Origin of the sequence: Streptomyces sp. NRRL B-3229 (assembly GCF_000719505.1) — a bacterium.
GTDB classification, from domain to species: Bacteria; Actinomycetota; Actinomycetes; order Streptomycetales; family Streptomycetaceae; genus Streptomyces; species Streptomyces griseorubiginosus.
The window spans coordinates 343,375-401,045 of record NZ_JOGP01000003.1; the positions used below are offsets into that span (position 1 = coordinate 343,375).

General features: G+C 71.6%; 49 protein-coding genes and 2 pseudogenes (2 of these 51 only partly in view). 39 read left to right on the forward strand and 12 right to left on the reverse strand.

From position 1 onward, the window contains the following. The 5 genes in view from IF54_RS0106460 to IF54_RS0106480 are tightly spaced (at most 58 nt apart) and all read left to right on the forward strand, a layout consistent with a single transcriptional unit that may run on beyond the window. Nucleotides 1-256: the final stretch of a hypothetical protein gene (locus IF54_RS0106460; protein ID WP_030315429.1), read on the forward strand. Its footprint begins 1,097 nt before the window's first position; only the last 256 of its 1,353 coding nucleotides appear in the window; its start codon lies beyond the left edge, outside the window; the stop codon is at nucleotides 254-256. A gap of 20 nt (nucleotides 257-276) precedes the next feature. Then, nucleotides 277-1,251, forward strand: coding sequence for a YhjD/YihY/BrkB family envelope integrity protein (locus tag IF54_RS43870; protein ID WP_078851889.1), 975 nt, complete (start codon nucleotides 277-279; stop codon nucleotides 1,249-1,251). 1 nt (nucleotide 1,252) lies between these two features. Beyond that, nucleotides 1,253-1,720, forward strand: coding sequence for an SHOCT domain-containing protein (locus IF54_RS0106470; protein ID WP_030315433.1), 468 nt, complete (start codon nucleotides 1,253-1,255; stop codon nucleotides 1,718-1,720). Between the two features lie 31 nt (nucleotides 1,721-1,751). Continuing rightward, nucleotides 1,752-2,198 (forward strand): DUF7144 family membrane protein, encoded by a 447-nt coding sequence (locus tag IF54_RS0106475; protein ID WP_020135320.1) that lies wholly within the window; start codon nucleotides 1,752-1,754, stop codon nucleotides 2,196-2,198. 58 nt (nucleotides 2,199-2,256) lie between these two features. Next, the gene (locus tag IF54_RS0106480; RefSeq protein ID WP_037819398.1) at nucleotides 2,257-3,588 is read left to right on the forward strand and encodes a diacylglycerol/lipid kinase family protein; all 1,332 of its coding nucleotides are present in this window, start codon (nucleotides 2,257-2,259) and stop codon (nucleotides 3,586-3,588) included. A 237-nt stretch (nucleotides 3,589-3,825) separates the two neighbouring features. Here IF54_RS0106480 and IF54_RS0106485 read toward each other — a convergent pair whose 3' ends face one another. The 5 genes from IF54_RS0106485 to IF54_RS0106505 form a co-directional block, all read right to left on the reverse strand. Further along, entirely contained in the window at nucleotides 3,826-4,371 is a 546-nt protein-coding gene (locus tag IF54_RS0106485; RefSeq protein ID WP_030315440.1) for a hypothetical protein, read from the reverse strand. Nucleotides 4,372-4,399: 28 nt separating this feature from the next. Further along, the gene (locus tag IF54_RS0106490; protein ID WP_051735346.1) at nucleotides 4,400-4,930 is read right to left on the reverse strand and encodes an RDD family protein; all 531 of its coding nucleotides are present in this window, start codon (nucleotides 4,928-4,930) and stop codon (nucleotides 4,400-4,402) included. Beyond that, on the reverse strand, nucleotides 4,927-5,793 hold the full coding sequence (locus IF54_RS40450) for a hypothetical protein (protein WP_051735347.1): 867 nt from the start codon (nucleotides 5,791-5,793) through the stop codon (nucleotides 4,927-4,929). Before IF54_RS40450 ends, IF54_RS0106490 begins: the two co-directional genes overlap by 4 nt. Nucleotides 5,794-5,798: 5 nt before the next feature. Continuing rightward, nucleotides 5,799-7,589: a SulP family inorganic anion transporter gene (locus IF54_RS0106500; protein WP_030315445.1), complete on the reverse strand. Its 1,791-nt coding sequence runs from the start codon at nucleotides 7,587-7,589 to the stop codon at nucleotides 5,799-5,801. A 270-nt stretch (nucleotides 7,590-7,859) separates the two neighbouring features. After that, nucleotides 7,860-10,823 (reverse strand): GH59 galactosidase, encoded by a 2,964-nt coding sequence (locus IF54_RS0106505; RefSeq protein ID WP_030315447.1) that lies wholly within the window; start codon nucleotides 10,821-10,823, stop codon nucleotides 7,860-7,862. Between the two features lie 168 nt (nucleotides 10,824-10,991). Between IF54_RS0106505 and IF54_RS0106510 the strand changes: the two genes are divergently transcribed. The 22 genes from IF54_RS0106510 (at nucleotide 10,992) to IF54_RS0106615 (ending at nucleotide 41,056) form a co-directional block, all read left to right on the forward strand. Continuing rightward, nucleotides 10,992-12,806 carry an ABC transporter ATP-binding protein gene (locus IF54_RS0106510; protein WP_078851890.1) on the forward strand — a complete coding sequence of 605 codons (1,815 nt, stop codon included), beginning with the start codon at nucleotides 10,992-10,994 and terminating at the stop codon, nucleotides 12,804-12,806. Between the two features lie 913 nt (nucleotides 12,807-13,719). Further along, nucleotides 13,720-15,090 carry a sugar transferase gene (locus tag IF54_RS0106515; protein ID WP_030315450.1) on the forward strand — a complete coding sequence of 457 codons (1,371 nt, stop codon included), beginning with the start codon at nucleotides 13,720-13,722 and terminating at the stop codon, nucleotides 15,088-15,090. A gap of 73 nt (nucleotides 15,091-15,163) precedes the next feature. After that, on the forward strand, nucleotides 15,164-16,480 hold the full coding sequence (locus IF54_RS0106520) for a nucleotide sugar dehydrogenase (RefSeq protein WP_030315452.1): 1,317 nt from the start codon (nucleotides 15,164-15,166) through the stop codon (nucleotides 16,478-16,480). Continuing rightward, complete coding sequence (locus IF54_RS0106525) at nucleotides 16,470-17,735, forward strand: glycosyltransferase family 4 protein (RefSeq protein ID WP_030315453.1); 1,266 nt, start codon at nucleotides 16,470-16,472, stop codon at nucleotides 17,733-17,735. Before IF54_RS0106520 ends, IF54_RS0106525 begins: the two co-directional genes overlap by 11 nt. Continuing rightward, nucleotides 17,732-19,102: a Wzz/FepE/Etk N-terminal domain-containing protein gene (locus tag IF54_RS0106530; RefSeq protein ID WP_030315456.1), complete on the forward strand. Its 1,371-nt coding sequence runs from the start codon at nucleotides 17,732-17,734 to the stop codon at nucleotides 19,100-19,102. The genes IF54_RS0106525 and IF54_RS0106530 overlap by 4 nt, the downstream gene beginning before the upstream one ends. Beyond that, nucleotides 19,099-20,619: a Wzz/FepE/Etk N-terminal domain-containing protein gene (locus IF54_RS0106535; protein WP_030315458.1), complete on the forward strand. Its 1,521-nt coding sequence runs from the start codon at nucleotides 19,099-19,101 to the stop codon at nucleotides 20,617-20,619. Before IF54_RS0106530 ends, IF54_RS0106535 begins: the two co-directional genes overlap by 4 nt. A gap of 3 nt (nucleotides 20,620-20,622) precedes the next feature. After that, entirely contained in the window at nucleotides 20,623-22,557 is a 1,935-nt protein-coding gene (gene asnB / locus IF54_RS0106540) for an asparagine synthase (glutamine-hydrolyzing) (RefSeq protein WP_030315461.1), read from the forward strand. 16 nt (nucleotides 22,558-22,573) lie between these two features. Then, entirely contained in the window at nucleotides 22,574-24,751 is a 2,178-nt protein-coding gene (locus tag IF54_RS0106545; protein WP_030315464.1) for a bi-domain-containing oxidoreductase, read from the forward strand. Further along, entirely contained in the window at nucleotides 24,751-26,679 is a 1,929-nt protein-coding gene (locus IF54_RS0106550; protein ID WP_030315467.1) for a heparinase II/III family protein, read from the forward strand. The genes IF54_RS0106545 and IF54_RS0106550 overlap by 1 nt, the downstream gene beginning before the upstream one ends. A gap of 11 nt (nucleotides 26,680-26,690) precedes the next feature. Continuing rightward, complete coding sequence (locus tag IF54_RS0106555) at nucleotides 26,691-28,235, forward strand: right-handed parallel beta-helix repeat-containing protein (RefSeq protein ID WP_030315469.1); 1,545 nt, start codon at nucleotides 26,691-26,693, stop codon at nucleotides 28,233-28,235. A 1-nt stretch (nucleotide 28,236) separates the two neighbouring features. Then, nucleotides 28,237-29,469, forward strand: a complete 1,233-nt coding sequence (locus IF54_RS0106560) for a membrane protein (RefSeq protein ID WP_030315471.1) — start codon at nucleotides 28,237-28,239, stop codon at nucleotides 29,467-29,469. 2 nt (nucleotides 29,470-29,471) lie between these two features. Next, nucleotides 29,472-30,713, forward strand: a complete 1,242-nt coding sequence (locus IF54_RS0106565) for a glycosyltransferase family 4 protein (RefSeq protein WP_030315473.1) — start codon at nucleotides 29,472-29,474, stop codon at nucleotides 30,711-30,713. Beyond that, on the forward strand, nucleotides 30,710-31,963 hold the full coding sequence (locus IF54_RS0106570; protein WP_030315474.1) for a class I SAM-dependent methyltransferase: 1,254 nt from the start codon (nucleotides 30,710-30,712) through the stop codon (nucleotides 31,961-31,963). The genes IF54_RS0106565 and IF54_RS0106570 overlap by 4 nt, the downstream gene beginning before the upstream one ends. Then, nucleotides 31,960-32,754: a glucose-1-phosphate cytidylyltransferase gene (locus IF54_RS0106575; RefSeq protein WP_030315475.1), complete on the forward strand. Its 795-nt coding sequence runs from the start codon at nucleotides 31,960-31,962 to the stop codon at nucleotides 32,752-32,754. The genes IF54_RS0106570 and IF54_RS0106575 overlap by 4 nt, the downstream gene beginning before the upstream one ends. Then, nucleotides 32,751-33,398 (forward strand): PIG-L deacetylase family protein, encoded by a 648-nt coding sequence (locus IF54_RS0106580; protein WP_030315476.1) that lies wholly within the window; start codon nucleotides 32,751-32,753, stop codon nucleotides 33,396-33,398. The genes IF54_RS0106575 and IF54_RS0106580 overlap by 4 nt, the downstream gene beginning before the upstream one ends. A 3-nt stretch (nucleotides 33,399-33,401) precedes the next feature. Next, nucleotides 33,402-34,427, forward strand: coding sequence for an NAD-dependent epimerase/dehydratase family protein (locus tag IF54_RS0106585; protein ID WP_030315477.1), 1,026 nt, complete (start codon nucleotides 33,402-33,404; stop codon nucleotides 34,425-34,427). Beyond that, nucleotides 34,415-35,698: a DUF4910 domain-containing protein gene (locus IF54_RS0106590; protein ID WP_030315478.1), complete on the forward strand. Its 1,284-nt coding sequence runs from the start codon at nucleotides 34,415-34,417 to the stop codon at nucleotides 35,696-35,698. Before IF54_RS0106585 ends, IF54_RS0106590 begins: the two co-directional genes overlap by 13 nt. Next, nucleotides 35,695-37,002 carry a membrane protein gene (locus IF54_RS0106595; protein ID WP_030315481.1) on the forward strand — a complete coding sequence of 436 codons (1,308 nt, stop codon included), beginning with the start codon at nucleotides 35,695-35,697 and terminating at the stop codon, nucleotides 37,000-37,002. Before IF54_RS0106590 ends, IF54_RS0106595 begins: the two co-directional genes overlap by 4 nt. Next, complete coding sequence (locus IF54_RS0106600) at nucleotides 36,999-37,946, forward strand: glycosyltransferase family 2 protein (RefSeq protein WP_030315483.1); 948 nt, start codon at nucleotides 36,999-37,001, stop codon at nucleotides 37,944-37,946. The genes IF54_RS0106595 and IF54_RS0106600 overlap by 4 nt, the downstream gene beginning before the upstream one ends. After that, the gene (locus IF54_RS0106605; protein ID WP_030315484.1) at nucleotides 37,943-39,175 is read left to right on the forward strand and encodes a polysaccharide pyruvyl transferase family protein; all 1,233 of its coding nucleotides are present in this window, start codon (nucleotides 37,943-37,945) and stop codon (nucleotides 39,173-39,175) included. Before IF54_RS0106600 ends, IF54_RS0106605 begins: the two co-directional genes overlap by 4 nt. Further along, nucleotides 39,172-39,723, forward strand: coding sequence for a dTDP-4-dehydrorhamnose 3,5-epimerase (rfbC, locus tag IF54_RS0106610; RefSeq protein ID WP_030315485.1), 552 nt, complete (start codon nucleotides 39,172-39,174; stop codon nucleotides 39,721-39,723). The genes IF54_RS0106605 and rfbC overlap by 4 nt, the downstream gene beginning before the upstream one ends. Nucleotides 39,724-39,730: 7 nt before the next feature. Beyond that, entirely contained in the window at nucleotides 39,731-41,056 is a 1,326-nt protein-coding gene (locus tag IF54_RS0106615; RefSeq protein WP_030315488.1) for a glutamate-1-semialdehyde 2,1-aminomutase, read from the forward strand. 31 nt (nucleotides 41,057-41,087) lie between these two features. Here IF54_RS0106615 and IF54_RS0106620 read toward each other — a convergent pair whose 3' ends face one another. Next, on the reverse strand, nucleotides 41,088-41,786 hold the full coding sequence (locus IF54_RS0106620) for a phosphatase PAP2 family protein (protein ID WP_030315490.1): 699 nt from the start codon (nucleotides 41,784-41,786) through the stop codon (nucleotides 41,088-41,090). A 107-nt stretch (nucleotides 41,787-41,893) separates the two neighbouring features. Continuing rightward, nucleotides 41,894-42,910: a zinc-dependent alcohol dehydrogenase gene (locus IF54_RS0106625; RefSeq protein ID WP_030315492.1), complete on the reverse strand. Its 1,017-nt coding sequence runs from the start codon at nucleotides 42,908-42,910 to the stop codon at nucleotides 41,894-41,896. 170 nt (nucleotides 42,911-43,080) lie between these two features. Between IF54_RS0106625 and IF54_RS0106630 the strand changes: the two genes are divergently transcribed. The 11 genes and pseudogenes from IF54_RS0106630 to IF54_RS0106675 all read left to right on the forward strand — a co-directional run. Then, complete coding sequence (locus tag IF54_RS0106630) at nucleotides 43,081-44,793, forward strand: IlvD/Edd family dehydratase (protein WP_030315493.1); 1,713 nt, start codon at nucleotides 43,081-43,083, stop codon at nucleotides 44,791-44,793. 189 nt (nucleotides 44,794-44,982) lie between these two features. Next, nucleotides 44,983-45,105 carry a putative leader peptide gene (locus IF54_RS44035; RefSeq protein ID WP_324616531.1) on the forward strand — a complete coding sequence of 41 codons (123 nt, stop codon included), beginning with the start codon at nucleotides 44,983-44,985 and terminating at the stop codon, nucleotides 45,103-45,105. 130 nt (nucleotides 45,106-45,235) lie between these two features. Further along, nucleotides 45,236-46,102, forward strand: coding sequence for a glutathione S-transferase C-terminal domain-containing protein (locus tag IF54_RS0106635; protein ID WP_030315495.1), 867 nt, complete (start codon nucleotides 45,236-45,238; stop codon nucleotides 46,100-46,102). Between the two features lie 437 nt (nucleotides 46,103-46,539). Then, a complete protein-coding gene (locus tag IF54_RS0106640) occupies nucleotides 46,540-47,523 on the forward strand; it encodes an amino acid ABC transporter permease (RefSeq protein WP_030315497.1) in 984 nt (327 codons plus the stop codon). Next, complete coding sequence (locus IF54_RS0106645) at nucleotides 47,520-48,299, forward strand: amino acid ABC transporter ATP-binding protein (protein WP_030315499.1); 780 nt, start codon at nucleotides 47,520-47,522, stop codon at nucleotides 48,297-48,299. Before IF54_RS0106640 ends, IF54_RS0106645 begins: the two co-directional genes overlap by 4 nt. A 92-nt stretch (nucleotides 48,300-48,391) precedes the next feature. Then, a complete protein-coding gene (locus tag IF54_RS0106650; protein WP_030315501.1) occupies nucleotides 48,392-49,414 on the forward strand; it encodes a transporter substrate-binding domain-containing protein in 1,023 nt (340 codons plus the stop codon). A gap of 259 nt (nucleotides 49,415-49,673) precedes the next feature. Next, nucleotides 49,674-49,844 (forward strand): annotated as a pseudogene (locus IF54_RS44145) (GNAT family N-acetyltransferase); the annotation flags it as partial. 56 nt (nucleotides 49,845-49,900) lie between these two features. Further along, nucleotides 49,901-49,987 carry a putative leader peptide gene (locus IF54_RS44040; RefSeq protein WP_324616534.1) on the forward strand — a complete coding sequence of 29 codons (87 nt, stop codon included), beginning with the start codon at nucleotides 49,901-49,903 and terminating at the stop codon, nucleotides 49,985-49,987. 83 nt (nucleotides 49,988-50,070) lie between these two features. Next, nucleotides 50,071-51,270 carry an LLM class flavin-dependent oxidoreductase gene (locus IF54_RS0106665; protein ID WP_030315505.1) on the forward strand — a complete coding sequence of 400 codons (1,200 nt, stop codon included), beginning with the start codon at nucleotides 50,071-50,073 and terminating at the stop codon, nucleotides 51,268-51,270. A 20-nt stretch (nucleotides 51,271-51,290) separates the two neighbouring features. After that, complete coding sequence (locus IF54_RS0106670) at nucleotides 51,291-52,667, forward strand: NtaA/DmoA family FMN-dependent monooxygenase (RefSeq protein ID WP_030315507.1); 1,377 nt, start codon at nucleotides 51,291-51,293, stop codon at nucleotides 52,665-52,667. Further along, nucleotides 52,664-52,939, forward strand: a pseudogene (locus IF54_RS0106675) (LLM class flavin-dependent oxidoreductase); the annotation flags it as partial. The gene IF54_RS0106670 and the pseudogene IF54_RS0106675, both read left to right, overlap by 4 nt. Here the strand turns inward: IF54_RS0106675 and IF54_RS0106680 are convergent. Continuing rightward, entirely contained in the window at nucleotides 52,936-53,292 is a 357-nt protein-coding gene (locus IF54_RS0106680) for a hypothetical protein (RefSeq protein ID WP_030315511.1), read from the reverse strand. The pseudogene IF54_RS0106675 and the gene IF54_RS0106680 overlap by 4 nt on opposite strands. Nucleotides 53,293-53,352: 60 nt before the next feature. Then, a complete protein-coding gene (locus tag IF54_RS0106685) occupies nucleotides 53,353-54,033 on the reverse strand; it encodes a GAP family protein (RefSeq protein WP_030315513.1) in 681 nt (226 codons plus the stop codon). A 338-nt stretch (nucleotides 54,034-54,371) separates the two neighbouring features. Here IF54_RS0106685 and IF54_RS0106690 point away from each other — a divergent pair, with 338 nt between their 5' ends. Continuing rightward, entirely contained in the window at nucleotides 54,372-55,235 is an 864-nt protein-coding gene (locus IF54_RS0106690) for a YhjD/YihY/BrkB family envelope integrity protein (RefSeq protein ID WP_037819405.1), read from the forward strand. 19 nt (nucleotides 55,236-55,254) lie between these two features. Here IF54_RS0106690 and IF54_RS0106695 read toward each other — a convergent pair whose 3' ends face one another. The 3 genes from IF54_RS0106695 to IF54_RS0106705 all read right to left on the reverse strand — a co-directional run. Next, on the reverse strand, nucleotides 55,255-56,544 hold the full coding sequence (locus IF54_RS0106695) for a chloride channel protein (RefSeq protein WP_030315516.1): 1,290 nt from the start codon (nucleotides 56,542-56,544) through the stop codon (nucleotides 55,255-55,257). A gap of 127 nt (nucleotides 56,545-56,671) precedes the next feature. Then, nucleotides 56,672-57,082 (reverse strand): DUF7144 family membrane protein, encoded by a 411-nt coding sequence (locus tag IF54_RS0106700; RefSeq protein ID WP_030315517.1) that lies wholly within the window; start codon nucleotides 57,080-57,082, stop codon nucleotides 56,672-56,674. A gap of 129 nt (nucleotides 57,083-57,211) precedes the next feature. Next, nucleotides 57,212-57,671, reverse strand: partial view of a hypothetical protein gene (locus IF54_RS0106705; protein ID WP_234438920.1) — the 3' end only. It continues 887 nt past the right edge of the window; 460 of the gene's 1,347 nt are visible here — the last part of the coding sequence; its start codon lies beyond the right edge, outside the window; the stop codon is at nucleotides 57,212-57,214.

Genomic DNA, 57,671 nt, shown 5'->3' on the forward strand with positions numbered 1-57,671 from the left:
TGCCGGGAACACGCTGCGCCGCGCGGGGGTGACCACCGGTCTCACCGGGCACTGGCTCGCCGTCCACCAGAAGTGGACCACCGGGATCGTCATCGGGGCCGGTGCCCTGGCCCTCGTCCTGTGGAACCACCCCACCGTCGGCGCGGTGGCCCTCGTCCTGGTGCTGGTCCTGGTGGTGCTGGCGATCATCGCGGTGCTCGCCGCAGCGCAACCCGCGCCGGGCACCCCCGACCGACCGGGACACGCGGCCGCGTGAGCCAGGGCGCCGGGTGAGCCATGAACAGGAACTCCGATGCGGTCCACCCGGCACGCGGGGCCCGGGCCGCACGGGTCGTGGAGAGCGTACGGTCCAGCGCGCTGGGCCGGTTCCTGCCCCGGCTGTCGGCGCTCAACGTCGTCGAGGGCGCCATGAGACTGGCGGCCCAGGCCTTCCTCGCCGTGCTCCCGTTGCTCATGACGGTGGCCGCGTTCGCACCCCCCGGCGTGCAGGACCTGCTGGCCGACTCCCTGCGCTCGGTGCTCGGAGTACGGGGCGACACCCTCGACGAGGTGCGCCGGACCTACGAGGCCACCGGTCCTACCCGGGACTCCGTCGGCGTCCTGGGGGTGCTCGTCGCCCTGGCGTCCGCCACCGCGTTCAGCCGGGCCCTGCAAGCCGTCTTCGAACGCTGCTGGCGGCTGCCCAGGGCACCGCTGCGGGCCGCGGTCTGGCGCTGGCCCCTGTGGCTGGTGGTGTGGCTGGTGTTCCTGCTGACCCAGGCGCCGGTGCGCGACGGGTTCGGGGCTGGTCCGGCCGTCGGTCTGACGATGTCCCTGCTGTCGACGACGCTGCTGTGGTGGTGGTCCCAGCACCTCTTCCTGGGCGGCCGGATCGGCTGGCGGAGCCTGCTGCCGGGCGCGATGCTCGCCGGGACCGGCACGGTCGCGCTGAGCGGGGCCGCCCGGCTGGTCATGCCCACCGCGATGGAGCGCAGCCTCGCCGAGTTCGGCCCGCTGGGCCCCGTCTTCACCTTCCTGTCCTGGCTGATCGGCGTCTTCCTCGTCGCCGTGTCGGGCCTGGCCGCGGGAGAGGCCATCGCCACCGGCGCCTGGTACCGGAAGGTCTCCGCCCCGCTCTTCCGCCCCGCGGACCGTGACCCGGCCCGGTCACCCGCTCACCCGCGCCGGGTGAAGCCGTCGGCTCCTTGCCGTGGGCACGCTGAGAACGCACAGACAGGCGGCCGGGCCAAGGCCCCGGACGGAGGAGAGTGACATGAGCGAGTCCACGTACCTCGCGTACGACTACCCGCTGCTGAGCGTCTTCTGGTCGATGCTCTGGTTCTTCCTGTGGATCATGTGGTTCGTCCTGCTCTTCCGGGTCGTCGTCGACATCTTCCGCGACGACGCCATGAGCGGCTGGGCCAAGGCCAGCTGGCTGGTGTTCACGATCGTCCTGCCCTTCCTGGGCGTCTTCGTGTACATCATCGCCCGCGGCAAGAACATGGGAAGCCGTGAGGTCGCCCAGGCTCGCGCGCAGCAGCAGGCCTTCGACTCCTACATCCGCGAGACCGCCAAGGGCGGCGGCGGAACCAGCAGTGTCGACGAGCTCGCCAGGCTGTCGGAGATCCGGGCCAAGGGCGACATCACCGACGAGGAGTTCGCCCGGGCCAAGGACCTCGTCCTGAGCGGCCACGGTTCGGGGACCGCCTCCACCGGTGTCGCCGCCGGCTCCCGGCACTGAGCACACCGAACGATCGAAACGAGGGGTCAGGATGACCGCCACACACACCACGCACCGCACCACGGCCAAGCAGGACTGGGCCGCCGGCACGACGGTCTTCGCGGCCGTCATGCTGATGCTCGCGGGAGTGCTCGACATCTTCCGGGGCATCATGGCCATCGCCGAGGACGACGTCTTCGTCACGACGCGCAACTACGTCTTCGAGTTCGACCTCACCAGCTGGGGCTGGATCCACCTCGCGCTGGGAGTGGTGGGCGTGCTGGTGAGCCTCGGCCTCTTCCGCGCGGCCACCTGGGCGCGCGTGGCCGGCGTGGCCATCGCCGGACTCATCATCATCGCCAACTTCCTCTCCCTGCCGTACTACCCGGCCTGGTCGATCGTGATGATCGCGATGTCGGGGTTCATCATCTGGGCCCTGTGCACGGTCCGGCGCGACGACTCCTTCGAGCCCTTCGAGCGTCCCGGACGCGACATGTGACGACCCGTCGAGTGCGTGGCCCATGGGTGAGGGCCGCGCCGGGAGGGAGGGCGAGGACATGGAACGGCAGCAACGCGACGGTGCACGCACCGGCAGCGTCCTCCGGGCCCGCCTCGCCCTCCTCGCCCTGCTGTGCAGCGTCCTGGTGCCGCTCCTGGTGGCCGGACTGCGCAGTGTGCTGTGGGCCCTCCTAGGGATCGCCGGACTGGCGGTAGCCGCCGTCGGGGTGTGGTGGACGCTGGCCCACACCGGTGTTTTGCGCGTCCTCGGGCTGGTGCTGTCGGTGACCGCGCCGCTCACCGTGCTCTCCCTGTACGCGGCGTGGGGCATGCTGGGCCCGGCCTGTCTGTCCCTGGTCCTGTGGATCCTGGCCGTCGTTTCAGCACGTACGGCCCTCGCGCCCCCTCGCTCCCCGGCCCGGCGGGCACCGGCACCGCACGATCCCTGGGTCGTGATGAACCCCCGCTCCGGCGGCGGCAAGGTGGGACGCTTCGGCCTGGTGGAGAAGGCCCGGTCGGCCGGCGCCCGCGTCGTACTGCTCGACGGGGACCAGGACGTGGTGCAACTCGCCCGGCAGGCCGTGGCCGAGGGCGCCGACCTGCTGGCGGTGGCCGGCGGCGACGGCACCCAGGCCCTCGTCGCCGAGGTGGCGGCCCGGCACGACCTGCCCTTCGTGGTGATCCCCGCCGGGACCCGCAACCACTTCGCCCTCGATCTCGGGCTCGACCGCGACGATCCGGCGGCAGCCCTCGAAGCCCTCACCGACGGCGTGGAACAGCCTGTGGACCTCGGCTTCGCCGCCGACCGGGTGTTCGTCAACAACGCCTCGTTCGGGACGTACGCCTCCGTGGTCGCCGACCCCGCCTACCGCGACGCCAAGCTGCACACGACCCTGCGGACCCTTCCCGGACTGCTCACCGGCGAGGACGCGCCGGGCCTGCGGATGCGGGCCGGGACCACGCGGGTCGGCGGACTCCAGGCGCTGCTCGTCAGCAACAACCCCTATCTGCGGGCGGTCGACGCGACCCGTCCCGGACGCCGGGAACGCCTCGACTCGGGGCTGCTCGGAGTGCTGGGCGTGCGCGTGGCGAACACCGCGCAGGCAGCCCGCCTGGTGCGCGGCGAGCGCTCCGGGTCCGTGATGCGGCTGCGGGTCGACGAGGTCGTCGTGGACGCGGACACCGCCGACATCGCGGTCGGCATCGACGGAGAACACGTCCTGCTGCCGACCCCCGTGGTCTGCCGCACCGAGCCGGGAGCGCTCCGGGTCCGCGTGCCACGTCACCGCCCCGGCAGGCCGGTGCTCGCGGCACCGGCGGACTGGCGCCGCGTGGCCCGACTGGCCCGGGGCGGGCGCGGTGCCGGGGCCGCGGAGCGGGGTGCGCGGTAACGGCCTTCTGCTTGGCGACCGACCGATCTCGCGGACCGCGGGCGTACGTGGCACGGACCCCAGGCGTACGTGGCACGGACCCTGGACGTACGCGGCGAGGACCCCAGGCGTACGCGGCGGGGACCCTGGACGTACGCGGCGCGGACCGCCGGCACACGCGACGCTCCGGCCGGGAGGCAGACGATCCCGGCCGGAGATACGGGTCACCCACACCCGACTACGTCACCCCGTCCTCGGTCACCCCGTCCTCGCGGTCAGCCGCCCGGTGGCCTGCTGAGCCGCCGTCAGGTCGTCGATGGTCTGGGTCGTCGCCAGCAGCTCCGCCGCCACCGGCGCCAGGGCCTGCGGTGTCAGGAAGCCCTCGGCGACGGGCAGGCCGCCCGCGTCCCGGATGGCCTCGCGCAGCGGCTTGGCCCACAGGTGCTCCAGCAGCACGAAGGCCGCCGCCGTACCGGGCAGGAGTTCCTCCGCGAGCGCCCTGAGATCGCGCGGAGTGAACCCGAAGGCCCTGGTGCCGGGGCCGTACTCCGGTGCGCCGCGGGTCGAGTCCGGGAAACGGGGCGTCAGACCGAGCAGCGCCTCGACGGTCTCACCCATGCCCTCCGCCTCGTAGTTGAGGCCGACCGTGTCGCCGTCGATCTCCTTCTGGAGGAACAGCACGTCCAGGACCCGTATCTGCCCCTTGCCCTCCAGGACCGCCAGTTCCTGGAGCACACGGCCCTCGAACGCCGCGTCGGGGCCGAACTCGATGGTCAGCAACTGCACCGGACCGAGTGTCGCCATGACTTCACTCCCTTCCTCCGCCCCGGGTTCATCCCATCCGGCCGCGCGCGTCCCGCGCCTCACCCGCGGAAGGTGAACCCGTAGGACGGTTGCGCGTACGGCCGTACCAGTCGTGCACGACCGCACTGCCCGTCACCGCGTCCTGGAGCGACGCCCCGCGCCGGCTGAACGGGATCCACAACAGCCCCACGGGCAGCGCGGCGCAGAGCAGGGCCCGGAGCAGGGCCGTGCCCCAGGTGAGCCGCCGCCCCGAACGGTCCGTCACCCGCAGGCCCATCAACTGGTCTCCGGCGGTGCGCCCGCCGAAGAGCCATCCGCAGGTGAGGTAGACGACGAGGGCCGTGGAGCCGAGGGCCGCGGTGGCGCCGGGCGCGAGGTCGGGGTACGCGAACGGCGGGCCCACCAGCAGCCGGTGGGCCGCGGCGTACCCGGCCTCGGCGGCCAGCAGGATCGCCAGCACCACGAGCAGGTCCGCGACGGCCGCCGCCGTCCGCGACACCAACCCCGCCGGACGCCCCTGCACTTCCTGCGGGCGACGTGCGCGGGCCGGGGCGGTCACGGCGTCTCCACCGGTGCGGCCGGCCCGTCGGTGAACCCGCCCGCCCCGGACGGGCCCGCCCGGTGCAGCAGCCGGTCCGTGAGCCGCTGCACCAGCCGGTCGGCGCGGGCGTTCTGCTCACGGAACGCGTCCAGCGTCTCCGTGGTGATGCTTCCGCCGGTGTCCCGGACCACCCGGCCGAGGTCGAGTTCCTCGAGCACCGACTCGGCGTACGCCACGAGGTCGACGCGGGCGAGGACGGGGTCCGGGTCGACCCGGGCGATCAGGGCGTCCAGGTCCACCCGGTCGAGCACGCCGTCGAGGTCGACGCGGGCCAGCACGGCGTCCAGGTCGACGCGGGCGAGCACCGCGTCGAGGTCGAGACGGGCCAGCACCCCGTCCAGGTCCAGGCGGGCCAGCACCGCGTCCAGATCCAGGCGGGCGGCGACGCGGTCGACGTCGAGGCGGTCGGCCACGGCGTCGACGTCGATCTCGTCGAGGACGGCGGCGGTCAGCGCGCGGACCAGCGCCCGGGCGCGCAGTTCCGCCTCGGCACGGGCCCGCAGCCGCTCCGCCGCGCCGAGGGCACTCCAGCGTGCCACCCGCCGGCCGACGGCGTCGGCCGCGAACGACGGCACGAGGACCCGTACCGCGGCCCGGGTGCAGGGCACGGCCACGGCGCCGACTCCCGTCACGACCGCCCGCGACCGGCGCCGCAGCTCCCACGCGAGACCGAACGCCGCGTCCGGTACGGCCGGCGAGCCCCGGCGCCGTACCTGTGCCGCGCCCTCGGCGGTGTCGGCGACGGCCCGTACGGCGAGATCGACCAGCCCCACGGCCAGCCGTGCCACCTCCGCGGCGGCTCCCCTGTCGGTGCTGCCCATCCGCCTCACCTCCTGTCGAGCGGTCTGGTGTCGGGGCCGACGGACCACTCGGCCCCGGTGCTGCGGCTGAAGGCGGTGACAGCGGCCTCCACGGTGGGGAAGAACCGGTCGGGATCGATGGTGCGGGTGAGCCCGTACCGCTCGATCTTCCGCCGTACCGGGTCCTTGAGCTCGGCGAAGACCAGCCGGACGTGGCGGACGCTGAGCGCGGTGTCGAGTTCGTGCAGCACATCCGCCGCGGTGGTGTCCACGTCCGTCATGGGCTCCGCGGCGACGACGATCCAGCGTGGCCGGGGATCGGACCCGGCCAGCCGTCGCACCTCGTCCCGGAAGCTCTTGGCGTTGGCGAAGAACAGCGGCGCGTCGAACCGGTAGATGACCAGCCCCGGCAGCCTGTCCGCGCCCGGGTAGGAGCGGATGTCGTGGTACCCCTCCAGGCCCGGCACCCGCCCGAGCACGGTGTCGTACGGCCACCAGGCCCGCCGGAAGACGTTGAGGACCGAAAGGCCGACCGCGATGGCGATGCCGGGCAGCACGCCGAGCAGGGCGACCCCGACGAACGCGGCGACGCACAGCAGGAATTCGGCCCGTCGCTGCCGCCACAGCCGTACCGCGCCCGGGATGTCGGCCAGCGACAGGGACGCGGCGATGACCACGGCGGCCAGCGCGGGCTGCGGGAGGTTGCGGAACAGGCCCGGCACCAGAACCAGCATGAGCACGATCAGGACCGCACCGACCACGCCGGTGAGCTGGGTCTTCGCGCCCGTGCGCTCGGCGACCGCCGTACGGGAGCCGCTCGCGCTGACGGGGAAGCCCTGGAAGAGCCCGGCCGCCAGGTTCGCCGCCCCGACCCCCGCCATCTCCTGGTTCCCGTGCACCTCCTGCCCGGTACGGGCCGCGAACGCCGACGAGTTGGAGATGGTGTCGGCCAGTGACACCACGGCGATCCCGAGGGCGCCGGCGAACAGCGGGACCAGGTCGTCGGCCCGTACGTGGGGAAGCGTGAACGGCGGGAAGCCCTCCGGCAGCCGGCCGACCAGCCCGACGCCGTGCTCGTCGAGGTCGAGGAGCGAGGCCGCCGCGATCGCGAGGGCGACCATCACGAGCACGGCGGGCACCTTGGGCAGCAGCCGCTGCAACAGCAGGATCAGGACCAGCCCCGAGACGCCCACGGCCGCCGCCGCGGGTACCGTCGCCCCCTCGGCCAGCTTCCGCACCAGTCCGGCGCACTCGCCGAGCAGGTTGTCCGCGTCGACCTTGAACCCGAGCAGCTTCGGCAGCTGGCCGATGAGGATGGTCAGGGCCAGGCCGTTCATGTAGCCGATCATGGTCGGCTTGGAGATGAGGTCCGCGATGAAACCGAGGCGGGCCACGGAGGCCAGGATCATGATGCCGGCCACCATCAGCCCGAGCATCGAGGCCAGGGCGACCGCCCGCTCCGGGTCCCCGTCCGACGCGACGAGGGGGAGCACCGTGGCGGCGATCATCGGGCCGAGCGAGGAGTCGGGACCGAGCACCAGGATCCGGGACGGGCCGCACACCGCGTAGCCGAGGAGGCACAGGATCGTGGTGTACAGGCCGGTGATGGGCGGCAGCCCCGCGAGTTCCGCGTACGCCATGCCCTGCGGGACGAGCAGGGTGGTGAGGGCGATCCCGGCCACCACGTCCTTGGCCAGCCACTCGCGCCGGTAGCCCGTGAGCGCCTGGACCCCCGGCACGGTTCGCAGCTGTCCCCACGGCCCCCGGACGTCGTGACCGGTGGTCGTGGACCGTCCCTGCGACTGCTGGCCGTCCATCCGCCCTTCCCGACCTCGTCACGGCCCTCGACTGGTCCTCGGGCGCGGAACGCTGTGCCCTTCAAGGATCCGGCCGCCCCGCCCGCACGGCTTCACCCCGCGAGGGTGACCGGGGGGAGCCGGGAAGGACCGTCCGCACCGGTCGTGCGCGGACGGACGACCCTTCACCGTCGTGCGCGAGCCACCCGCGCAGGTCAGGCCTCCCCGCGCACCGGCCCGTACCGCGTGCCGGTCAGGTTTCCTCCCGTACCGGCCCGTGCCGCGTGCCGGTCAGGTTTCCTCGCGCACCAGCCCGTCCCGCGCCGCGGTGAGCCGGCTCGCGAGCTGGTCGACGCCGATGACGTCGAGGCCGCGCTGCCCGTCCACGGCCGCCCTGGCCGCCGAGCGGGTGGCGCTGAACACGGCCCAGGAGTCGGCCGTCCAGTCGGACCGGTCCGGGGATCCCACCGCGTCCAGGGCGGTGCGCAGGGGCATGGTGTCGACCCGGCCGTCCACGTCACCGGAGAGCGCGGTGAAGGCGTCTAGGACGATCTTCCCGGACCGCAGGGTGAGCGTCGCCGTGTGCCGGCCCTCCCGCAGGCCCCGGAGCCGGTAGGTCGCCTGGCGCTTGTCGCTGGCGACCGTCCGCGCGCCCCGGGCGAGCGGCCGTCCGTCCACGGTGACGTCGAGGACGGCACTGCCGTCGTTGCCGCCGATGACGTCGAGGCCGGTACCGGTGAACGGGACGGTCACGGACGCCCCGGCGGTGGCGCCGGTCGATGTCGACCGGTACCAGTTCATCGCGTCCCCGAGGGAGGCGTTCCGGCTCCATGTGCCGTCGTAGCCGACCCAGCCGTCCATGTTGTCGGTCAGCGCGGTGGCGTACGGCGTGTAGCCGGCGACCTTCTCCACCTTCAGGTTGTCGAAGCCGACCTTGTGGAAGTCGGAACCGAGCTTGACGCGGCCCCCGGTCACCGGCGTCGGGTCCTGGTACTCGGCCACGGCCTGGCCGTCGACGGAGACGGTGACCCGCGCACCCTTCGCCTCGACGGCGAGGCGGTAGCCGTCGGCCGGGGCGACCGTGCCGGTGCGGATCGCCGTGCCGTAGCGGTAGAAGGTCCAGTTCCCGGCCGGTCCGATCCCGATGCCGTACGCGGCGTCGGTCGCCGCCATGCCCTTCTGCTGCCGCACGCCCAAGGTGGCGAGGCCGCCCTGCGGATCGGGGAAGGAGACGTCGACCGAGGCCCTGTAGTTCTCCCAACGGAAGTCACCGACCGTGGTGTTGGGGGTGTTCCGGTTCCAGGCGCCGGTGTCCTTCATGGACTGGTCCAGGTACTGGTACAGGACGTTGTCGCCGTCGGCGTCCTTCCCGACCTCCCAGGCACCTGTCTGGTCCACCAGGTACCGCGGCTGGTTGCCCCGGGACGTGAGGTACGGCTGGGACACCGTGCGCGCGCCGTCGTCCGTGCCGACCCGGACCGGGCGCTCCTCCTCGTACCCGAAGTCGTCGGCGTACAGCACGCCGTCACGGGTGTCGTGCCGTTTGCCGGTCGCGTCGGTGTCGAGCACGGTGCGGGCCCCGGACTCCGGGAGGCGTTGCCGCGTCGCCTTGTCGTGGCTGCGGTCGAGCGTGGTGAAGGTGACGATCGAGCGCGGCTTCACCGTGTAGGTGTAGTACTTCTCGTCGTCGGGGCGGAGTTGGGCGGCCAGGTGCTTGAAGTTCGCGTCGTAGGCCTGGCCGGGGTCGGCCGCGCGGGTCTCCCAGACCTCCATGGTCGGATCGTCGCCCAGGTCCATGTTCTCGGCCTTGATGCGGTAAGTCCTCGTCCGGTCGCTGTCGTTGACGGCGATCGTCGAGAAGTCCCGCTTCTTCGGGTCGGCGAGGGTCAGGTAGCTGGGCGCGCCGTTGGAGCCGTCGACGTTCTCGGTGCCGCTCACCCCGCTGTAGCTCGCCTCGGGCACCGTGCGCCAGATGCCGGCCGTGTTGGTGGAGTTCTCCCACCCTGTCTTCGCGAACTGGGTGAAGTGCTGCATCACGTACAGCGCGGCGTCGTAGTGGATGTTCCCCGACCACGGGTCGCGGGCGCTGACCAGCTCCTTGTGGCTGTACTGGGCGCCCTCGTAGAAGGCGCCGATCGCCGGCTGGAAGATGTAGTGGGTCCGCTTGGAGTCGGCGTAGCTCTTCACCGAGCGGTTGGCGACGTCCAGCGCGCTCTGCACACCGCCGATACCCGTGCTCGCGCCCCCCGGGCCCTCGGTGTTGTGGACCCGGTAGTCCGTCCAGCCGAAGGAGCCGACGCCCTCGCTGTACCAGACCTCTTTGTCCTGCCCGTAGGTGTTCTCACCGGTCGCGAGCTTCGTGTAGGGCCGGTAGGTGGCGCTGTCCGGAGTGCCGTCGAGCCGGTCCTCGGTGGTGTAGTGGTAGCCCACCGCGTCGACCGTGCCGAAGAGTTCGGCGTCCGTGAGCATCGCCGGGCCGATGTTCTTCGTGGTGTTCTCGTCCGAGGTGACGATCTTGATGCCGTGGTACGCCTTCGCCGCAGCCTGTTGCTGACGGGGCGTCAGGCCGTAGCGCGGGTCGGCGAAGTCGGTGTCGTTCGTCAGTGCGTTCTTGTACCACTTGAGGAAGGAGATGTCCGGCTTCGTGGTCTCGTTGGTGTCGGGATCGACGTAGTCGACCATGTACCCGTACTTCTCGTACGCGTCGAGGATCGTCTCCTTGTACCACTTGTACATCTCGTCGGTGCCGGTGCCCTTGTTCCACTCGGTCTGGACCCACTGGGGCATGACCCAGCGCAGGATCGAGACCTTCAGGCCCGGGTTCACCGTCTTGGCGTCGGCGGCCAGCTGGAAACCGGGGGAGCGGGACGCGTCGGCGAGCTCGTCCGCCGTGCGCATGGTCGCCGGGTCGGAACCGGTCGAGGTGTTGGTGTCCGAACCCATCTCGATCTTCACATGGTTGATCAGCGGGTTCCGCCCGCCGAACAGCACCCGGACCAGCTGCCAGTACCGCTGCGGATGCTCGGCCTTGTAGTCCATCAGCAGATTGCTCGTGCTGTTGCAGCTGAGCAGGCCGAGGCCCTTGTAGGTGAGGCCGTTGACGTTGTCGGCGCGTACGTCGTGCCCGTCGACCACGACCTGCACGGGATCGTCCGCGGAGTGGGCCGCGGGGGCTGCCGCGGTCAGCCCTGCCGTCAGTGCCATGGTGGTCGCCGCGGCGAGCGACGCCCAGCCGAATCCTCGCTTCATACCCATTCGGGGGACCGTAGGTGGCAAGCGCTTTCTGGGTCAATCCCCTTGCGTCACTTGAGAGTTGCCGAATCCCTCGGCTCCTGGCCCGGCGTAAAACACGTGGACCGCGCGGTGGCCGCCACGGGACACTTCCCAACTCGGACCGTTACTCCCCAGACACACAGGGTTAGGATGCAGACGCCTGAGCTGGAGAAAACCGCACCGCGCAGGGGCGCGGTGCTCCTCGCACTCCGTTACTACGGACGGGAGTTGGCCCGCCTGCGCAGGCTGACCGCTCCCGCCATGCTGATGTTCGGACTGGGCAACATCGGCCTCAACTACCTCGCCCCGCTGGTCGTGGCCAAGCTGGCCGGAGACATCGCCGGCGGTGACGAACTCACCATCAGGACGGCCCTGCCGTACGTCCTGGGCTTCGCCGGTGTCCTGCTGATCGCCGAGGCGATGTGGCGGGTCGCCCTGCACTGCATGAACCGTCTCGACGCCCTCGGCATCGAGCACCTCTACATCATCGGGATGGACGAACTGTTCGCCAAGGACGCCGCGTTCTTCCACGACAACTTCGCCGGGTCGCTCACCAAGCGGGTCCTGAGCTTCGCCACCCGCTTCGAGCCCTTCGTCGACACCCTGTGCTTCCAGGTCGTGGGCAGCGTCGTACCGCTGCTGTTCGGCTCGGTGGTGCTGTGGCGTTACGAACCGCTGCTCGTCGTGGGGCTGTTGACGATGATCGTGGTGACGGCGCTGGTCGCGGCACCCCTCATCCGGCGCCGCCAGGAACTGGTCGCCGAACGCGAGGCGGCGGTCGCCCGGGTGTCCGGGCACGTCGCCGACAGCCTGATGAACATGGACACCGTGCGGGCGTTCGGCGCCGAGGAGCGGGAGGCCGCCGAGCACCGGTCGCGCGTCGCGACCTCACGCCGGCTCATGCTCAGGTCGTGGGACTACGGCAATCTGCGCATCGACACCTTCGTCGCACCGATGTCGGTGCTGACCAACGCGCTGGGTCTGCTGCTCGCGGTGACCCTGGGCGGGGGCGAGCACGGCGTGGAGGCGGTGGTGGTCGCCTTCACCTACTACTCCAACGCCACCCGGATCATGTTCGAGTTCAACCAGATCTACCGTCGGCTGGAGAGCTCGATGACGGAGGCCGCGCAGTTCACCGAGCTGCTGATGACCCCGCCGACCGTGCTCGACCCGCCGTCGCCCGAGCCGCTGGTGCCCGGGGCCGCCGACGTCCGCTTCGAGGGGGTGCACTTCCGCCACGCGGGAGCGGAGCGGCTCTTCGATGGGCTCGACCTCGTCGTGCCCGGCGGGACCAAGGTCGGCCTCGTCGGACGCTCCGGCGGCGGCAAGACCACGCTCACCCGGCTGCTGCTGCGGATGCAGGACATCGAGGGCGGCCGGATCCTGATCGGCGGCCAGGACATCAGTCGGCTGCGCCAGACCGACCTGCGCTCCCTGATGGCCTACGTCCCGCAGGATCCGGCCATGTTCCACCGCACCCTGCGCGACAACATCGCCTTCGCCCGGCCGGAGGCCACCGAGGCCGAGATCCGCCGGGCGGCCGAGGCGGCCCACGTCACGGAGTTCGCCGACGCGCTGCCGGACGGCTTCGACACGCTCGTGGGGGAGCGGGGCGTCAAACTGTCCGGTGGTCAGCGCCAGCGCGTCGCGCTCGCCCGGGCGATCCTGCGGGACGCGCCGATCCTGCTCCTCGACGAGGCGACCAGCGCGCTGGACTCGGAGAGCGAGATCCTGGTCCAGGAGGCGCTGTGGCGGCTCATGGAGGGGCGGACGGCCCTGGTGGTGGCCCACAGGCTGAGCACCGTCGCGGGCATGGACCAGCTCGTCGTCCTCGACCGCGGTCGGATCGTGGAGCAGGGCAGCCACCAGGAACTGCTCTCCCTGGACGGGCCGTACGCGAAGCTCTGGCGCCACCAGTCGGGAGGCTTCCTCGAAGACAGGCCGGTGGAGGCCGAGTTGCGCTGAACGGGGCGGTTGCGGGCAAGGAGGACAGGTTGCCGGAGGCGCCCTGAGCGGGGGGCGCCTCCCGGACCCGCGGGGGCGCGTGGGCGGGTTCCGAGCTCCGGTCAGGAGGTGTCGGTTCGACGTCCAGTTCTGCACTTTGGCGATCGCGCACCGAACGCCGATGACAGCACGCTCGTTGCGTATGAGTCGTTTTCGGCCTTTGGCCGGCGGTGTCCTGATCGGTCGCACGGCCCGGGGATCACCCCGGGGGATACCGTCCTGCAACCGCAGACTGCTGTCTTCGCAGCTCACGAGGCCCGCCATGGTGCCCGAAGCGTGTGCAGCGGCGACGACTCGACTGACTCATCTCCAAATCGTAAGCACATATTCCACACATGCCCCCTTGCGGACGGGTCTTGATGGTCTAGATTGACCTTGCTGCTCATGGTGGGACACGGGGCGACAAATAGTGATCTATTGGTCTGACGCTGCGGATACGAAGCAGAAACGTCTCGGCGTCGGGCGCGGGGTGGTCGGTTCTTGGAACCCGAGGGGGGCTTCGGGTGCGGGGAGCATCCGAGGTGTCAGTGGGTTCGGGAACAACTCGAAAGTCTGGCGGAACGTGCAAGTCTACTTTCTTCCTAGGTGAGTTCCTTTACTCGGTGTTGACCTAGGCATGCCATTCGGGGGGTGCTGCCTCCCGGCAGGAGAACAGTGCGACGTGGGGCGGGGGCCCGCGAGGAACAGTGCGGGAGGCGGGGGCCTCCCGGAGGGGGGTAGGAACGATGTCTGGCAATCAGGTCGTACCACTGGGGACCGGGGGGCTTCCGTGCCGGATGGGGGGATAGCCAGACCCTTTCCGGCGGCGCACGAGCTGACGGACAGGGCGACAGGGCAGTCGGCGAACGACTGGGAGCAGCGCTACCGCCGTACCGTGATCACCAGCGACACGGTGACCACCGCCTTCGTGGTGGCGGGGATCGGCGAGTTCTTCGGGGCCCGGGACGCGGCCAACTGGCATGAGAAATGGGGCATTCTCGCCTTCGGCACCGAACTGCTGGTGCTGGCGGCGCTCGCGGTGGGCCGGGCGTGGGCTCCGGCCGTGCTCGGCCAGGGTGCCGAGGAGTTCCGCAGGCTCGGACGTTCCCTGTTCGCGGCGACCGTCGTGCTCGCGCTCGGCGGGATCGCCCTCACCTCACGCAACATCAAGCTCTGGATCTTCGTCGCGATCCCTGCCATCGCGCTGGTCACCATGACCGCGCGCTATGTGCTCCGCCTCGGGCTGCACAAGCAGCGCAAGGAAGGGCAGTGCCTGAGACCGGTGCTCGCCGCCGGGAGCCCGGCCACCGTGAGCGACCTGATCAACCGCACCCGCAAGTTCCCGCACCTCGGATGGCGGGTGGACGGGGTGTGCACGACGGAGGGCCGCGGGTTCGACGATGACGAACTGGACGGAGTGCCGGTCGTCGGCCAGCTCACGGACGTCGCCAAGTACGTGGAGAACGACGGCTACCGGGTCGTCGCGGTCACACCGGACCCGTACTGGACTCCGGAGCGGTTGCAGCGGCTCGCCTGGAACCTCGAGGGCAGCGAGGCCGAGATGGTCGTGGCCCCGGTGCTGATGGAGGTGGCAGGACCGCGGCTGCACGTCGACGCCGTGCTCGGGATCCCGCTGCTGCGGGTCAGCATGCCGACGTTCACCGGGGGCCGCCGGGCCATCAAGGCGGTCGTCGACCGGCTGGGCTCGGCGTTCCTGCTGATCCTGTTCGCGCCGCTGATGATCCTCGTCGGACTGCTCGTGGTGGCGGACAGCCGGGGCGGGGCGTTCTACAGCCAGCGCCGGGTCGGCAAGGACGGCCGCGAGTTCACCATCCTCAAGTTCCGTACCATGGTCGCCGACGCCGACCGGGTACGTGCCCAGCTGGCCGACCGCAACGAGGGCGCGGGGCTGCTGTTCAAGATGCGCCGGGACCCGCGGGTGACCCGGGTCGGCACCGTGCTGCGCCGGTACTCGCTCGACGAACTCCCGCAGCTCTTCAACGTGCTCACGGGATCGATGTCGCTCGTCGGTCCACGCCCTCCGCTGCCGGAGGAGTCCGCCGCGTACGGCCCGGACATCCGGCGGCGACTGCTGGTCAAGCCCGGCCTCACCGGCCTGTGGCAGATCAGCGGACGCAGCGACCTGCCATGGGAGGAGGCCGTCCGCCTCGACCTGCGGTACGTGGAGGACTGGTCGCTCGCCCTGGACGCGGTGATCTTGTGGAAGACGCTGCGCGCGGTGCTCTACGGCCAGGGGGCCTACTGATGTGCGGGGGGCGCCGTCCGCGGGGCGGGCAGACAGCAGGCCACAAGGGCCTGCCTGGGGGGAGGAACGGGTCATGAGAATCAGCGTGTTCGGGCTCGGCTACGTGGGCTGCGTGTCGGCCGCGTGCCTGGCCCACATGGGGCACGAGGTCATCGGCGTGGACGTCAACCAGGTGAAGGTCGACCTGGTCAACGACGGCAAGGCCCCGGTGGTCGAGGAGCGGATCGGCGAACTCACCGAGGAGGTCGTGCGGACCGGGGCGCTGCGTGCCACCACCGACGTCCGTGAGGCCATCATGGGCAGCGAGGTGTCGCTGATCTGCGTCGGAACCCCGTCGGAGCCCAACGGCAGCCTGTGCACCACCTACCTGGAGCGGGTCACGGAGGAGATCGGCGCCGCGCTCGCCGAGCGGGGCGGTCGGCACACCGTGGTGTTCCGCAGCACCATGCTCCCGGGCACCTGCCTGAACCTCCTGGTGCCGATCCTGGAGAAGAACATCGGCGGCACCGCAGGCGTGGACGTCGGGGTCGCGGTCAACCCGGAGTTCCTGCGTGAGGGCACCAGCGTGCGGGACTTCTTCGACCCGCCCAAGACGGTCATCGGCGAACTCGACCCGGCCAGCGGCGACGTGGTGGCGGCGCTCTACGAGAGCCTGCCCGGCGAGGTGTTCCGGGTGCCGATCCCGACGGCCGAGGCGATCAAGTACGCGGACAACGCGTTCCACGGTCTGAAGATCGGCTTCGCGAACGAGCTGGGCGCGGTGTGCCAGGCGCTCGGCGTGGACTCGCATCAGGTCATCGACGTGTTCCTGGCCGACCGCAAGCTGAACATCAGCCCCGCCTACCTGCGGCCCGGCTTCGCCTTCGGCGGCTCCTGCCTGCCCAAGGACCTGCGCAGCCTGGTCCACGCGGCACAGCGCGCCGACGTCTCGGTGCCGATCCTGTCCCACGTGCTGCCCTCCAACTCCGACCACCTCCAGCGAGCGGTGGACCTGGTGGAGCGCACCGGCAAGCGCCGGGTGGGAATGTTCGGGCTGTCCTTCAAGCCCGGCACCGACGACCTCCGCGAGAGCCCGCTCGTCGAGCTGGCGGAGCGACTCCACGGCAAGGGGTACGACCTGCGGATCCACGACGCCAACGTGAGCCTGTCCCGGCTGATGGGCGCCAACCGCGAGTACATCGAGACCCGGCTGCCGCACCTCGCGCAGCTCCTCGCGGACTCCGTCGAGGAGGTGCTCGACCACGCCGAGGTGTGTCTGGTCGGGACCAAGGACCCGGCCGTTCTCGCGGCCCTGCCGCACGGCGGCGATCAGATGATCGTCGACCTCATCCGCCTTCCCGACGCCGAGACGCGCCGGACCGAACCGGGATACATGGGCCTTGCTTGGTAACGAAGTCAGCGGCGACGGCAAAGGCCGGCGCGCGCTGATCCTGGTGGAGAACCTGTCGGTGCCGTTCGACCGGCGGGTGTGGCAGGAGTGCACGACGCTGCGCGACGCGGGCTGGGAAGTCCACGTCATCTGCCCGCAGGGGGAGAAGCGGGACACGGAGCCGGAGGCGGTGATCGACGGGGTGCGCATCCACCGGTACCCGTTGCGCGCCGCCACCGGAGGACCGTCCGGCTACCTCAAGGAGTACGGCTCCGCGCTCTGGCACACGGCCCGACTGGCCCGCAAGGTCGGACCCGTTCACGTGGTGCACGCCTGCAACCCGCCCGACCTGCTGTTCCTGTCGGCCCGTTGGCTGCGGCGGCGCGGCGCACGGTTCGTCTTCGACCAGCACGACCTGGTGCCCGAGCTGTACCTCTCCCGTTTCGACCGTGGCAAGGACCTGCTCTACCGCGCCGTGTGCGCCGTGGAACGGCGGACCTACCGGGCCGCCGACGTGGTGCTCGCCACCAACGAGAGCTACAAGGACGTCGCCGTCAGCCGTGGCGGCAAGCGGCCCGAGGACGTCTTCGTGGTGCGCAGCGCGCCCCAGATCGAGCGGTTCCAGCCGGTGCCGCCCGAGCCGGAGCTGAAGCGCGGCAAGCCCCATCTGCTGTGCTACCTGGGCGTCATGGGCCCGCAGGACGGCGTCGACTACGCCCTGCGCGCCCTCGCGAAGCTGCGCGACGAGTTCGGGCGGACCGACTGGCACGCGGTGTTCGTCGGCTCCGGCGACGCCTTCGACGCGATGGTGGACCTGTCCCGGCAGCTCGGGCTCACCGACCAGGTGCAGTTCACCGGGCGCATCCCGGACGCCGACCTGGTGCGCTACCTGTCCACGGCGGACGTGTGCCTGTCTCCCGACCCGCGCAACCCGCTCAACGACGTGTCGACGATGAACAAGGTCCTGGAGTACATGGCGATGGGCCGGCCGATCGTCTCCTTCGACCTGAAGGAGGCGCGCGTCTCCGCCGGTGACGCCGCCGTCTACGCGCCCGCCAACGACGAGGCCCGGTTCGCCGAGCTCATCACGGTGCTGCTGGACGACCCGGACCAGCGGGCCCGCATGGGCAAGACCGGCCAGGAGCGGATCGGCGGGCAGCTTTCCTGGCGCAACTCCCAGGCGTCACTGCTCGCCGCCTATGCCGCCGCCTGCCGGGACCGCGAGGTTCCGGCGAGCGGTTCGGTGCGCACGAGGAAGAAGAGGCAGCGCAGTTGAACGAAGACACCATCCGCCTTGTCACGATCGGGCGGATACTCCGGCGGCGGTGGCGGCTCCTGGTCGTCCTCGCCGCGGTGGGCGCCCTGTTCGGTTACGGCACCTCGGTGCTGGTGTTCCCGCCGAGATACACCGCCTCGGCGCCCGTACTGCTGCCAGGGGTCTGGGAGGAGCGGGAACTGCTCACCCAGGTGGACATCGCCACGAGCCTGACCGTGGTCGACCGTACGGCCGACGCTCTGCACTGGTCCGACGTCAGCAGCTCCGAGCTGCGGCACGACGTGAGTGCCTCGGCGGGCGACGGGAACATCATCACCATCTCCGGCAAGGCCGACACCCCGGAGCGCGCACAGCAGCTCGCCGACGGGGTGGCCCAGCAGTTCGTGCAGTTCGCCGCGCAGGTCGCGGGCAGCGGCACCGACTCCTCGGTGGCCTCCCAGACCGAGGCGCTGCGCAAGCAGGTGGCGGAGACCAACCGGCGCATCTCCGACCTGGCCGACGCGGCCGATCCGGGACAGACCGTGGAGAGCGTGCAGTCCCGCACGGCGCTCGAGAACCTCCGCACCTCGCTGGAGGCGGCCATGAAGAAGCTCGAGGAGGCCGACCCTTCGGCCACCAAGGCGGGCATGGTCGTCATGGGCCAGGCCGCGCTGCCCACCGGCGAGGCACCGCCGACGAGGATCCAGCTCATCGTCGGCGGGGCGCTGCTGTTCTTCCTGCTCGCGGTCGCCGGCCATCTCGTCGCCGCACGGATGAACCGCCGGCTGCGCACCGAACCCGCGATCGCCGCGGCCCTGGGCTCGACACCGCTCGGCGCCGTGGACGTGCCCGGTGACTGGCCCGCGCACCGGCCGAAGGGCTCGGGCCGGGGAGCCCGGATCAGCCGGCTCCTCGGCGCCGACACCCGCTGGGACGAACCAGCCCCGCAGAAGTCGGGCGACGAGGCCGGCCGACGGCTCCGCTACCGGCGGGTGTGCACCCGTCTCCGGGAACAGCTGCCGGCTCCCCGGCGGCTGCTGGTCGTCGTACCGGACGGCGACGAGATCGCCCGCCGGGCCGCGGGGCAGCTCCTCGCCGAGGCCAGGAACGATCCCCAACTGCGTGTGGTGGAGGTGTCGGTGGACCGGCCGATCGTGCCGGACCGAGGAACGGAGAACGGTGCCGTGGTGGTGCTCAGCGCGAACAGCTGGACCGCGGAGGAACTCGCCGGCATCGCCGAGGCGTGCGCGGAGGGCCGGCACGACGTCGTCGGTGTCGTCGTCGCAGGCCCGGTCCAGTCCGGATCCACGCGTGCCACCGCCGACCTGCCGGACGACGCCACGCTGACCTTCGCCGTTCCCGGCCGCGCGACGGGAGGCCGGGCGTGACCACGAACACCACTTCACCCGAGCCGGCTCCCACCCCGCTCCTGGACGTCCAGGCCCTGGTGGTCGCGGTGCGCAGGCGCCGTCGCCTGTGGTGCGCCATGGCGGTCCTGGGCTTCCTGGCCGGCCTCGCGGTCGCGGTCCTGCTGCCGCCGGCGCCGAGCGCGACGACCAAGGTGCTGGTCGCCCACGCGGACGACCAGCCGAACGACACCGGAACACTGATCCGCACCGACGTCGCGCTGCTCCAGACCACGCGTATCGCCGACACGGCCCTGAAGGCCCTCAAGTCCCCGGAGAAGCCCGAGGACTTCATGAAGGACTACCGGGGCACCGGCCTGACCAACAACCTGCTCCAGATCGACGTCACCGGCGACGACGACGCGCAGGCGGTGGCCCGGGCCAAGGCGCTCGCCGACGCCTTCGTCGCGGACCACGTGCAGCGGATGAAGGCCACCGCGCAGGCCGAGTCCAAGGCCCTGCTCGACCAGCGCGACCGTACCCGCGACGACCTCGCGTCGGTCAACAAGCAGATCAACGAGCGGGCCACGACCGGAGACACCACGGGGGCGGCGAGCCTCGAATCGCTCTACGCCCGCCGGGCCGAACTCAACTCGCGGATCGCCGACTTCGACCAGCGCGCCGCCGACGCCCGCACCGGCACCCCCGCGGTCGTCGCCGGCACCCAGATCGTGGACGACCCGAGCCCGGTACGGCACTCGCTGCCCAAGGCCGCCGCCACCGACGCCGGGATCGGACTCGTTCTCGGGCTCTTCCTCGGGCTCGCGCTGGCCGCGGTCGGCGTGGTGGTCGCGGACCGCCCCGTACTGCGCCGGGACATCGCCGCGAACCTGGGCGCCTCGGTCATCTCGGAGCTGCCCCGCAGGTCGGGCAGGCCGTGGCAGCGCCGACGCACCCGGCTGGCCCGCGAACGGCTCACCACCTCCCTGGCCCGCACCGCACGCGGCGCCGCGGAACCCCTGTCCCTGCTGGAACTGGGCTGCGCGCGCGACACGGGCGCGATCGCCCTGGACGTCGCCAGGGCACTGGCGGCCGACGGGCCGGTGGCCGTCGTCGACGGTCTGCCGGGCTCGGAGCTCTCCCGCCGCCGCTCCAGGCCGGGCGACCCGACCGTGGTCACCGGCCACCAGGCCGCGGGGGTGCCGGACCACGGCCGCCTGCTGGGCGTCGGCTCGGTCGCACCCGGCACCGCCTGGACCGACCTCCAGTACCTCGGCACCCAGACCGTGCTCGTCGTACGGGCCGGTCACGGCAGCGCGGCTTGGCTGCACACCGTGGCACGGCAGCTCGCGGACCAGCGCATCGCGGTGGTCGGCGTGGTGCTGATCGACCCCGATCCGCGGGACCGCACCGACGGCACCCTCTGGGACGGGCTGCACATCGCGCTGCGGGGCCACAGCGAGCGCACCGCCCGGCAGAACGGGACAGGCCAGGTGAAGACGGAACGACAGCCGATGTGGGCCGCACGCGTCCCGGACAGCGACCAGGAGGTGCGGTAGGGCATGTGTGGCATCGCAGGGACCTATCTATGGCCCGACGGCAAGACCGTCACCGACCGGCTCACCGAGACGCTCGCCCACCGCGGTCCGGACGGGGCGGGCCGCTACGGCCACCCCGTCGGTGACGGCGAGGTGCAGCTCGGGCACCGCCGGCTGTCCATCATCGACCTGTCCGAGACCGGCGCGCAGCCGATGGCCAAGGACAGCCTCGTCCTGACGTACAACGGCGAGCTGTACAACGCGCCCGAACTGCGGACCGAGCTGGAGGCCGCCGGGGTGCGCTTCCGCGGCACCTCCGACACCGAGGTGCTGCTCGAGGCCTGGCGGCGCTGGGGCACGGACTGCCTGCCCCGGCTGCGCGGCATGTTCGCGTTCGGCGTCTTCGACGAGCGCACCGGCGAACTGGTCCTCGTCCGGGACCAGTTGGGCATCAAGCCGCTGTTCCTGCTCCGGCGCGACGGCGGTCTGGCCTTCGCCTCCGAGCTCAAGGCGCTCGCCGCCGCGACCGGTGGATCACTGGAGGTGGACCACGCGGCGCTGGTGGCCTCGCTCCTCTACTACTGGGTGCCGGACTCACGGTGCGCCTTCCGCGAGGCGGAGAAACTGCCGCCGGGCAGCTGGCTGCGGATCCGGCCCGACGGCCAGGTGCAGCGCGGCCGGTTCTGGAACCTGAAGGACGTCGCCGCCGAGGGCCAGGCACGGGCCCGGGCCGGTGAACGGCCGGACCTGGCCGCCATCGTCGAGGAGTCGACCCGCAAGCACCTGCTCGCCGACGTCCCCGTGGCCACCTTCCTGTCCGGCGGCCTCGACTCGAGCTGGCTGACCGCCCTCGCGGCCCGCCACCAGCCGGGAATCTCCGCCTACACGATCGGGTTCCGCGCCGAGGACGCCCGGTTCGAGGCCATGCCCGACGACCTGCGCTACGCCCGGCAGGTGGCCGAGCAGTTCGGCGTCGAGCTGAACGAGATCGAGATCGCCCCGAACGTGCTCGACCTGCTGCCGCAGATGACGTATTCCCTGGACGAGCCCATCGGCGACCCCGCGGCGATCAACACCTTCCTGATCTGCCAGGCGGCCCGGGAGGCCGGGGTCAAGGTGATGCTCTCCGGCATGGGCGCCGACGAGCTGTTCGCCGGGTACCGCAAGCACCTGGCCAACCTGCTCGCGCTGCGCTACCAACGCGTGCCGGGGCCGGTGCGGCGCGGGGTGTCCGGGGTCGTGGACCGGCTGCCGGTCGCCACGTCCCGCCGGGGCCTGAGGTCGGTGCGCTTCGCGAAGCGGTTCCTGTCCTTCGCCGACCTGCCGGAGGAGACCGCGTTCCGGCGCAGCTACACCATGTACGACCAGGACGAGCTGCTCGCCCTGGTCGATCCGGACCTGGCCGGGACGGTCGACGACGTGCTGACCGAGCATGCCGACACCTACGAGGACAACGCCCTCGACGACTTCGTCAACCGCATGTGCCTGGCGGACGCCCGGATGTTCCTGCCGGGCCTCAACCTCACCTACACGGACCGCTCCAGCATGGCCGCGTCGACCGAGGTGCGGGTGCCGTACGTGGACGTCGAGGTGGTCAGGGCGGCGTTCGCCGTGCCCGGTGACCGCAAGATCGTCAAACGGCAGGGCAAGGCGGTCCTCAAGGAGGCGGCCACCTCGATCCTGCCCCGGGAGATCGTCTACCGGCCCAAGGGCCTGTTCAGCGCCCCGCTGCGGGCCTGGATGAGCCGGGACCTGGCACCGCTGGTGCGCGAGGTGGTCAACGACGGCGAGCTCGTGCGGTCCGGCTTCCTGCGCCGTGACGCGCTGAACCGGATGGTCGCCGTGGACGCCGCCGGACAGCAGGACTTCTCCAAGCATCTGTGGCATGTGCTGACCCTCGAGTACTGGTACCGCGACGCGACCTCCCGCTCCGACCAGAGCACTCGGCAAACGGCTTAGGAATCAGGGGACTTCGGTGAAACAGGTTGTACAGAACTACAAGAGCGGCGAGCTGGCGGTGCTCGACGTGCCGGTGCCCGGGTGCAAGCCGGGCGGTGTGCTGGTCCGCACCGTCTACTCGCTGATCTCCACCGGCACCGAGATGATGAAGGTGTCCGAGGCCGGCATGTCGATGCTGGGCAAGGCCCGCTCCCGCCCCGACCAGGTCGCCAAGGTCATGCAGAGCGTGGCCACCAACGGGGTGCCCGCCACGTACCGCAAGGTGATGGGCAAGCTGGACTCCTACACGCCGCTGGGTTACTCCCTGTGCGGTGTGGTCGAGCAGGTCGGTGCCGGCATCGACGACGTGAAGGTCGGCGACCTGGTGGCCTGCGCCGGGAACGAGCACGCGCTGCACGCCGAGCTCAACTGGGTCCCGAAGAACCTCTACGTCCCCGTGCCGGACGGCCTCGCACCGCAGCACGCGGCCTTCGGCACCGTCGGGTCCATCGCCATGCAGGGCGTCCGCCAGGGCGAGCCGCAGCTCGGCGAGGTCGCCCTGGTCATCGGCCTCGGGCTGATCGGCCAGCTGGTGGTGCAGCTCCTGGCCGCCTCCGGCGTCCGCGTCGTCGGCGCCGACCCCGACCCCGCGCGCTGCGAGCTGGCCGAGCGCCTGGGCGCCGCGGCCTGCGGCGACCCCGGCTCGACCGCCGTGGAGAACGCCGTCGCCGAACTCACCGACGGACATGGCGTGGACCAGGTGTACCTGGCCGCCGGCGGCGGCAGCAACCAGCCCGTCGAACTGGCCGCCAAGCTGGCCCGGGACCGCGGCCGGGTCGTCGACATCGGCAAGTGCCGCCTCGACCTGCCGTGGAACGCGTACTACGAGAAGGAACTCGACGTCCGCTTCTCCCGCTCTTACGGCCCCGGGCGCTACGACCCGTCGTACGAGCTGGAGGGGCGCGACTACCCGATCGGCTACGTCCGCTGGACCGAGCGCCGCAACCTGGCCTGCTTCCTCGACCTCGCCGCCCGCGGCAAGGTCGACGTGGAGCCCCTCATCTCCCACGTCGCCGACTTCGACGACGCCGTGGAGACCTACCGGCGCCTGAAGGACGGCGAGTTGAAGGCCGTCACCGCGCTGTTCCGGTACCCCGAGCAGGCGGGGGAGACGGCGGAGGCGAAGGCTCCGGCGGTCGCCGTGCCCGCGGTACAGGTCAAGGCAGGCCCGGCCCGGGCCGCCAAGACGCCGGTGAAGCTGGCGTTCGTCGGCGCGGGCAACTACGCGACGTCGATGCTGCTGCCGCACCTCGCCCAGCGCGAGGGCGTCGAGCTGTCGACCGTCGTCACCACGACCTCGCTGTCCGGGGCCAATGCGCAGCGCAAGTTCGGCTTCGCCAAGGCCACCACCGACCTCGACGCCGTGCTCGGCGACGAGTCCGTCGACGCGGTGTTCGTGGTGACACGGCACAGCTCGCACGCCGACCTGACCCGGCAGGCCCTGCTGGCCGGCAAGACCGTGTTCGTGGAGAAGCCCCTGGCCCTCACCGAGGACGAGCTGTCCGGAGTGCTCGCGGCGGTCGAGGAGTCCGGCAACGACCGGCTCCAGGTGGGCTTCAACCGCCGGTTCGCGCCGCTGCTCCAGGAGGCCAGGAACCACTTCGGCGCCCGGAGCGGTCCCGCACACCTGCGCTACCTCGTCAACGCGGGCCGCCTCGCGCACGGCAGCTGGTACCTCCAGCAGGGCTCCGAGGGCTCGCGGTTCGTGGGCGAGGGCGGACACTTCATCGACACGGCGAGCTGGCTGCTCGACGCGGACCCGGTCTCGGTGTACGCGACCGCCACGTCCGGCAACGAGGACCTCCAGGTCGTGCTGCGCTACCCGGACGGTTCCACCGCCACCATCAGCTATGTCACCACCGGCCCGTCCGGCTTCCCCAAGGAGACGCTGGACCTGGTCGCCGACGGCCGCGCCCTGCGCCTCGACGACTTCGTACGGGCCTCGGTGTACGGCCGCAAGAAGTGGGTCAGTTCGCGGCTGCCCAAGGCGCGGGACAAGGGCCAGAACGCCGAACTGGCGGCGTTCATCAAGGCGGTGCGCACCGGCGGGCCGATGCCGGTGCCGCTTCAGTCCCTGGTCGCCACCACGGCGGCCACCCTCGCCGTGCAGGCCGGCCTGGCCGGTGGCGTGCCGGTGACGTTGGCGAGGCCGTGATGACGATGAGCGTGGGCTGGTACCTCCGGAGGCTGTCCCGGATGGGACCGCAGGAGGTCGCGGGCCGGGTGGGCGACACCCTGCGCAGACGGCGCTGGCGTGCGACGCCGCCCGACTGCCCGAGCGTCACCGGTGCCCGGTTCACCGCGGTGCTGCCCGCCGGCACGATCGCCGCCGTACCCCCGGACGCCGCCAAGCGTCTGGTCGCCGAGGCGGACCTGCTCATGGACGGACACGCCGAGTTCTTCGGCGTGGTCCGCGACGACCTGACCGACCCGGACTGGTGGTTCGACCCGAAGACCGGGCGCCGGGCCCCCGAGGGCTACGCCTTCGACGTGCCGTACCGCAGCGAGGACGCGGTCGGGGACATCAAGCAGATCTGGGAGCCGTCCCGGCACCAGTACCTCACCCAGCTCGCGGCCGCCTACGCGCTCACCGGCGACGAGCGGTACGCCGAGCGCGTGGCCGAGCACCTGCGGTCGTGGTGGGAGGCCAACCCCCCGCTGCGCGGCGTCCACTGGCTCAGCGGCATCGAACTGGGCATCCGGCTGCTGTCCTGGGTGTGGGTCCGCCGACTCCTCGACGGCTGGCCGGGCGCGGCCGAGCTGTTCGAGGACAACCCGGTGGCGCGCAACCAGATCTGGCACCACCAGCGCTGGCTCGCCGCGTTCCCCAGCCGGGGCTCCTCGGCGAACAACCACGTCATCGCCGAGGACGCCGGCCAGTTCGCCGCGGCCTGCGCGTTCGACTGGTTCCCCGAGTCGGCACGCTGGCGGGCCGGCGCGTTGCGCTCGCTGGAGCGGCAGCTGCGTGCCAACACCTATCCCTCCGGCCTCAACCGCGAGCTGGCCACCGAGTACCACGGTCTGGTCCTGGAGCTCGGCCTGGCCGCGCTGGCCGAGGCGGACGCCGCCGCGGTGCCGGTCCCCGCGACCGTCCGCCTGGTGCTGCTGCGCATGACGGACGCGCTCGCGGCCGTCGTGGACAACCGGCTGCGGCCGCCCCGTCAGGGGGACGCGGACGACGGGCACGGTCTGATCGTGGACGGCGCGGGCACCGACCGCTGGGCCTCCCTCCTTGCCACCGGGGACGCCGTGTTCGGCCGCCTCGACTGGTGGCCGACGGTGACCGGCACCGACGTGCGCACCCCACTGCTGGCCGCGCTCATCAAGCCCGCAGAACCCTCCGTGACCCGCCCCGCGAGCCGTCCCACCCACTTCGCCGACGCCGGCATGACGATCCTGCGTGGCCCGGAGGAGATCTGGGTCCGCTGCGACGGCGGTCCGCACGGCTTCCTGTCCATCGCGGCGCACGCCCACGCGGACGCGCTGTCGGTGGAGGTCCGGCACGACGGTGTCGACGTGCTCGCCGACCCGGGGACGTACTGCTACCACGGGCAGCCCGAGTGGCGGCAGTACTTCCGCTCGACCCTCGGCCACAACACCCTCCAGCTGGACGGCGCCGACCAGTCCGTCTCCGGCGGCCCGTTCCTGTGGACCCGGCATGCGCAGAGCCGGGTCCTGACGGCGGAAGGGGCCCGCTGGAGCGCCGAACACGACGGCTACCAGGGCACCGTGCACCGCCGGCAGGTGGAACTGACCGCCGACGAGCAGGAGTTGCGGATCGTGGACGAGGTGCGCGGCCCGCGCCGGGAGGCACGCCTGGCGTTCCACCTCGGCCCGGCGATCACCGCCGAGCTGGCCGGGAACCAGGCCCGGCTCACCTGGACCCGCGACGGCGAGGACCGCTCCGCCGTGCTCGACCTGCCCGCGCAGCTGTCCTGGCAGGCCCACCGCGGCGAGACCGAGCCGCCGCTGGGCTGGTACTCCGCCGGATTCGGGCGCAAGGAACCCGCCACCACCCTGATCGGCACCGGCACCACCGACGGCACGGAGGGTTTCACCACCGTGCTCAGGTTCCGCGGTTAGGGGGGGGGCACGTGGAGATCAGGAGGCGGCTCTGGGCGTGGGCGGCGGCACCGCTGACGCTGGCCCTGCTGGCGAGCGGCTGTGACGGCGGCACGCAGGAAGCCGACGCGAAGCCCGCCGCCGTGCCGACGACGTCCGGAGCCCGGTCCGAGTCCCCGGCCCGGGTGTGCGCCCACCCCGGGGCCGGACCGGCCAAGCCACCGGCGGGCGCGGTGACCGTCGACCCCGCCAAGGTCGGCGACCTCGCGGCCAAGACCCGCAGCAACCCCCCGAACACGACGTTCTGGCTCCGGCCGGGCACGCACCGGCTCGACCCGGACCGCTACGCCCAGGTCGTCCCCAAGAAGGGGGACCGCTACCTCGGTGCGCCGGGCGCGGTGCTCGACGGCAGGGGGAAGAACCAGTACGCGTTCAGCGGCAGCGCCCCCGACGTCACCATCCGCTCCCTCACCGTGCAGGGATTCGTGGCGCCGATGGACGAGGGCGTGGTCAACCACGACTCGGCCGACGGCTGGGTCATCGAGGACGCGACGATCCAGCACAACTCCGGTGCCGGACTGATGGCCGGTGCCCGCCAGCAGGTCCGCGACAGCTGCCTGCGCGACAACGGCCAGTACGGCATGAACGCCTACAAGGGCAACGGCCGTATCACCGGCCTTGTGGTCGAGGGCAACGAGATCGTGGGCAACAACACCGGTGACTGGGAGCGGCGCAAGCCGGGCTGCGGCTGCACCGGGGGCATCAAGTTCTGGGCCGTCGACGGCGCCGACGTGCGCGGGAACTGGGTGCACGACAACCGGGGGACCGGGTTGTGGGCGGACACCAACGACAACGACTTCCTCATCGAGAACAACGTGATCGAGGCCAACGACGGTGCCGCGCTCATCTACGAGATCAGCTACAACGCGGTCATCCGCAACAACACGATCCGGCGGAACAACTGGGTCGAGGGCCGCAAGGCGGCCGACAAGGGCGACAGCTTCCCCTTCGCGACGATCTACCTGTCCGAGTCGGGCGGCGAACCCCGGGTCAGGGCCCGCACCGACAAGATCGAGATCTACCGGAACCTGCTGGAGGACAACTGGTCCGGCATCACCCTGTGGGAGAACGCCGACCGGTTCTGCAACAGCCCGGCCAACACCTCCTCCGGTGACTGCACGTTGCTGGTGAAGAAGACGAGCAGCTGCAAGAAGCCGGCGATCGACAAGGAACCGCTCCGCTCCGACTGCCGGTGGAAGACCCAGCGGGTGGACATCCACGACAACCGCTTCGTGCTGGACACCTCCGTCGTCAAGTGCACGACGAAGTGCGACCGGATGGCGGTGCTGTCCAACTACGGCACCTACCCGGACTGGTCGCCGTACAAGGGCGAGGCCGTGGCCGACGCGATCACCACCGGCCAGCACAACCGCTGGCACGACAACGTCTACGTCGGCCCCTGGCACTTCGTCGCCCACGACCCGGCCGAGGTGCTCGACTTCATGCAGTGGCAGAGCGTGCCGTACCGGCAGGACACGGGCAGCACCCTCGCCACCGACCCTAAGGCGGGTGACTGAGATGGAGACGGAGCGCACACCGAAGATCGTCGGGGTGATCTGGGGGCTGCTGGTCCTCAACACCCTCGGCTCCGCCGGGGCGGTGACCATCGTCCCGCTGCCCCGCTCCCTCATCCAGATGGTCACCATGGGCTCGCTGGTCGCCGCGTTCACCCTGGCTCTCGTGATCAACGCCCGGCTGCGGGTCCGGCCCAACGCGTACGTGTTCCTGCTGACCCTGCTGCTGGTGTCGAGCGTGATCTCCAGCGCCCACCTGGAGTCCGGGTTCGGCGCGTTGTTCCGCTGCTTCCGGCTGACCCTCTTCGTCGGCACGCTGTGGCTGCTCAGCCGCTGGTGGGACGGCAGCCTGACGTTCGTACGGCACCACATCCGGATGTACTTCGCGGTGCTCGGGTCGGTGGCCCTCGGCCTTGCCATCTCCCCGGGCGCGGCCCTGCCCGACCTCTACGGCGGACGGCTGGTCGGCGCGCTGTGGCCGCTCACCCCGCCGCAGATCGGCCAGTACGCGGCGGTGATCATCGGGCTCACCGCGCTGCTCCTGCTGGGGCGCCGGATCGACCGGACCAGCGCGGTGGTGGTCATCGTGCCCTCCCTCGTGCTGCTCGCGCTGACCCACACCCGCACGGCCACGCTCGGCCTGCTGCTCGGACTGGTGCTGGCGATCGGCTCGCTCCTGATGACCAGCGCCGCGGCCCGCCGTTTCTTCACCTGGGCGGTGGCGATCTCCGCGGTGGCCGCGGTGGGGTTCGCCGGCGCGCTCCAGGCGTGGTTCCTGCGCGGACAGAGCAAGGACAACTTCTCCAGCCTCACCGGTCGCGCCAAGGTCTGGGACGCCCTGCTGGCCGCGCCCCGCACCACCGGGGAGAAGTGGTTCGGCGTGGGTCTGGGCGACAAGTCGTTCGGCGGCCTGCCGATCGACAACAGCTGGCTGGCCGTCTACAACGAGCAGGGACTGATCGGCGTCGGCCTCGTCGCGGCGTTCATCGTCGTGCTGGGCGCCGTCGCGCTGCTGAGGCCGCCGTCGCTCCAGCGGGCCTGCGCGATCTTCCTGATCAGCTACTGCGCGATCGCCTCGTACACCGAGGCGGGCCTCGGCGACGCCTCGCCCTATCTGCTCCATCTGGCCCTGGCCGTCTCGCTGTTGGCGGCACCTGCCGAGGCCCCCGCCCTGGGGGCGCCCGCCGTCCCCCGCCCCCGTGTCCCGCGCTGGGCCCAGAGATCGGAGGTGAGGTGAGCATGCACGTCCTCGTGGTGCACAACCGCTACGCCTCGGCGCAGCCGAGCGGCGAGAACAAGGTCGTCGACCAGGAGGTGGAGCTGCTGCGTTCGGGCGGCCACCGGGTCGAGCTGTTCGAGCGACGCAGCGACGACATCGGCTCCATGTCCCTCCTCTCCAAGGTCGCGGTGCCCCTGCGGGTGCCGTGGAACGCGGCGGTCCGCAGCGAACTCGCCGACCGGCTGCGCACCGAGCGGCCGGACGTCGTCCACGTCCACAACGTCTTCCCGCTGCTGTCGCCCGCGGTCCTCGCCGCCTGCGCCGACGCCGGGGTGCCCGCCGTGGCGACCCTGCACAACTACACGCAGGTCTGCCCGCCCGGCACCCTCCAGCGGGACGGCCGGCCGTGCACCGAGTGCGTCGGCTCGACGCCGCTGCCCGCCGTCCGCCACGGCTGCTACCGGGGCTCCCGTCTCGCGACCGTGCCGCTCGCGGTCAGCCTGTCGGCCAACCGGCGGCGCTGGTGGTCCGGCGTGGAGCGCTTCCTGTGCATCTCCGCGGCGCAGCGGGACGTCCTGGTGAACGCCGGGATGCCGGCCGAGCGGCTGGCGGTGAAGCACAACTTCGTTCCGGACCCGGACGCGCGCCGCACGGGCACCGGCGAGCATCTGCTGTACCTCGGCCGGCTCGCGGAGGCCAAGGGCGTACGGCTGCTCATGGCCGCGTGGGACGAGATCGCGGCGGGCGGCGGAGTGGGAGTACCGCTCGTGATCGCCGGCACCGGATCACTGGAGGCGGAGGTCAGCGCCTGGGCGGCGGGCCGGGACGACGTGCGCTGGGTCGGCCTGCTGGACACGGCGGAGTGCCAGAAGGCCATCGCCCGCTCGGTGGCCGTGGTGGCGCCCTCGACGTGGCTGGAGGCGTTCGGCCTGGTGGTCGTCGAGGCGATGGCGGCCGGGGTCCCGGTCGTCGCCGCCGGCCACGGCGCCTTCGTCGAACTCGTCGACGACGGGGTGACCGGGCTGCTGCACCGGCCGGGCGAGTCCGCCTCGCTCGCGTCCCGCATACGCCGGATCGCGGCCGAACCGGACCGCAACCGGGAGATGGGCGAGGCGGCCCGGCGCCGCTACGAACAGGGTTTCAGCCCGGCGGTCGGTCTCGACCGCCTGGTGGAGGAGTACCGCACCGCGATCGCGGGCCGGTCAGCACTGACTCGCGACGGGGACACCCGCGCGAGCTGGGGGGATGGGAACAACAGATGACACGATGCCGACTGTGCGGCTCGGAGGCGATGGCGAGCGTCGTCGACCTCGGGGCGACGCCACCTTGCGAGAGCTTCCTGGCCGCGGACCAACTCGACCAGCCGGAGCCCGCCTACCCGCTGCACCTCCAGGTGTGCACCGACTGCTGGCTCGCGCAGATCCCGCCGCTGATCACACCGGAGGAGACCTTCAAGGAGTACGCGTACTTCTCGTCGTTCTCGACCTCCTGGGTGGAGCACGCGCGGACCTTCGTCGCCGGTGCCGTCGAGCGGGCGGGACTCGACCCCTCCGAGGCCTTCGTGGTCGAGGTCGCGAGCAACGACGGATACCTGCTGAAGCACGTGGTGGACCGGGGGATCCGCTGCCTGGGCATCGAGCCGTCGGTCAACGTCGGCGCGGCGGCACGGGACAAGGGCGTACCCACGCTCACCGAGTTCCTCAGCCCGGAGACCGGCGCGGCCGTCCGCGCCGAGCACGGCCCGGCGAACCTCGTCGTGGCCAACAACGTGTACGCGCACATCCCCGACGTGATCGGCTTCACCCAGGGCCTGCGCGCCCTGGTCGCCGACGACGGCTGGGTCTCCATCGAGGTGCAGCACCTGCTGACCCTGATCGAGGACAACCAGTACGACACGATCTACCACGAGCACTTCCAGTACTACACGGTCGCGTCCGCGATCCGGGCCCTCGCCAGCGGCGGACTCGCCCTCGTGGACGTGGAGCTGCTGCCCACGCACGGCGGCTCCATCCGGCTGTGGGCCCGCCCCGCCGAGGCGGCCGGCGAACCGAGCGAGCGGGTGGCCGACGTGCTGGCCCGCGAGAAGGCCGCCGGGCTCCAGGAGCTGTCCGGCTACACCGAGTTCTCCGCCCGGGTGGCCAAGGTGCGCCGCGACCTCCTCAAGTTCCTCATCGAGGCGGCCGAACGCGGCGAGACGGTCGTCGGCTACGGCGCCCCCGGCAAGGGCAACACCCTGCTCAACCACTGCGGCATCCGGCCCGACCTGCTCGCGTACACGGTCGACCGCAACCCGTACAAGCACGGCCGGTTCACCCCCGGCACCCGCATCCCGATCCTCGCGCCCGAGCAGATCGCCGTCGACAAGCCGGACTACGTGCTGGTCCTGCCGTGGAACCTGCGCGCCGAACTCACCGAGCAGCTGTCCTACGTGCACGAGTGGGGCGGCCGGCTCGTCTTCCCCATCCCGGAACTGAGCGTTGTCGAGGTCGCGTCCCGAAAGGTCACAGCATGAAGGTCGTTCTGTTCTGCGGCGGTTACGGGATGCGGATGCGCAACGGCACCGCCGACGACGTGCCCAAGCCCATGGCGATGGTCGGCCCGAGACCCCTGATCTGGCACGTCATGCGCTACTACGCGCACTTCGGGCACAAGGAGTTCATCCTGTGCCTCGGCTACGGCGCGCACCACATCAAGGACTTCTTCCTCAACTACGAGGAGACGACGTCCAACGACTTCGTGCTGCGCAAGGGCCGGACCGAGCTGCTGTCCACCGACATATCCGACTGGACGATCACGTTCGCGCAGACCGGCATCGAGTCCCCGATCGGGGAGCGGCTGCGCCGGGTGCGCCACCACCTGGACGGCGACGAGATGTTCCTCGCCAACTACGCCGACGTCCTCACCGACGCCCCGCTGCCCGAGATGATCGAGAAGTTCTCCCAGCGCGACGCCGGCGCCTCGATGATGGTCGTGCCGCCCCAGTCCTCCTTCCACTGCGTGGAGCTGGGCGAGGACAACCTGGTCGGCGGCATCACCGCGGTGAGCGACATGCCGCTGTGGGAGAACGGCGGTTACTTCGTGCTCCGCCAGGAGGTCTTCGACCACATACCGGAGAACGGCGACCTCGTCGCCGACGGCTGCGGCCAACTGGCCAAGCAGGGGCGCCTGGTGGCCCACCAGCACCGCGGCTTCTGGAAGCCGACCGACACCGTCAAGGAGCGGGCCGCGCTCGACGAGGCCTACGCCCGCGGCGAGCGCCCGTGGGCCGTGTGGGAGCAGGACAGTGCGGCGGTGGGCGCGTGATCCGGCTCGGCGCCGGCCGCCTGGACCGGATCGTCGCGGTGGGCGCGCACTGCGACGACATCGCCATCGGCGCCGGCGGCACGCTCCTGACGCTGTGTCATGCGCGGCCGGGCCTGCGCGTCGACGCGCTGGTGCTCTCCGGCGGCGGCACCGAACGCGAGCAGGAGGAGCGGGCCGCGCTCGCCGCCTTCTGCCCGGGTGCCGACCTGCGGCTTACCGTGCTCAAACTGCCGGACGGCCGTATGCCGGTGCACTGGGACGAGGCCAAGGCCGCGGTCGAGGAACTGCGCGCGCAGACCGACCCGGACCTGGTCCTGGCCCCGCGCACCGAGGACGCGCACCAGGACCACCGCGGCCTGGCGCAGCTGATGCCCACCGCCTTCCGCGACCACCTGGTCCTCGGCTACGAGATCGTCAAGTGGGACGGCGACCTCGGCCGGATGGCGGCGTACCAGCCGCTGTCGGCGGAGATCGCCGAGGAGAAGGTGCGGCTGCTCCAGGAGCACTACGCCTCGCAGCGGCACCGGCCCTGGTACGACCGGGAGGCCTTCCTCGGCCTCGCCCGGATCCGTGGCATCGAATGCCATGAGCGATACGCGGAAGCGTTCGCCGCCACCAAACTCACGCTCAACCTGGGGGGTTGAACCATGCGCGTACTGCTCACCGGACACCAGGGCTACCTGGGAACCGTCATGGCCCCGGTCCTCGCCGCCGCGGGACACGAGGTCGTCGGCCTCGACGCCGGCCTGTTCGCCGACTCCGTCCTCGGCGACACACCCGCGGACCCGCAGGGCCACCGCGTGGACCTGCGCGACGTCACGGCCGAGCACGTGGCCGGGGTGGACGCGGTGATCCACCTGGCCGCGCTCTCCAACGACCCGCTGGGCTCGCTGGCGCCGGAACTCACCTACGACATCAACCACCACGCGTCCGTGCACCTCGCCCGGCTCGCCCGCGAGGCCGGAGTGCGGCGCTTCCTGTACGCGTCCACCTGCTCGGTCTACGGCGCCGCGGGCGGCGACGACCTGGTCGGCGAGGACGCCCCGCTGCGCCCGGTGACCCCGTACGCGGAGTCCAAGGTGCGGGTGGAGGACGACCTGCACGCGCTGGCCGACGACGACTTCACCCCGGTGTACATGCGCAACGCCACCGCCTTCGGCTACTCGCCCCGGCTGCGCGCCGACATCGTGCTGAACAACCTGGTGGGCCACGCGCTGCTCTCCGGCGAGGTGCTGGTGCTCTCCGACGGCACCCCCTGGCGCCCCCTGGTGCACGCCGCCGACATCGCCCGGGCCTTCACGGCCGCGCTGAGCGCGCCGCGCGAGGCGGTCCACGACCGGGCGTTCAACATCGGCAGCGAGGCCAACAACGTCACGGTCGCCGAGATCGCCGAGCAGGTCGCCGAAGCGGTGCCTGGCGCCAAGGTCCGGATCACCGGCGAGAACGGCGCCGACCCGCGCTCCTACCGGGTGGACTTCTCCCGGTTCCGTGCCGCGATCCCCGGCTTCGACATCGAGTGGTCCGTCAAGCGTGGCGCCCTCGAACTCGCCGACGCCTACCGGAAGTTCGGCCTGACCAAGGAGGACTTCGACCAGCGCTTCACCCGGCTCGCCGTGCTGCGCGCCGCCTCGGAGGCCGGCGCCGTCGACGACACCCTGCGGTGGCGCCGATGACCCCTGTCGGCGAGGAAATGCACGCCCTGGTGGAGCGGCTGTACCCGCTCTGCCGGAGCATCACCGGCGACGGTGTCCGGGCCACCCTGGACATCGTCGGCGAGTACCTCCCTCTCCAGGTGCACGAGGTGCCGACCGGGACGCCGGTGCTGGACTGGACGGTGCCGCAGGAGTGGAACATCCGCGACGCGTACATCGCCGACAGCACCGGCCGGCGGGTCGTCGACTTCGCGGCGTCCAGCCTGCACGTGCTCGGCTACAGCGTCCCGGTGTCGGCGACCATGCCGCTGGCCGAACTGCGCCACCACCTGCACACCCTGCCGGACCAGCCGTCCTGGGTGCCGTACCGCACCAGCTACTACAAGCCGGAGTGGGGCTTCTGCCTCGCCCAGGACACCCTGGACGCGATGCCGGACGGCGACTACGAGGTCCGCATCGACTCCACGCTCGCCGACGGGCACCTCACCTACGCCGAGCACGTGGTCCCCGGGCAGGTCGCCGACGAGGTGATCGTCTCCTGCCACACCTGCCACCCGGCGCTGGCCAACGACAACATGGCCGGCGTCGCGGTGGCGACGTACCTCGCCCGGGAGCTGGCGCAGCGGACGCCGTACTACACCTACCGGTTCATCTTCGCGCCCGGCACCATCGGGGCGATCACCTGGCTGGCCCGCAACGCGGAGCGGGTCGAGCGGGTCAAGCACGGGCTCGTGCTGGCCTGCGCCGGCGACCGGGGCCTGCTGACGTACAAGCAGAGCAGGCGCGGCGACGCGGAGATCGACCGGGTGCTGCGGCACGTGCTGACCGTCTCCGAACGCCCGCACCAGGTCAACGAGTTCACCCCGTACGGCTACGACGAGCGGCAGTACTGCTCGCCCGGCTTCAACCTCGGCGTGGGCTCGCTCACCCGCACCCCGTACGCGGGCTACCCCGAGTACCACACCTCGGCCGACAACCCGGACTTCGTCTCCCCGGAGGCGATGGCGGACACCCTCGCCGTCTGCCGCGAGGCGTTCGCCGTCCTGGACCGCAACCGGCGCTACCTCAACCTCAGCCCCTACGGCGAACCGCAGCTCGGCCGGCGCGGGTTGTACGACGCGCTCGGCGGCCGCAGCGACACCAAGCAGGCCCAGATGGCCATGCTCTGGGTGCTCAACCTCTCCGACGGCGACCACGATCTGCTGGACGTCGCCGCGCGGTCCGGGCTGCCCTTCGACACCGTCGCCGACGCGGCCGGGGCACTGCACGAGGCAGGACTGATCAAGACATGACGTCGATGCCCGTCGAGGGGGAGAACCCGCCGACACCGGTACCACGGGCCGGATCCGCCAAGCGGGCCCTCCTCGGCCGGCTGTCCTGGGGCCTGGCCGACCAGGCGGCCTCCAGCATCAGCAACTTCGCGGTGGGCATCTACGTGGCCCGCTCGCTCGGGGTGACCGCGTTCGGCGTGTTCAGCCTGGCCTGGGTCACCTACGGCGTGGTGCTGAACGTCTCGCGCGGCCTGTCCACCGACCCGCTCACCGTGCGCTTCAGCGGAGTGCCGGAAGCGTCCTGGCGCAGGGCGGTGGCCCGCTCGACGGGTACGGCACTCACGGTCGGTGCCGCCGTGGGCGTGGTGTCCCTGGTGGCCGGGCTGGCTCTCGGCGGCCGGCTGGGCGCCGCCTTCGCCTGCCTGGGCGTCATGCTGCCGGGGCTGCTGCTCCAGGACGCCTGGCGGTTCGCGTTCTTCGCCGCGGGCAACGGGCGCAAGGCCTTCGTCAACGACGTCGTGTGGTGCGTGGCGCTCGTCCCCGCGATGGTGGCGGCGGCCCATGTGGACACCGTGGGCGCCTTCGTGCTGGCCTGGGGCGCGTCCGCCGCGGTGGCCGCCGCGTACGGCTGCTACCAGTCCGGCATCCGGCCCCGGATGCACAAGGCGCGTGGCTGGCTGCGCGAGCAGCGCGACCTCGGCTACCGCTACCTGGTCGAGAACGTCAGCCTCAGCGGGGCGAGCCAGCTGCGGGCCTACGGACTCGGCGCGATCGTCGGGGTCGGCGCGGTGGGCGCGGTGCGCGGGGCCGAACTCCTCATGGGCCCGTTCCTCGCGGTCCTGATGGGGCTTTCGCTGGTCACCGTCCCGGAGGCGGCCCGGGTGCTGCGGCAGTCCCCGCACCGCCTGGGGAAGTTCTGCCTCCTGCTGGGCGGCGGACAGGCCGTCGCCGCCCTGCTGTGGGGCGGCTCGTTGCTGCTGCTGCCGAACCGGCTCGGCGACTTCCTGCTCGGCAGCGTCTGGCACTCCTCCTCGCACCTCATCGTGCCCATCACCTTCAGCGTCGCGGGCGCCGGCCTCGGCACCGGCGCCGCGGCCGGCCTGCGCGCCCTCGGCGCCGCCCGGCGCAGCCTGCGCTGCCAGCTGTTCGCCTCCGCCTTCTACGTCGGCGGCGGGCTCGGCGGGGCGGCCCTGGCCGGCACGGTCGGCTCGGCCTGGGGCGTCGCCGCCGCGACCGTCGGCGGCTCGGCCGTGTGGTGGCTCCAGCTGCGGTCCGCCCTGCGCGAGCGCCGCCACGACTCCGTTCCCGAAGTGAGGACCTCATGACCGACCGACCCAGGCTGAGCATCGGCCTGCCCGTGTACAACGGCGAGGAGTACCTCGCCGAGTCGCTCGACGCGCTGCTCGGGCAGACCTACGAGGACTTCGAGCTGGTCATCTCCGACAACGCCTCGACCGACGGGACCGAGGAGATCTGCCGCAAGTACCTCGCGCAGGACTCGCGCATCCGGTACATCCGGCTGCCCCGCAACATCGGCGCCACCCCGAACCACAACAAGGTGCTCGACGAGGCCCGCGGCGAGCTGTTCAAGTGGGCCTCGCACGACGACCTCTACGGCCGCGACCTGCTGCGACGCTGCATCGAGGCGCTGGACGAACACCCGGACGTGATCCTCGCCCACACCGACCAGGCGGTCATCGACGGCGACGGCCAGGTGAAGGTCCCCTATGACTACACGCTCGCCACCGACTCGCCGCACGCACCGGACCGCTTCCGCAGCCTGCTCTTCGAGCCCGGCGGCGACGACTTCTACGGAGTCATGCGCACCGACGTGCTGCGCCGGGTGCGACCGATGGACAGCTACCACCACGCCGACCGCACGTATGTCGCCGAGATCACCCTGCACGGCCGCTTCCACCAGGTGCCGGAACTCCTGTACTTCCGCCGCGACCACCCGACCCGCGCCGAACGCGCCAACCCGTCCAAGCGGTCCCGGTGCGTCAACCTGGACCCGCGCCGGGCCGGCCTGCTGCACCCGACGCCCCGGCTGCTCGCCGAGTACGTCTGGGGCTTCGCCTCGGCGATCCGGCGGGCCCCGCTGTCCGCGGCCGACCGGCGTGAGTGCTTCCGCCACCTGGCCGCGTGGATGACCAGCCGGGTCCGGCCCGGCGCCGGTGAGCGGGTCGAGGACCGCGCCCCGGTCGACCCGGCCAAGCTGACCGTCTCGGTCGATGCCCTCGTCGCGGGCCGTGAAGGGAGGGGGGCATGACGCCGAAGGACGAGACCCCGACGCGCGTCGGGGTGTTCGGCCTGCTCGGCTCCGGCAACCTCGGCAACGACGGGTCCCTCGAAGCCGTCCTTCGATACCTGCGCGCCGAGCACCCGGAAGCGGTCGTCGACGCGCTGTGCGGCGGGCCCGAGGCCGTCACGGCCCGGTTCGGGATCCCCGCGACACGGCTGCACTGGTACCGCGGGGAGTACCGGACCGCCTCCCGCGCGGCGGCGATCGCGGGCAAGGGCGTCGGCAAACTCGTCGACGCCGTCCGCACCGCCGCCTGGGTGCGCCGGCACGACGTGGTGATCGTGCCGGGCATGGGCGTGCTGGAGGCCACGCTGCCGCTGCGGCCGTGGGGCTTCCCCTACTCGCTGTTCCTGCTCTGCGCGAGCGGGCGGCTGCTGGGCACCAGGGTCGCGCTGGTCAGCGTCGGCGCCGCCCGGATCAAGAGCCGTCCCACCCGGGCCCTGGTGCGCTGGTCGGCCCGACTCGCCGCCCACCGCTCGTACCGGGACGCCCAGTCCCGTGACGCGATGCGGGCAATGGGTGTGGACACCGCGCGCGACGAGGTCTACCCGGACCTCGCGTTCTTCCTTCCGGCGCCGCGGGCGGCCGAGCCCACCGGCACACCGGGGACCGTCTGCCTGGGCGTCATGGACTTCCACGGCGGCAACGACGACCGCGCCCGGGCCGAGGAGATCTACCGGCGCTACCTCGACGGGACGATCACCTTCGTGCGCACGCTCGTCGCCGAGGGCAGACCGGTCCGGCTCCTCACCGGCGACGAGTGCGATCTGTCGGTGGTCGACGCGATCCTCGACGCCGTCGACTCACCGCTGGTCACCGCGGCCGAACCGGCCTCACTGGCCGACCTGATGCACGAGATGGCGGCCGCCGACACCGTGGTGGCCGTCCGCTACCACAACCTGATCTGCGCGCTGAAGACCGGAACACCCGTGCTCGCCCTGTCCTACGCGGCGAAGAGCGACGCGCTCATGGACCGGATGGGCGTCGGCGCGTACTGCCACCCGGCCCGCGAGGTCGACGCCGACCGGTTGCTCGAACAGTTCCGGGACCTGGAGAAGCACGCGGTGCAGGTACGCCAGACCCTGGCCGAGCGGAACCGGGTCGCCGCAGACCAACTCGCCCAGCAGTTCACCGCCTTGACCACGACCCTGTTCCCGGCGAACTCCCACGCCCACGCCCCGCGGAAGGCCCGATGAAAGCGACCGAAGTCCCGGAGATCACCGGCGCGTACCTGTTCGAGCCGACACCGTTCTCCGACGAACGCGGCTTCTTCAGCCGCACCTTCGACGTCGACGTGGCCCGCTCGGTGGGCATCGACCCGCACGCCTTCGTCCAGGACAGCGTGTCCCGCTCGGTGCGGGGCGTGCTGCGCGGCCTGCACCTGCGCTCCGGCGCCGGCGAGGCCAAGCTGGTGCGGTGCTCGTACGGCCGGATCTTCGACGTCGTCGTGGACCTGCGGCCGGACTCGCCGACGTACCGCAACTGGGCCTCTTTCGAGCTGTCCGGCGACACGCAGAAGAGCGTGTACATCCCGGCGGGATGCGCCCACGGCTTCCAGGCTCTTACCGAAATCGCGGATACCTCTTACCGTATCGACCGTGAGCACGATCCGTCCGAGGACGTGACGATCGCCTTCGACGACCCGGAACTCGCCATTCCCTGGCCGCTGCCGGTCACATCGATGTCCCAGCGGGACCGGGAGGCACCGAGCCTCGCCGAGGTCCTCAAGCACACGGAAAGGTGAAGTCGGCTTGCACAGCGAAGACTTCCAGCTGCCACGGTCGCGTGCGGCCAACGAACGGCTCCACGCCCTGATCCCCGGCGGCGCCCACACCTACGCCAAGGGCGACGACCAGTACCCCGAGAACGTGGCCCCGGTCATCAGCCACGGCCGCGGTGCCCATGTGTGGGACGTCGACGGCAACCGGTACATCGAGTACGGCTCCGGCCTGCGCTCGGTCAGCCTCGGACACGCCCACCCACGGGTCACCGAGGCGGTCCGGCGGGAGATCGACCGCGGCAGCAACTTCGTCCGTCCCTCCATCATGGAGGCCGAGGCTGCGGAACGGTTCCTGGCCACGGTCCCGACCGCCGAGATGGTGAAGTTCGCCAAGAACGGCTCCGACGCCACCACGGCCGCGGTACGGCTCGCCCGCGCCGTCACCGGCCGCCGGCGGGTGGCCCTCTGCGCCGACCACCCGTTCTTCTCCACCGACGACTGGTTCATCGGCACCACACCGATGTCCGCCGGCATCCCCGCGTCGACCAACGAGCTCACGGTGGCGTTCCCCTACGGTGATCTGGCGGCCACGGAGGAACTGCTCACCCGGTACCCGGACGACATCGCCTGTCTGATCCTCGAACCCGCCACCCACAGCGAGCCGCCGCCCGGCTACCTGGCCGACCTGCGCGAACTGGCCGACCGGCACGGCTGCGTCCTGATCTTCGACGAGATGATCACCGGCTTCCGCTGGTCCGAGGCGGGCGCCCAGGGCCTGTACGGCGTCGTCCCCGACCTCTCGACCTTCGGCAAGGCGCTGGGCAACGGGTTCGCCGTCTCCGCCCTGGCCGGGCGCCGGGAGCTGATGGAGCGGGGCGGACTGCGGCACTCCGGCGAACGGGTGTTCCTGCTGTCCACCACGCACGGCGCGGAAACACACTCGCTGGCCGCCGCGATGGCCGTGCAGACCGTCTACGCCGAAGAGGGCGTCACCGCGCGGCTGCACTCCCTCGGCGAGCGGCTGGCCGCGGGTGTCCGTGACGCGGCGGCCGGCATGGGCGTCGGCGAGCACGTGGTCGTCCGGGGGCGGGCCAGCAACCTGGTCTTCGCCACCCTCGACGAGAACGGGCAGCCGTCACAGGAGTACCGCACGCTGTTCCTGCGCCGGCTTCTCGCGGGCGGGGTGCTGGCCCCGTCGTTCGTGGTGAGCAGCGCGCTCACCGACGCCGACATCGATCACACCGTCGACGTGGTGGCCCAGGCGTGTGCGGTGTACCGGAAGGCACTGGACGCCGCCGACCCCACCCCCTGGGTGGGCGGCCGACCGGTGAAGCCCGTGTTCCGTCGCCTGGCGTGACGAAGCCCGTGTTCCGTCGCCCGGCGTGACGTCAGCGGCGCTCTCGCGGACCGGCGCCGACCGTGGGGTCGGCCGACCGGTCGGCCACCCTGTCGGCCGCCCGGTCGACCAGCCACGCGGTCGCCGGGACCACCGCCAGCGCGGTGCACCAGCCGCCCAGCGCGTCGGTCGGGTAGTGCGCGCCCAGGGCGACCTCCGCCCATCCCATCGCGGCGCCGGCGACCAGCGTGGCGGCGAGCACGAGTGATGTGCCGACCCTGCCGCCGAGGCCCAGCCGGTCGGTCGCGAGCAACGCCGCGACGAAGGCGAGCGCCGTGAAGAAGGTGGTGTGACCGCTCGGGTAGGACAGGTTCTCGGGTCCGTGGATGGTGCGGCCCACCAGCTGCTTGAGCAGCGTCGCCGTGCCCACGGCGAGGCCGACGCCGGCCGGCATGAGGACGGCCGCGCGAGGACGGCGAAGCAGCAGGCAGCAGATCACGGCGACCAGGACCACCATCACCGATCCCGTGGGTTCCCCGAGGAAGTCCAGGGTGTCGGCGACGTACCGCAACGGCGGCCCTACGCTGTCCGCCGTCGGGGAGACGAGCCAGCTGTCCACCCCGCTGGGCCGGCTGTGCCCGGCGAACAGGACGGCGAGCACGGCGACCACCAGCGCGGCGAGGGCCCCGATCAGCCCGAGCGGCGCGCGCAGCGACGGAGGCAGCACCGCCGCCCTCGACCGGCCGGTCACTTTCCCACCGTGTCCGGTCGATTCACGATGCCTTTCTTGTCCGCCGTGATCACGGACGACACGTTATCGGAAGGTACGGGCAGCCGTGGCCGGTCCGTTGCACAGGCTCACATCAGCCGGGGATCGACATGGATCTTCGGCCCCGGTCCGGCGCCGGGCGGTCGCTCGCCGGCGAGTGCGGCTCCGATCGCGTCCAGTGCGACGGTCGCGGCCACGAGGGGTCTCGGGTCGACGGCCTTCTCGGCGTACGCCTTGATCGTGGCTCCGAGCCCGGGGGAGGCCGACAGAATGCCGACCGCCGTCACGTCCTTCAGCACGAGCGCACGGGTGTCGATCAGGCTGGGCTCGGCGGCCAGTCCTATGTAGACGAGCCGCCCGCCCGGTTCGACCAACTCCTGGGCCAGCGCGGGCAGACGGACCGCGTTGGTGGCGTCCACCACCGCGTCGAACGGCAGATCCGGCAGCGTGTCCTCGCGCCAGGCGTCCGGAAAGCCCAGCGAGCGGGCGAAGGCGAGGGAGTCCTCGGTGGCACCCATCAGGTGCACCTCCGCTCCGGCGGCCCGGGCGAACAGGGCGACCAGCAGACCGATGGTGCCGGGACCCAGCACCAGGACCCGGTCGCCGGGCCCGGCCCCGCTGGCCCGCGCCGCCCGCAGGGCATTGCCGCCCGGCTCGACCAGCGCCCCCAACTCCGGGTCCACGGAGTCCGGCAGGGCGTGCAACGACCCTGCGGGGACGGCGAGTTGCTCGGCCAGCGCACCCGCACGGCCGCCCCGGATGCCCACCTCCTCGCGCTTCTCGCAGACGTGCTGTCGTCCGCGCAGACAGCGGCGGCACGACCCGCAGCCGAGCATGGTGTCGCCCATGACCCGGCGCCCGACCCAGCCGGGACCGACCCCGGCTCCGACCGCACGGACCCGCCCGGCCCATTCGTGGCCCAGCCGCATCGGATAGCAGGCGTGCCCCTGGTGGAGATAGGCCATGTCCCCGGTGAAGAACTCCAGATCGGTCCCGCAGACGCCCACCCGCTCCACGTCCACGACCACCTCGCCGGGCAAGGCCACCGGCTCCGGCACCTCCTGCACCGCGAACTCGCCGGGACCGGTGAGGACGAAGGCACGCATCAGAAGGGCTCCTTCGGGGGCGGGGCACCAGGTGCCGCTGCTGCACCCGCACCGGCCTCACAGGTCGGCCGACACCGCGGACCGGGGCTGCCGAAGCGTGGAACGTCTGCGTAAGCTGCATCGCGTTCCGGATAGTAGACCGCGGTACCGACGACCGGAAAGGGCGGGCGATGCCCCTTCGCAGCGCACAGTGGTACGGGGGACAGGACCGCAACGCCTACATCCACCGGGCCTGGATGCGCCGGGGCGCACCGGCCGACGCCTTCACCGGCCGGCCCCAGATCGCCATCGCCAACACGGCCTCCGACCTCACGCCCTGCAACGCGCACCTGGACGAGGTCGCCCGATCGGTCCGGGACGGCGTGCACGAGGCGGGCGGCATCCCCCTCGACCTGCCCGTGGTGTCGCTCGGCGAGACCAACGTGCGGCCCACCGCCATGCTCTGGCGCAACATGGCGGCCATGGCCACCGAGGAGATGCTGCGGGCCAACCCGCTCGACGGAGTGGTCCTGCTGGGCGGCTGCGACAAGACGATCCCGTCACTGCTGATGGCCGCCGCCTCGGTCGACCTGCCCGCCGTGGTCGTGCCCGGCGGACCCATGCTGACCGGCACCTTCCGCGGCACGCCGCTGGGCTGCGGCACGGACGTGTGGCGGCTGTCGGAGGAGGTCCGCGCCGGCACGCTGTCCCAGGAGCAGTTCACCCGCTCCGAGTCCTCGATGATCCGCAGCCGGGGGCACTGCAACACCATGGGCACGGCCTCCACGATGGCGCTGGTCGCCGAAGCGCTGGGCACGGTCGTCCCCGGAGTCGCCGGGACACCCGCTCCCGACAGCCGGCTCCTGGAGGCCGCGCACGGCACCGGACGCCTCGCGGTGGAGCTGGTGTCCGGCGACCGCCGCCCGAGCACCTTCCTGACCAAGGGGTCCTTCCACAACGCGATCGTGGCGCTGGCCGCGATCGGCGGCTCCACCAACGCGGTCGTCCATCTCCTCGCCATCGCCGGGCGGTTGGGCGTCGAGCTGACCCTGGACGACTTCGACCGCATCGGCTCCCGGGTACCGGTCCTCGTGGACCTCCAGCCCGCCGGGCGCTTCCTCATGGAGGACTTCCACCGGGCCGGCGGCCTGCTCGCCGTGCTCCGCGAGGTCGCCGACCTCCTCGACCCGCGGGCGCTGACCGTCACGGGAAAGCCGCTGGTGGACCATCTGGACGACGCCCCGATCTGGGACGCCGAGGTGATCAGGACCAGGTCCCGGCCGCTCGTCGAGGAGGGCGGCATCGCCGTGCTGCGCGGCAGCCTCGCCCCCGACGGGGCACTGATCAAACCCGCGGCGGCCTCCCCGCATCTGCTGAAACACCGGGGCCGTGCGGTCGTCTTCGACAGCATCGAGGACTTCCACGCCCGCGTCGACGACCCGGACCTGGACGTCGACGCCGACTCCGTCCTCGTGCTGCGCGGCTGCGGCCCCAAGGGCTACCCGGGCATGCCCGAGGTGGCCAACATGCCGCTGCCCACCAAGCTCCTCGAGCAGGGCGTCCGGGACATGGTCCGGGTCTGCGACGGCCGGATGAGCGGCACGGCGTACGGCACGGTCGTCCTGCACGTGGCGCCGGAGGCCGCGGCGGGCGGCCCGCTCGCCCTCGTCAGGACCGGCGACGTCATCAGCCTGGACGTCGAGGCCCGCCGGATCGACCTGGAGGTGCCGGCCGCCGAACTCGCCGCCCGCACCCCGGACCAGGCCACCCTCGAGGGTTTCGCCGACCCGCGGCGGGGCTGGCAGCGGCTGTACGTCGACCACGTCCAACAGGCCGACAAGGGTGCCGACCTGGACTTCCTCGTCGGCTCCAGCGGCTCGGAGGTCACCCGCGAGTCGCATTGACCCCCGGCGTGCCCCGACGACCCGCCGGATCCCGTCTGGTGGACCCCCGACGGCCCGGCGGATCCCGTCTTGTGGACCCCCGACGTCCCCCGACGACCCGCCGGATCCCGTCTCGTGGACGCCCTCTTGACGTGCGTCCCGGCCCGATCGACACTCACATGGGTAATCCTAGTGAACAGGTAGGGAAACATGGGGCGCCTTGAACGGGCCGTCGGCCGAGTGAGCCGTACGTCGCGGCCTTCGCCTCTTCTCACCTCCCGCCGTCACATCGATCTGCTGCGCGTTTGCAGTGCGATCAGGCCCCTGGGCTGAGCCCGGCCGCACCCACCCGTTCCGCACCCGAACGGCACACCCCTGCCGCCGCGCACGGGGACGGCCGCCCGCTCCCGCCCGACGACGCTTCCGCCGCGCGTACGTCTGCGCCCGACTCCCGGGGAGACCCATGTCCGTCACACCGCTCGCCCATGTCCCCACCACCCACCCGAGCCCCGCGTTCCGGGGCAGGATCGGCCAGGACGCGCGCAGCGGGCACTACGCCGTGCCGCGCCGCTACCGGCTCCACCTGACCCTCGCCTGCGCCGACGGTCTGCGCATCGCCGTCGTGCACAGTCTGCTCGGCCTCGACGACGTCTGTCCCGTGACCTACCTGGACCCGGTCCCCGACTGTCCCGACGGAGGACACTCCGCGCTGCGCCCGCTGTACGAGGCCAGCGCGCACCGGTACACCGGCGCGGCCGTCGCCCCGGTGCTCAGCGACGACTGGTCGGGACGCATCGTCAGCACCCACGCCACCGACATCACGCGCGACCTGGCCCGGCACTTCGGCTCCGGCCGCCCGGCGCTGCACCCGTGCGGGGCGGAGTCGGAGACCGAAGCCGTGGAGCGGATGTGCCGCGGCATCGGACAGGCCGCCCAGCACGCCGGGTCTGCGGGCGGCGACGCGTCGGAACGCGCCGCGCACCTGGATCAACTGCTCGACTCACTGGGCTCGTTGGAGCGGTGGCTGGCCGGGCGCGAGTACCTGATCCGCGATCACGTCACGGCCGCGGACGTCGAGTTGTGGGTGACCCTCGTCCAACTCGACACCGTGCACCGCCATCACCTGGACGCAGCCGCCGTGCAGCGGATCGCCGACCACCCCGACCTGTGGGCGTACGCCCGCCGTCTGGCCGCCCACCCGGCCTTCGGTGCCCACCTCGACCTCGACGGCATCGCCCGCCGGCACCACGCCCGCTGCCGTGGCCTGGAGGCCGCCGGGGCCGCCGTACAGATCCTGGACTGGGCCGCGCACGCCGCCCGCGCACACTGACCGTTCCATCTGATGGACCGGCATTGACACCGGTTCGGACAACTGCCTTAACCTACGGGTCCAGCAGGGCCCTGTTTCCGCCACGGGCCCACCAGGGTTCCGCGGGACCCCCGAGAACAGCGACGGTGACCGAGATGTACGCAGCTCCCAGGACGGCCGCACGCCGTTCTCCGGGCTGCGTACGGCCGTACGGCGACCCGCTGGTCGCCAACCGGGCCGTCGACCTGCTCCGCGTGAGCAGCGCACTGTGTACCGCACCGGGCCGTGCCCGCTGTCGGGGCTGACGTTCCTTCCCAGCCCCCGCGTTCCTGACGAACACCGCGCTCGCGGTGTCCCGTTGTCCGCCCAGCCCCCGGTGCCCGTGTCTCGCGTCCTACCGCCGTAGTACGCCGTGCTCGCCGTGCCCCAGGGGTGACCCGACTCCGCCGGAGCCCCTCATGACCGAACCCCCAGGCGCCGCCGTGTCCGTGACCGACGCACCGCCCCGGTCCGACACCCCGTCACAACCCCTCGCCGCACAGCGCGTTCTGCCGCTGCGGCGACCGGGGCGCTGGATCGCCACCGCCGTCGTCGTGGTCCTGGCCGCCCAGTTCGTCCACGGGCTCGCGACCAACCAGTTCTACCAATGGGACCGCTTCGGCTACTGGTTCCTGCGGCCGACCGTCCTCGACGGGCTCCTCATCACCCTCGAAGTCGCCGCCTGGAGTGCGGTCCTCGGTCTCCTCGGCGGCATCCTGCTCGCCCTGGCCCGGCTCTCCAGGAGCCCGGTGCTGCGGGCGGTCAGCTGGACCTACGTCTGGGCGCTGCGCTCGATCCCGCTGATCGTGGTCCTGCTCTTCCTCTACAACTTCTCCGCCCTGTACAGGACATTGAGCATCGGCGTCCCCTTCGGGCCTGCCTTCTTCTCCTTCGACGAGTCCCGGCTCGCCACCGACATGGTCATCGCCGTGATCGGCCTCAGCCTCAACGAGGCCGCCTACGCGGCCGAGGTCGTCCGCGGCGGCATCCTCTCCGTCGACCAGGGCCAGCACGAGGCCGCGTCGGCACTCGGCCTGCCGAAGGGCTACCAGTTCCGGAAGATCGTCTTTCCGCAGGCGCTGCGCTCCATCACGCCGAACTACGTCAACCAGCTCATCGGCCTCATCAAGAGCACCTCGCTGGTCTTCTACGTCTCCCTCCTGGACCTGTTCGGCACGGTCCAGTCCATGGGCGCCACCTACCCCGGCGACATCGTGCCGCTGCTCCTGGTCGCCACCGTCTGGTACCTGATCCTCACCAGCGCGGTGTCCGTCGTCCAGTTCTACGTCGAGCGGCACTACGCACGGGGCGCCACCCGCTCCCTGCCGCCGACCCCGCTCCAGAAACTGCGGGCCTCCCTCACCGACCTCAGGGCCCGTATCCGCAGGGAGACCGCGATATGACCGTCACCGACATCACCCCCGTCGCCCTCGAAGTGCACGGCGTGCACAAGTGGTACGGCGCCCACCGGGTCCTGGACGGCGTCGACCTGACCGTCCGGCCCGGCGAGGTCACCGTGATCCTCGGCCCGTCCGGCTCCGGGAAGTCCACCCTCCTCCGGGTCATCAACCATTTGGAGAAGCCGGAGATCGGCTACGTCAGCGTCAACGACGAACTGATCGGCGTACGACGGCAGGGCGAGAGGCTCAAGGAACTCAGCGAGCGGGCCATCCTGACCCAGCGCAGCCGGATCGGGTTCGTCTTCCAGAACTTCAACCTCTTCCCGCACCTGACCGTGCTGGACAACGTGGCCGCCGCCCCGGTGGCGACCGGGAAACTCGGCAGGGCTGAGGCGCAGGAGCTGGCCCGTGAGCTCCTCGGCCGCGTCGGTCTGGCCGACAGGACCGGCGCCTACCCGCGGCAGCTGTCCGGCGGACAGCAGCAACGCGTGGCCATCGCCCGCGCCCTCGCCCTGCGGCCCGGCGTCATCCTCTTCGACGAGCCGACCTCCGCCCTCGACCCCGAGCTCGTCGGTGAGGTCCTCGCCGTCATCAAGGACCTGGCGACCAGTGGCACCACGCTCGTCATCGTCACCCACGAGATCGGCTTCGCCCGCGAGATCGCCGACCGGGTCGTCTTCATCGACGGCGGCCGGATCGTCGAGCAGGGCCCGCCCTCCGAGGTCCTGGACCGGCCGCGGCACGAACGGACACGGGACTTCCTGAGCAAGGTCCTGTGATCCCGCGCGGCGGGTGATCCCACCGCTGCCGCCCCTGAACTCCCCCCACGCGCACCACACTTCACCTCTCTCATCGAACACCGAGGACGGACATGTCTGCCCACTTCACCCGACGCAGCCTGATACGCGGCATCACCGCGGCGACCACAGTCGCCACCCTCGCCACCGGGCTCGCCGCCTGCGGTGGGGACAGCGACGCGGCCACGCAGACGAACGACAGCGCCGGCACGGTCACCGTCGGCCGGCTGTCCAACGGCGCCGCGAAGGAGACCACCCTCAAGGTCGCCGAGGTCAAGTCCATCAGCGCCGAACTGCCCGCCGCCCTGAAGAAGAGCGGCACCCTCGTCATCGGCTCCGGCACCCTGCCCTCCGGTTCCCCGCCGCTGGGCTTCGTCGGCAGCGACCAGAAGACCCTGACCGGCTCGGAGAGCGACCTGGCCCGCCTGGTCGCCGCCGTCCTCGGCCTCAAGCCCGAGGTCAAGCGGTTCACCTGGGAGAACCTCTTCGTCGGCATCGACAGCGGCAAGGTGAACGTCGGCTTCTCCAACATCACCGACACCGAGGAGCGCAAGCAGAAGTACGAGTTCGCCTCCTACCGCAAGGACGACCTCGCTTTCGAGACGGCGAAGTCCTCGAAGTGGACCTTCGACGGCAACTACGAGGCGCTCGCGGGCCAGACCGTCTCCGTCGGTGCCGGCACCAACCAGGAGCGGATCCTGCTGGAGTGGCAGAGCAAGCTGAAGAAGGAGGGCAAGAAGCTGACCATCAAGTACTTCCAGGACAGCCCGAGCATCTACCTCGCCCTCAACAGCGGCAAGATCGACTCCTACCTCGGCCCCAGCCCCAACCTCTCGTACCACGTCACCCAGACGGCGAGCACGCCCAACCCGACGAAGATCGCGGGGCAGTACTCCGGTGCCGGTGAGTCGCTCCAGGGCCTGATCGCCGCGACCGCGAAGAAGGACAGCGGTCTCGCCAAGCCGCTCGCCGACGCCATCAACTACCTGATCGACAACGGTCAGTACGCCAAGTGGCTCGCCGCGTGGAACCTCTCCAACGACGCCGTCGCCAAGTCGGAGATCAACCCGCCCGGGCTGCCGCTGACGGACTCCTGACGTCTGATCAGGAAGCCTGAAGCGCCCCCTCGTCGACTTGGGAAAGGACTCCGCCTCCGTGGCCCAGCAGACCGAACTCCGCGGAGGCGGAGCCTCCCTGAGACCCACCGACCCCTTCTCCGTCCTGGACAACGCCGTGTGGGCCGCGCTCGACGGCCCGCACGCCCTCCCCCATAGCCTTAAAGGCATGGGCGGTGCCCCCATCGCCGAACGGGTCGGCCGCGCGGCCCGCTACCCGGACGACGTCTACGCCTTCGCCGCGGTCGCCGCCGGTATCCGGGAGCGCGGCGACACCCCGTTCCTGCACGCGGCCGCGGACAACACGAACGCCATCCGCCTCTACGAGTCGCTCGGCTTCACCCTGCGCCGCCGTTCACCGATCCTCCTGGTCCGCAGTCCAGGAACATCGGGCCGAGGCTCGGTGTTGTGACTCTCGACGAGATCCGCCGGGCGCCCTCGCGCGTCCAGAGGCAGGAGGTGACGGGCGTGATCAGGACGCTCCGCTCCGCCCATCTCCACTCCCGGCCGCACATCGATCTGCTGCGCGTGTCCACCGCGCTCTGTTGTTCCTGACCCGTCACCCACCAGCCGCCGTGCCTGCGCCGTCATGGCGCGGGCCGGTCTCTCTCGTACGGACCTCCAGGAAGGCACCCCTCGTGTCCCCCTCTTCTCTGCACCTCGCCGTCGCCCTCGACGGCACCGGCTGGCACCCCGCCTCCTGGCGTGAGCCGGTGGCCCGGCCGCACGAGCTGTTCACCGCCGGATACTGGACCGACCTGGTCGCCGAGGCCGAACACGGCCTGCTCGACTTCGTCACCATCGAGGACGGACTCGGCCCGCAGTCCAGCCACTTCCTCGACCCGGACGAGCGCACCGACCAGGTCCGCGGCCGCCTCGACGCCGTGCTGATCGCCTCACGCATCGCGCCGCTCACCCGGCACATAGGCCTGGTCCCCACGGCGGTGGCCACCCACACGGAGCCGTTCCACCTCTCCAAGGCCATCGCGACCCTCGACTACGTCAGCACCGGCCGCGCGGGGGTACGCGTCCAGATCACCGCCCGCCCCAACGAGGCCGCGCACTTCGGCCGCCGCACCATCCCCGCGATCGAGGCCTACGACAGCCCCGCGACCCAGGACCTGGTCACCGACCTCTTCGACGAGGCCGCCGACTACGTGGAGGCCGTCCGCCGCCTGTGGGACAGCTGGGAGGACGACGCCGAGATCCGCGACGCCGCCACCGGCCGCTTCATCGACCGGGACAAGCTGCACTACATCGACTTCCAGGGCCGGCACTTCAGCGTCAAGGGCCCCTCCATCACGCCCCGGCCGCCGCAGGGCCAGCCGCTCGTCACCGCCCTCGGCCACCAGACGGTCCCCTACCGGCTCATCGCCCGTCAGGCCGACGTCGGCTACATCACCCCGCACGACACCGACCAGGCGCGCGCGATCGTCACCGAGATCCGCGACGAGCAGTCGGCCGCCGGTCGCGAGGGCGAGCCCCTGCACGTCTTCGGCGACCTCGTCGTCTTCCTCGACGAGGACCCGGCGGAGGCCGCCGCCCGCCGGGACCGTCTCGACGCCCTCGCCGGGGAGCCGTACACGAGCGACGCCCGGGTCTTCACCGGCACGCCGGCCCAACTTGCGGACCTGCTCGGCGAGTTCCAGGCCGCCGGGCTCACCGGATTCCGGCTGCGGCCCGCCGTCCTCGGCCACGACCTCCCGGCCATCACCCGCGGCCTGGTCCCCGAACTCCAGCGCCGGGGCGCCTTCCGCACCGCCTACGAGGCCGACACCCTGCGCGGCCTGCTGGGCCTCGCCCGCCCCGCCAACCGCTACGCCGCCGCGTCCGCCTGAGCCGGAGGGATCCCGCACCGATGTCCAAGCCCCTGAAGCAGATCCACCTGGCCGCGCACTTCCCCGGCGTCAACAACACAACCGTGTGGAGCGACCCCGAGGCCGGCAGCCACATCGAGTTCAGCTCCTTCGCCCACTTCGCGAAGACCGCCGAACGCGCCAAGTTCGACTTCCTGTTCCTCGCCGAGGGCCTGCGCCTGCGCGAACAGGGCGGCAAAATATACGACTTGGACGTCGTCGGCCGCCCGGACACCTTCACGGTCCTCGCCGCGCTCGCCGCCGTCACCGAGCACCTCGGGCTGACCGGCACCATCAACTCCACCTTCAACGAGCCCTACGAGGTGGCCCGCCAGTTCGCCAGCCTCGACCACCTCTCCGGCGGCCGCTCCGCCTGGAACGTCGTCACCTCCTGGGACGCCTTCACCGGCGAGAACTTCCGCCGCGGCGGCTTCCTGCCCCAGCAGGAGCGCTACTCCCGCGCCAAGGAGTTCCTCGCCACCGCACAGGAGCTCTTCGACTCCTGGCAGGGCGACGAGATCCTCGCCGACCAGGCCTCCGGTGTGTTCCTGCGGGACGCCAAGGCCGGCTCCTTCGTCCACACCGGACAGCACTTCGACATCCACGGGCAGTTCAACGTGCCGCGCTCCCCACAGGGCCGCCCGGTGATCTTCCAGGCGGGCGACTCGGACGAGGGCCGCGAGTTCGCCGCCTCCTCGGCCGACGCCATCTTCAGCCGGTACGCCACCCTCAAGGAGGGCCAGGCCTTCTACACCGACGTCAAGAGCCGCCTCGCCAAGTACGGCCGCCGCCATGACCAGTTGCTGATCCTGCCGGCCGCCTCCTTCGCGCTCGCCGACACCGACGCCGAGGCCGAGGAGCTCGCCCGGATCGTCCGCCGCCAGCAGGTCAGCGGCGCCACCGCGCTCAAGCACCTGGAGTTCGTCTGGAACCGGGACCTGTCCGGGTACGACCCCGAAGGGCCGCTCCCCGACATCGAGCCGGACGTCAGCGACAACCACATCTCCAAGGGCCGTGCTCAAGTACGGATGTACCGGGACCCGCTGGCCACCGCCCGCGAGTGGCGCGAACTGGCCGAGGCCAACAAGTGGTCCATCCGCGACCTGGTCATCAACACCGGCAACCGGCAGAACTTCATCGGTTCGCCCGAGACCGTCGCCCGCACCATCAACGAGTACGTGCAGGCCGACGCGAGTGACGGCTTCATCCTCGTCCCGCACATCACCCCGACCGGCCTCGACACCTTCGCCGACAGGGTCGTCCCGCTCCTCCAGGAACAGGGCGTCTTCCGCACCGACTACGAGGGCCCGACCCTGCGCCACCACCTCGGCCTCGCGCACCCCGACGAGGCCGGGGGCGAGCAGCGGGCGGCGTCGTGAAGTTCCTCGCGATCACCCTGATCGTGCACCGTCCGGATCCGGTCACGGGCGTGCGGAAGTCGACGCACGACCGGTTCCGTGAAGTGCTCGACAACGCCGTGCTCGCCGAGGAGCTGGGCTTCGACGGCTTCGGCGTGGGGGAGCGGCACGAGCGGCCGTTCATCTCCTCCTCGCCGACCGTCGTCCTCAGCCACGTCGCCGCCCTGACCCGGCGCATCCGCCTCTTCACCGCGGTGACGACCCTGAGCCTGCTCGACCCCAGGAGGGTTCACTCCGGCCAGTCGAGCTGATGCTCCGGAGTCCCCACGGACCTGCCGTACGCGACCGCTTCGGCGCGGCCCGCCGCATCACCGCGCCGATAGCGGCACACCTTGTCCGCGAAAACGACCACGCGCTCGTCGCCGGCGACGAAGTCGGTGTACCAGCCGAGTTCGGGCGCCAGCACCCCGGCGAGCGCGTCCACGTCCTCGCCGTCGCTCTCCCACTCGACGAGCGTCCACACGGACGGCTGCCCTTCGGCGGCGCCGCCGACCTCCACCCTGCTGACCTTCCGCAGCCGCAGTCCGTACGGCTCGAGCACCGCTCCCGGCCTGAGGCTCTCGCCGATGACGTATCCGCTGATCACGCGCTGTCTCCCTGTCGGCCGCGGACTTCTCGGCCGATGCTACGGGCTGTCAGGTACGGCTCAGGACGTCAACTGGGCGATGCTTCTGCTGACCAGGAACAATCCGGCCACCAGTGCCACGGTCACCAGCGCCTGCTCCTGGTGGGTCGTGATCCAGACGCGGAGCCTGTCCAGGCGCACTCCGGCCGAGTCCGGGGCGAACGTCATGTAGGTCTCCATCGCCAGCAGACTGCTCGTGGCAAGGAGGACGTAGCCGAACAGGGCCAGGTAGGAGGAGCTGTGGGACAGGTCCGCGCTGACCACCGTCGCCGCGCCGGCTGCCACGAGCCCCCACGGCTGGAGCAGCGGAGCCAGCCCCGCCGCCGTCCACAGGGAGATCCGGTCGAGTCGTGCCATCAGTCCGCCGGAGGACGTGTGCCGTCGGTCCGAAGTGGAGGCGGCCCCCGCACGCTTCCTGCGCCGGGACCGGTGCCGGTACCAGCCGTATCCGACGAGTCCCACGCCGATGGCCAGCTTGACGGCGGACGAGGCGCTGGAGGGCGGGGAGTGGGGAGCGGGCGGTTTGCCGCCGGTGGTCAGCAGCACGGCAGCGATGACGGCCACGAAGCAGGCTAGCCAGGCCAGGATGAAGACCAGGCCCTTCCACACTCCGCCACGCGTCGACAGCACCAGCACGAACGCGGTCACCGACAGGGGGAACACGGTGATCGCGAGACCGATGACCACCAGGTCGAGCACCATCACAGCCCCCCGCGCGGCAGTGCGCGTCCGGTCGCGGCTCGACGTTCGACCATGCCTTCAGTCTCCCCGCCCGTCCCGCGCCGCACCATTCGTCGACTCTGACCCCGGTCCGCGCCGGGGCTCACCCGGCCCTGTGATCGGATCGTCCCGGCGCACCTCTTCGCGCGAGTTTCTTGGCCCATCCGGCCCTGTGCCGTACACCTGCCGGGGCCAGACGGCCGCGGTAGCGGCACCCTGGCAGCATGCAGCCAGGGAAAGGGACCGGAAGAAGGCGCCCGGGCCGTCCTTCCCGCCGGACAGCACTGCGGGAGCGTGCGGCCTCGACGCGATCTTGGCTGATGGACCTGCGCACCCGGACCGAGAACCGGTTCCCCGTGCTCACGCGTCTGCTGTCGCACCTGATCTCGGTGAACCTGTTCGACTCCGCGACCCGGCTCGCCGCCCAGACGTTCCTCACGGCCGTCCCCCTGCTGTTCGTGGTGGCCTCCATCGCCCCGCAGTGGCTGCGCGACCAGTTCGTCACGTCCCTGCACGACGCCTTCGGACTGACGGGAAGCGCGAACGACGAACTGAACAAGGTCCTCCAGGGCACCGACGAACCGTCCGACGAGCTGCGCCAGACCACGGGCGTCGTCGGCGGGCTGATGGTGCTCCTTTCGGCCACCGCGTGCAGTCGCGCCATGCAACGGCTGTGCCAGCGCGCCTGGAGCCTGCCCAAGGCGAGCGCGCGGGTGGCCGCCTGGCGCTGGATCGCCTGGATCGCGACCTGGCTGGGCATGTTCGCCGTACAGGGGAGTCTGCGCAACGGCTTCGGCCTCGGCCTGTGGCTCGGCCTGCCCCTGCTGCTGATCGCGGAGGTCGGTATCTGGTGGTGGACGCAGCATCTGCTGCTGGTCGCGCGCGTGCCCTGGCGTCCGCTGCTGCCGGGTGCGGTGCTGACCGGGGCGGCCCTGACCGTCGTCACCTCCACCGCTTCGCTGTACGTCCCCCGGGCCCTCAACCACAGCCTGGCGAAGTACGGTTCCCTGGGTGCCGTGTTCACGCTGTTGTCCTGGCTGATCACGCTCTGCGTGGTCGCGACCCTGTGCCTCACGGCCGGCGCGGTCATCGCCCGCGAACCCTGGGCCGTCCGCCGTCTGGGCCCACCCGAACCGCCGGACCCGACGACGAAGGACGCGGCCCACGGCAGCTCACCGCCGTGACGACGACCCGCACAAGGTGTCAGCCCGGCGTCCGGTCGCTCGGTCGCTCACCTGGCGCAGGGGCGGCCGGGCCCTGCGGCAGCCGCTGGACCAGCACGAAGGACATGACCGCGGCCAGCACGACCAGGGCCACCGTGTCCACGTTGCCCAGCAGCAGCACGACCAGGACGACGCTGCTGACGGGCAGGCGCAGGGCCGCGGTCACCGAGGCGGCCATGCCGACCGCCATCGCCGGGACCAGTCCCAGACCGGGCAGCGGCGCCAACAGCACCCCGGCCGCCCCACCCAGGAACAGGGCGGGAAAGACGGGACCACCGCGCAGACTGCCCAGACACAGTGCGTACGCCAGACCCTTGAAGGCAAGTACCGCGATCAGCGCTCCCACCGGCCAGGCGTGCGGGTCCTGCGCCAGATCGGAGAGGGTGGTCTCGCCCGACAGGGCCGCCTCGGCGGGGGAGCGGCCCGTGGCGACGGCGTAGAGGGTGATGCAGACCGCCGCTGCCAGCGCGCAGAGGGCGGTGCGGCGAACCGTCCGGGCCGCCGTGAACCGCGCCGCGAAGCGTCCGCCCACGAATGCCCCGTGGACGAGGAACGCGAGGGCGGGCGCCAGCAGCAGCGCCCACAGCACGTCCGCCCAGTCGAGCGGCGGCGGTGTGGGCAGGCCGATGTCCAGGCTCCCCGTCTCGAAGCCGGTCCAGCGGACGAAACCGGTGAAGATCAGGTCGCCCACTCCGCTGGCCAGCAGCGCGGGCAGCATCACCGCGAACAGTTGCGGGCCGCCCACCCCGGCCACCTCGATCAGCAGCACCGCGCCCACGATCGGATTCCCGAAGAGCGCGGAGACGGCGGCCGCCGCCCCGGCCGCACTCAGCAGTGCCGTGCTCGCGTCGGTCTCCGGGGCCCGCACCAGGCGCGCGAAGAGAAGTGCCAGCCCGCCGCCCATGGCGATCAGGGGTGCCTCGGGTCCCAGCACGGCACCGAGCGGCAGACCGACCAGAGCGGCGATCAGGACGCCGGGCAGCGCCTTTCTCGTGATGCCCCCCGAGTGCAGGCCGCCCGCGGGCACATGCCCGCCCCGGCCCGGAAAGCGGGCGGCGACCACGCCGACCACGAGACCGGCCGGGGTGAGCAGGGGCAGCGCCCACCACCAGGGAGCCTTCTCCCAGCCCAGGTCCTTGGGCCAGTCCGTCCAGATCAGCTGCTCCAGCTGATGGACCGCCACCAGGAACCAGAAGGCGATCAACGCCACCGGAACACCGATCAGGCCGCAGAAGACCAGGGCCCTGCGATATTCCGGCCGGCCCAGCATGGTCCTCAGCAGGTCGGCTTCCGGCGGCTGACTCCGTGCGGCGGGTTCGGAGCCGCTTTCCGGTGTCGGTGCGGCGATGGGTCCTCCCGGGTTCAGCGCCCCGGTACGGGGGCGGCCGGTATGCCGCTCAGCGTTCCCGACGCACAGTGCACAGGCCCCAGATGACGAAGCCGTACATCGCGATCAGGGTGAGCGACCAGAGGGGGTAGTACGGCAGTGACAGGAAGTTGGCGATGATCGCCAGCCCCGCGATGCCGACGCCGACGACCCGGGCCCAGGTGGCGCGGGTGAAGAGACCCGCACCCACGCACATGGCGATCACTCCGAGGACCAGTTGGATCCAACCCCAGCTGGTCAGATCGAACTTGAAGACATAGTTGGGTGTCCTCACGAACACGTTGTCGTCGGCGATGGCCATGATGCCCCGGAAGAGATCCAGGACACCGGCGATGAACAGCAGGACAGCGGCGAACACCGTCAGTCCGCCGGCGGCGGCCTGGGCGGTCTCCGAGCGGCGGTGCGTCGTGGGTGTGGCCATGATCGATTCCTCTTTCCCCGGTGAGAGGCAGCAGTCAGTGCCTCACTTGCGAGCATCGGGAGTGATCCGGCGCTGGTGATCACCCGTGACGGGTGAGGTTCGCGCGGACGGTTCACCCGGGGAGCCGGGTCAGTGCGCGGCCGCTGCCCCGGCGCCCGTGCCGGAGGACGGGGCGGAGCCGTCGTGGTCCAGGAACTCCCGGATCGCGAAGGCCACCAGCGTGATCACCGCCGTCCACACCACGACCGCCGTGGTGGGATAGGTCCAGGTGAACAGGACGATCGCCGCGACCACCAGGATGACCACCCCGATCCAGCGCTTGAAGCGGTGGACGAACCGCCCGACCGCCCCGAGCCGAAGGCCCGCCGAGGTCGTCACGTCACGCAGCGAGCCGATGCTCCTGCGGCAGGCGGTACGCGTGACGACGGCGACCCGGGACGGCCCGGCGAGGAAGGCCCCGGCAGCGGTGAACAGGGCGACCGCGGCGAGGGCACGGATACCGGCGCGCAGGAACTTGACCAGGGCGTCGTACACGGACCCCGCGGCGGCCTCGGAGACGCCGGACGGCAGATGATTGAGGTAGACGTCG

What these genes read in the sequence shown, in the direction of transcription:
- IF54_RS0106565 (WP_030315473.1), top strand. Translation starts at nt 29,472, where the DNA reads ATGCACGTCCTCGTGGTGCACAACCGCTACGCCTCGGCGCAGCCGAGC.
- IF54_RS0106595 (WP_030315481.1), top strand. Translation starts at nt 35,695, where the DNA reads ATGACGTCGATGCCCGTCGAGGGGGAGAACCCGCCGACACCGGTACCA.
- IF54_RS0106605 (WP_030315484.1), top strand. Translation starts at nt 37,943, where the DNA reads ATGACGCCGAAGGACGAGACCCCGACGCGCGTCGGGGTGTTCGGCCTG.
- IF54_RS0106630 (WP_030315493.1), top strand. Translation starts at nt 43,081, where the DNA reads ATGCCCCTTCGCAGCGCACAGTGGTACGGGGGACAGGACCGCAACGCC.
- IF54_RS40450 (WP_051735347.1), bottom strand. Translation starts at nt 5,793, where the DNA reads ATGGGCAGCACCGACAGGGGAGCCGCCGCGGAGGTGGCACGGCTGGCC.
- IF54_RS0106560 (WP_030315471.1), top strand. Translation starts at nt 28,237, where the DNA reads ATGGAGACGGAGCGCACACCGAAGATCGTCGGGGTGATCTGGGGGCTG.
- IF54_RS0106635 (WP_030315495.1), top strand. Translation starts at nt 45,236, where the DNA reads ATGTCCGTCACACCGCTCGCCCATGTCCCCACCACCCACCCGAGCCCC.
- IF54_RS0106520 (WP_030315452.1), top strand. Translation starts at nt 15,164, where the DNA reads ATGAGAATCAGCGTGTTCGGGCTCGGCTACGTGGGCTGCGTGTCGGCC.
- IF54_RS0106640 (WP_030315497.1), top strand. Translation starts at nt 46,540, where the DNA reads ATGACCGAACCCCCAGGCGCCGCCGTGTCCGTGACCGACGCACCGCCC.
- IF54_RS0106670 (WP_030315507.1), top strand. Translation starts at nt 51,291, where the DNA reads ATGTCCAAGCCCCTGAAGCAGATCCACCTGGCCGCGCACTTCCCCGGC.
- IF54_RS0106510 (WP_078851890.1), top strand. Translation starts at nt 10,992, where the DNA reads ATGCAGACGCCTGAGCTGGAGAAAACCGCACCGCGCAGGGGCGCGGTG.
- IF54_RS0106470 (WP_030315433.1), top strand. Translation starts at nt 1,253, where the DNA reads ATGAGCGAGTCCACGTACCTCGCGTACGACTACCCGCTGCTGAGCGTC.
- IF54_RS0106575 (WP_030315475.1), top strand. Translation starts at nt 31,960, where the DNA reads ATGAAGGTCGTTCTGTTCTGCGGCGGTTACGGGATGCGGATGCGCAAC.
- IF54_RS0106500 (WP_030315445.1), bottom strand. Translation starts at nt 7,589, where the DNA reads ATGGACGGCCAGCAGTCGCAGGGACGGTCCACGACCACCGGTCACGAC.
- IF54_RS0106645 (WP_030315499.1), top strand. Translation starts at nt 47,520, where the DNA reads ATGACCGTCACCGACATCACCCCCGTCGCCCTCGAAGTGCACGGCGTG.
- rfbC (WP_030315485.1), top strand. Translation starts at nt 39,172, where the DNA reads ATGAAAGCGACCGAAGTCCCGGAGATCACCGGCGCGTACCTGTTCGAG.
- IF54_RS0106695 (WP_030315516.1), bottom strand. Translation starts at nt 56,544, where the DNA reads ATGCTGGGCCGGCCGGAATATCGCAGGGCCCTGGTCTTCTGCGGCCTG.
- IF54_RS0106550 (WP_030315467.1), top strand. Translation starts at nt 24,751, where the DNA reads ATGACGATGAGCGTGGGCTGGTACCTCCGGAGGCTGTCCCGGATGGGA.
- IF54_RS0106570 (WP_030315474.1), top strand. Translation starts at nt 30,710, where the DNA reads ATGACACGATGCCGACTGTGCGGCTCGGAGGCGATGGCGAGCGTCGTC.
- IF54_RS0106600 (WP_030315483.1), top strand. Translation starts at nt 36,999, where the DNA reads ATGACCGACCGACCCAGGCTGAGCATCGGCCTGCCCGTGTACAACGGC.
- IF54_RS0106625 (WP_030315492.1), bottom strand. Translation starts at nt 42,910, where the DNA reads ATGCGTGCCTTCGTCCTCACCGGTCCCGGCGAGTTCGCGGTGCAGGAG.
- IF54_RS44035 (WP_324616531.1), top strand. Translation starts at nt 44,983, where the DNA reads ATGGGGCGCCTTGAACGGGCCGTCGGCCGAGTGAGCCGTACGTCGCGG.
- IF54_RS0106585 (WP_030315477.1), top strand. Translation starts at nt 33,402, where the DNA reads ATGCGCGTACTGCTCACCGGACACCAGGGCTACCTGGGAACCGTCATG.
- IF54_RS0106650 (WP_030315501.1), top strand. Translation starts at nt 48,392, where the DNA reads ATGTCTGCCCACTTCACCCGACGCAGCCTGATACGCGGCATCACCGCG.
- IF54_RS0106505 (WP_030315447.1), bottom strand. Translation starts at nt 10,823, where the DNA reads ATGGGTATGAAGCGAGGATTCGGCTGGGCGTCGCTCGCCGCGGCGACC.
- IF54_RS0106700 (WP_030315517.1), bottom strand. Translation starts at nt 57,082, where the DNA reads ATGGCCACACCCACGACGCACCGCCGCTCGGAGACCGCCCAGGCCGCC.
- IF54_RS0106480 (WP_037819398.1), top strand. Translation starts at nt 2,257, where the DNA reads ATGGAACGGCAGCAACGCGACGGTGCACGCACCGGCAGCGTCCTCCGG.
- IF54_RS0106690 (WP_037819405.1), top strand. Translation starts at nt 54,372, where the DNA reads ATGGACCTGCGCACCCGGACCGAGAACCGGTTCCCCGTGCTCACGCGT.
- IF54_RS0106485 (WP_030315440.1), bottom strand. Translation starts at nt 4,371, where the DNA reads ATGGCGACACTCGGTCCGGTGCAGTTGCTGACCATCGAGTTCGGCCCC.
- IF54_RS43870 (WP_078851889.1), top strand. Translation starts at nt 277, where the DNA reads ATGAACAGGAACTCCGATGCGGTCCACCCGGCACGCGGGGCCCGGGCC.
- IF54_RS0106475 (WP_020135320.1), top strand. Translation starts at nt 1,752, where the DNA reads ATGACCGCCACACACACCACGCACCGCACCACGGCCAAGCAGGACTGG.
- asnB (WP_030315461.1), top strand. Translation starts at nt 20,623, where the DNA reads ATGTGTGGCATCGCAGGGACCTATCTATGGCCCGACGGCAAGACCGTC.
- IF54_RS0106685 (WP_030315513.1), bottom strand. Translation starts at nt 54,033, where the DNA reads ATGGTGCTCGACCTGGTGGTCATCGGTCTCGCGATCACCGTGTTCCCC.